This window comes from Mesorhizobium sp. WSM4308 (assembly GCF_002294905.1).
Classification (GTDB): Bacteria; Pseudomonadota; Alphaproteobacteria; order Rhizobiales; family Rhizobiaceae; genus Mesorhizobium.
On sequence record NZ_NSFW01000002.1, the window covers coordinates 112793 to 168843 of the forward strand.

Annotated in this window: 53 protein-coding genes and 1 pseudogene (1 of these 54 cut by a window edge); 30 read left to right on the forward strand and 24 right to left on the reverse strand. The window is 63.7% G+C overall.

Annotation, left to right across the window (positions count from 1 at the left end; all coding sequences use genetic code 11):
* Positions 1 to 50 precede the first annotated feature (50 nt).
* From CK227_RS03425 to puuE, 4 genes are read right to left on the reverse strand one after another with little or no spacing between them, the layout of a single operon-like run.
* The gene (locus CK227_RS03425) at positions 51 to 644 is read right to left on the reverse strand and encodes a nucleoside deaminase (protein WP_095771561.1); all 594 of its coding nucleotides are present in this window, start codon (positions 642 to 644) and stop codon (positions 51 to 53) included.
* A gap of 15 nt (positions 645 to 659) precedes the next feature.
* Positions 660 to 1151: an ureidoglycolate lyase gene (locus CK227_RS03430; RefSeq protein ID WP_095771562.1), complete on the reverse strand. Its 492-nt coding sequence runs from the start codon at positions 1149 to 1151 to the stop codon at positions 660 to 662.
* The gene (locus CK227_RS03435; RefSeq protein WP_095771563.1) at positions 1148 to 2011 is read right to left on the reverse strand and encodes a bifunctional allantoicase/(S)-ureidoglycine aminohydrolase; all 864 of its coding nucleotides are present in this window, start codon (positions 2009 to 2011) and stop codon (positions 1148 to 1150) included. Before CK227_RS03435 ends, CK227_RS03430 begins: the two co-directional genes overlap by 4 nt.
* Before the next feature lie 10 nt (positions 2012 to 2021).
* Positions 2022 to 3440 carry an allantoinase PuuE gene (puuE, locus tag CK227_RS03440; RefSeq protein WP_095771564.1) on the reverse strand — a complete coding sequence of 473 codons (1419 nt, stop codon included), beginning with the start codon at positions 3438 to 3440 and terminating at the stop codon, positions 2022 to 2024.
* Positions 3441 to 3623: 183 nt separating this feature from the next.
* Here puuE and uraH point away from each other — a divergent pair, with 183 nt between their 5' ends.
* From uraH to CK227_RS03465, 5 genes are all read left to right on the forward strand, one after another.
* Positions 3624 to 3998 (forward strand): hydroxyisourate hydrolase, encoded by a 375-nt coding sequence (uraH, locus tag CK227_RS03445; protein ID WP_095771565.1) that lies wholly within the window; start codon positions 3624 to 3626, stop codon positions 3996 to 3998.
* Between the two features lie 3 nt (positions 3999 to 4001).
* Positions 4002 to 5483 (forward strand): xanthine dehydrogenase small subunit, encoded by a 1482-nt coding sequence (xdhA, locus tag CK227_RS03450; protein WP_095771566.1) that lies wholly within the window; start codon positions 4002 to 4004, stop codon positions 5481 to 5483.
* On the forward strand, positions 5483 to 7828 hold the full coding sequence (gene xdhB / locus CK227_RS03455) for a xanthine dehydrogenase molybdopterin binding subunit (protein ID WP_095771567.1): 2346 nt from the start codon (positions 5483 to 5485) through the stop codon (positions 7826 to 7828). The genes xdhA and xdhB overlap by 1 nt, the downstream gene beginning before the upstream one ends.
* Before the next feature lie 62 nt (positions 7829 to 7890).
* Positions 7891 to 8799 (forward strand): xanthine dehydrogenase accessory protein XdhC, encoded by a 909-nt coding sequence (xdhC, locus tag CK227_RS03460; protein ID WP_095771927.1) that lies wholly within the window; start codon positions 7891 to 7893, stop codon positions 8797 to 8799.
* A gap of 91 nt (positions 8800 to 8890) precedes the next feature.
* Entirely contained in the window at positions 8891 to 9727 is an 837-nt protein-coding gene (locus CK227_RS03465; protein ID WP_095771568.1) for a PhzF family phenazine biosynthesis protein, read from the forward strand.
* Positions 9728 to 9738: 11 nt separating this feature from the next.
* On the opposite strand, the gene CK227_RS03470 is transcribed toward CK227_RS03465, so the two are convergent.
* From CK227_RS03470 to CK227_RS03480, 3 genes are all read right to left on the reverse strand, one after another.
* Positions 9739 to 10986, reverse strand: coding sequence for an LLM class flavin-dependent oxidoreductase (locus tag CK227_RS03470; RefSeq protein ID WP_095771569.1), 1248 nt, complete (start codon positions 10984 to 10986; stop codon positions 9739 to 9741).
* Positions 10983 to 11960, reverse strand: coding sequence for an LLM class flavin-dependent oxidoreductase (locus CK227_RS03475; RefSeq protein WP_095771570.1), 978 nt, complete (start codon positions 11958 to 11960; stop codon positions 10983 to 10985). The genes CK227_RS03470 and CK227_RS03475 overlap by 4 nt, the downstream gene beginning before the upstream one ends.
* A gap of 78 nt (positions 11961 to 12038) precedes the next feature.
* On the reverse strand, positions 12039 to 12959 hold the full coding sequence (locus CK227_RS03480; protein ID WP_095771571.1) for a LysR family transcriptional regulator: 921 nt from the start codon (positions 12957 to 12959) through the stop codon (positions 12039 to 12041).
* Positions 12960 to 13091: 132 nt separating this feature from the next.
* Between CK227_RS03480 and CK227_RS03485 the strand changes: the two genes are divergently transcribed.
* The 4 genes from CK227_RS03485 (at position 13092) to CK227_RS03500 (ending at position 17618) form a co-directional block, all read left to right on the forward strand.
* Positions 13092 to 14309: a urate hydroxylase PuuD gene (locus CK227_RS03485; protein ID WP_095771572.1), complete on the forward strand. Its 1218-nt coding sequence runs from the start codon at positions 13092 to 13094 to the stop codon at positions 14307 to 14309.
* A 1-nt stretch (position 14310) separates the two neighbouring features.
* Positions 14311 to 15624: a guanine deaminase gene (gene guaD / locus CK227_RS03490; protein ID WP_095771573.1), complete on the forward strand. Its 1314-nt coding sequence runs from the start codon at positions 14311 to 14313 to the stop codon at positions 15622 to 15624.
* A 228-nt stretch (positions 15625 to 15852) separates the two neighbouring features.
* On the forward strand, positions 15853 to 16356 hold the full coding sequence (locus CK227_RS03495) for a heme-degrading domain-containing protein (protein ID WP_095771574.1): 504 nt from the start codon (positions 15853 to 15855) through the stop codon (positions 16354 to 16356).
* Entirely contained in the window at positions 16353 to 17618 is a 1266-nt protein-coding gene (locus tag CK227_RS03500; protein WP_095771575.1) for a glycerate kinase, read from the forward strand. The genes CK227_RS03495 and CK227_RS03500 overlap by 4 nt, the downstream gene beginning before the upstream one ends.
* Positions 17619 to 17627: 9 nt before the next feature.
* On the opposite strand, the gene CK227_RS03505 is transcribed toward CK227_RS03500, so the two are convergent.
* Genes CK227_RS03505 through CK227_RS03515 form a run of 3 tightly spaced genes read right to left on the reverse strand, consistent with a single transcriptional unit; the run spans position 17628 to position 21158 of the window.
* Positions 17628 to 18308: a UdgX family uracil-DNA binding protein gene (locus CK227_RS03505; RefSeq protein ID WP_095771928.1), complete on the reverse strand. Its 681-nt coding sequence runs from the start codon at positions 18306 to 18308 to the stop codon at positions 17628 to 17630.
* A gap of 58 nt (positions 18309 to 18366) precedes the next feature.
* Complete coding sequence (locus CK227_RS03510) at positions 18367 to 19767, reverse strand: glutamine synthetase family protein (RefSeq protein WP_095771576.1); 1401 nt, start codon at positions 19765 to 19767, stop codon at positions 18367 to 18369.
* A gap of 11 nt (positions 19768 to 19778) precedes the next feature.
* The gene (locus CK227_RS03515; RefSeq protein ID WP_095771577.1) at positions 19779 to 21158 is read right to left on the reverse strand and encodes an aspartate aminotransferase family protein; all 1380 of its coding nucleotides are present in this window, start codon (positions 21156 to 21158) and stop codon (positions 19779 to 19781) included.
* 170 nt (positions 21159 to 21328) lie between these two features.
* Here CK227_RS03515 and CK227_RS03520 point away from each other — a divergent pair, with 170 nt between their 5' ends.
* Positions 21329 to 21781 carry a hypothetical protein gene (locus CK227_RS03520; RefSeq protein ID WP_095771578.1) on the forward strand — a complete coding sequence of 151 codons (453 nt, stop codon included), beginning with the start codon at positions 21329 to 21331 and terminating at the stop codon, positions 21779 to 21781.
* A 17-nt stretch (positions 21782 to 21798) separates the two neighbouring features.
* Here the strand turns inward: CK227_RS03520 and CK227_RS03525 are convergent, their stop codons facing one another.
* Entirely contained in the window at positions 21799 to 22230 is a 432-nt protein-coding gene (locus tag CK227_RS03525) for a MarR family transcriptional regulator (protein ID WP_095771929.1), read from the reverse strand.
* Positions 22231 to 22294: 64 nt separating this feature from the next.
* On the opposite strand from CK227_RS03525, the gene CK227_RS03530 reads away from it, so the two are divergent.
* The gene (locus tag CK227_RS03530; RefSeq protein WP_095771930.1) at positions 22295 to 22750 is read left to right on the forward strand and encodes a hypothetical protein; all 456 of its coding nucleotides are present in this window, start codon (positions 22295 to 22297) and stop codon (positions 22748 to 22750) included.
* Positions 22751 to 22752: 2 nt separating this feature from the next.
* Here CK227_RS03530 and CK227_RS03535 read toward each other — a convergent pair whose 3' ends face one another.
* The 3 genes and pseudogenes from CK227_RS03535 to CK227_RS03550 form a co-directional block, all read right to left on the reverse strand.
* The gene (locus tag CK227_RS03535) at positions 22753 to 23727 is read right to left on the reverse strand and encodes a WD40 repeat domain-containing protein (RefSeq protein WP_095771579.1); all 975 of its coding nucleotides are present in this window, start codon (positions 23725 to 23727) and stop codon (positions 22753 to 22755) included.
* A gap of 106 nt (positions 23728 to 23833) precedes the next feature.
* Positions 23834 to 24041: pseudogene (locus CK227_RS03540) on the reverse strand (GNAT family N-acetyltransferase); the annotation flags it as partial.
* 1043 nt (positions 24042 to 25084) lie between these two features.
* Complete coding sequence (locus tag CK227_RS03550) at positions 25085 to 26149, reverse strand: GTP-binding protein (RefSeq protein ID WP_095771581.1); 1065 nt, start codon at positions 26147 to 26149, stop codon at positions 25085 to 25087.
* 401 nt (positions 26150 to 26550) lie between these two features.
* Here CK227_RS03550 and CK227_RS03555 point away from each other — a divergent pair, with 401 nt between their 5' ends.
* Positions 26551 to 27021, forward strand: a complete 471-nt coding sequence (locus CK227_RS03555) for a MarR family winged helix-turn-helix transcriptional regulator (RefSeq protein WP_095771931.1) — start codon at positions 26551 to 26553, stop codon at positions 27019 to 27021.
* Here CK227_RS03555 and CK227_RS03560 read toward each other — a convergent pair whose 3' ends face one another.
* The gene (locus CK227_RS03560; RefSeq protein WP_095771582.1) at positions 27022 to 27894 is read right to left on the reverse strand and encodes an AraC family transcriptional regulator; all 873 of its coding nucleotides are present in this window, start codon (positions 27892 to 27894) and stop codon (positions 27022 to 27024) included.
* Between the two features lie 50 nt (positions 27895 to 27944).
* Here CK227_RS03560 and CK227_RS03565 point away from each other — a divergent pair, with 50 nt between their 5' ends.
* Complete coding sequence (locus tag CK227_RS03565) at positions 27945 to 28352, forward strand: DUF2000 family protein (protein WP_095771583.1); 408 nt, start codon at positions 27945 to 27947, stop codon at positions 28350 to 28352.
* A gap of 6 nt (positions 28353 to 28358) precedes the next feature.
* Here the strand turns inward: CK227_RS03565 and CK227_RS03570 are convergent, their stop codons facing one another.
* Positions 28359 to 29597 carry a multidrug effflux MFS transporter gene (locus tag CK227_RS03570; RefSeq protein WP_245433472.1) on the reverse strand — a complete coding sequence of 413 codons (1239 nt, stop codon included), beginning with the start codon at positions 29595 to 29597 and terminating at the stop codon, positions 28359 to 28361.
* Positions 29598 to 30010: 413 nt separating this feature from the next.
* On the opposite strand from CK227_RS03570, the gene CK227_RS03580 reads away from it, so the two are divergent.
* From CK227_RS03580 to CK227_RS03600, 5 genes are all read left to right on the forward strand, one after another.
* Positions 30011 to 30952, forward strand: coding sequence for a DMT family transporter (locus CK227_RS03580; protein WP_095771932.1), 942 nt, complete (start codon positions 30011 to 30013; stop codon positions 30950 to 30952).
* 78 nt (positions 30953 to 31030) lie between these two features.
* On the forward strand, positions 31031 to 32053 hold the full coding sequence (locus tag CK227_RS03585; RefSeq protein ID WP_095771585.1) for a LacI family DNA-binding transcriptional regulator: 1023 nt from the start codon (positions 31031 to 31033) through the stop codon (positions 32051 to 32053).
* Positions 32050 to 33033: a 2-hydroxyacid dehydrogenase gene (locus CK227_RS03590; protein ID WP_095771586.1), complete on the forward strand. Its 984-nt coding sequence runs from the start codon at positions 32050 to 32052 to the stop codon at positions 33031 to 33033. The genes CK227_RS03585 and CK227_RS03590 overlap by 4 nt, the downstream gene beginning before the upstream one ends.
* 13 nt (positions 33034 to 33046) lie before the next feature.
* On the forward strand, positions 33047 to 33631 hold the full coding sequence (locus CK227_RS03595) for a hypothetical protein (RefSeq protein ID WP_095771587.1): 585 nt from the start codon (positions 33047 to 33049) through the stop codon (positions 33629 to 33631).
* A gap of 119 nt (positions 33632 to 33750) precedes the next feature.
* On the forward strand, positions 33751 to 34149 hold the full coding sequence (locus CK227_RS03600; protein WP_095771588.1) for a hypothetical protein: 399 nt from the start codon (positions 33751 to 33753) through the stop codon (positions 34147 to 34149).
* Here CK227_RS03600 and CK227_RS03605 read toward each other — a convergent pair whose 3' ends face one another.
* Positions 34150 to 34941 carry a gamma-glutamyl-gamma-aminobutyrate hydrolase family protein gene (locus CK227_RS03605; RefSeq protein ID WP_245318063.1) on the reverse strand — a complete coding sequence of 264 codons (792 nt, stop codon included), beginning with the start codon at positions 34939 to 34941 and terminating at the stop codon, positions 34150 to 34152.
* 246 nt (positions 34942 to 35187) lie between these two features.
* Between CK227_RS03605 and CK227_RS03610 the strand changes: the two genes are divergently transcribed.
* On the forward strand, positions 35188 to 36297 hold the full coding sequence (locus CK227_RS03610; RefSeq protein WP_038651600.1) for a TRAP transporter substrate-binding protein: 1110 nt from the start codon (positions 35188 to 35190) through the stop codon (positions 36295 to 36297).
* Positions 36298 to 36482: 185 nt separating this feature from the next.
* On the opposite strand, the gene CK227_RS03615 is transcribed toward CK227_RS03610, so the two are convergent.
* The 4 genes from CK227_RS03615 to CK227_RS03630 form a co-directional block, all read right to left on the reverse strand.
* Positions 36483 to 37511 (reverse strand): zinc-dependent alcohol dehydrogenase family protein, encoded by a 1029-nt coding sequence (locus CK227_RS03615; RefSeq protein ID WP_095771589.1) that lies wholly within the window; start codon positions 37509 to 37511, stop codon positions 36483 to 36485.
* Between the two features lie 13 nt (positions 37512 to 37524).
* Complete coding sequence (locus CK227_RS03620; protein ID WP_095771590.1) at positions 37525 to 39375, reverse strand: TRAP transporter large permease subunit; 1851 nt, start codon at positions 39373 to 39375, stop codon at positions 37525 to 37527.
* A complete protein-coding gene (locus tag CK227_RS03625) occupies positions 39372 to 39956 on the reverse strand; it encodes a TRAP transporter small permease subunit (protein ID WP_095771591.1) in 585 nt (194 codons plus the stop codon). The genes CK227_RS03620 and CK227_RS03625 overlap by 4 nt, the downstream gene beginning before the upstream one ends.
* Positions 39957 to 40140: 184 nt before the next feature.
* Positions 40141 to 41046 (reverse strand): branched-chain amino acid ABC transporter permease, encoded by a 906-nt coding sequence (locus tag CK227_RS03630; RefSeq protein WP_095771934.1) that lies wholly within the window; start codon positions 41044 to 41046, stop codon positions 40141 to 40143.
* A gap of 143 nt (positions 41047 to 41189) precedes the next feature.
* Between CK227_RS03630 and CK227_RS03635 the strand changes: the two genes are divergently transcribed.
* The 3 genes from CK227_RS03635 to CK227_RS03645 all read left to right on the forward strand — a co-directional run bounded on the left by CK227_RS03635 (position 41190) and on the right by CK227_RS03645 (position 46026).
* Positions 41190 to 41801 (forward strand): CGNR zinc finger domain-containing protein, encoded by a 612-nt coding sequence (locus tag CK227_RS03635; RefSeq protein ID WP_095771592.1) that lies wholly within the window; start codon positions 41190 to 41192, stop codon positions 41799 to 41801.
* A complete protein-coding gene (locus tag CK227_RS03640) occupies positions 41794 to 42327 on the forward strand; it encodes a hypothetical protein (protein WP_095771593.1) in 534 nt (177 codons plus the stop codon). The genes CK227_RS03635 and CK227_RS03640 overlap by 8 nt, the downstream gene beginning before the upstream one ends.
* A gap of 219 nt (positions 42328 to 42546) precedes the next feature.
* Positions 42547 to 46026 (forward strand): indolepyruvate ferredoxin oxidoreductase family protein, encoded by a 3480-nt coding sequence (locus tag CK227_RS03645; protein ID WP_095771594.1) that lies wholly within the window; start codon positions 42547 to 42549, stop codon positions 46024 to 46026.
* Between the two features lie 91 nt (positions 46027 to 46117).
* Here the strand turns inward: CK227_RS03645 and CK227_RS37140 are convergent, their stop codons facing one another.
* On the reverse strand, positions 46118 to 46414 hold the full coding sequence (locus CK227_RS37140) for a DUF604 domain-containing protein (RefSeq protein ID WP_245318064.1): 297 nt from the start codon (positions 46412 to 46414) through the stop codon (positions 46118 to 46120).
* Here CK227_RS37140 and CK227_RS03650 point away from each other — a divergent pair.
* The 7 genes from CK227_RS03650 to CK227_RS03680 all read left to right on the forward strand — a co-directional run bounded on the left by CK227_RS03650 (position 46394) and on the right by CK227_RS03680 (position 53539).
* Positions 46394 to 48478: an EAL domain-containing protein gene (locus tag CK227_RS03650; RefSeq protein ID WP_245318065.1), complete on the forward strand. Its 2085-nt coding sequence runs from the start codon at positions 46394 to 46396 to the stop codon at positions 48476 to 48478. The genes CK227_RS37140 and CK227_RS03650 overlap by 21 nt on opposite strands.
* A 342-nt stretch (positions 48479 to 48820) precedes the next feature.
* On the forward strand, positions 48821 to 49636 hold the full coding sequence (locus CK227_RS03655) for a hypothetical protein (protein WP_245318066.1): 816 nt from the start codon (positions 48821 to 48823) through the stop codon (positions 49634 to 49636).
* Between the two features lie 144 nt (positions 49637 to 49780).
* Positions 49781 to 49930, forward strand: coding sequence for a DUF3096 domain-containing protein (locus CK227_RS03660; protein WP_015314280.1), 150 nt, complete (start codon positions 49781 to 49783; stop codon positions 49928 to 49930).
* Between the two features lie 163 nt (positions 49931 to 50093).
* Positions 50094 to 50318, forward strand: coding sequence for an aa3-type cytochrome c oxidase subunit IV (locus tag CK227_RS03665; protein ID WP_095771597.1), 225 nt, complete (start codon positions 50094 to 50096; stop codon positions 50316 to 50318).
* 87 nt (positions 50319 to 50405) lie between these two features.
* Positions 50406 to 51710 (forward strand): Re/Si-specific NAD(P)(+) transhydrogenase subunit alpha, encoded by a 1305-nt coding sequence (locus CK227_RS03670; protein ID WP_095771598.1) that lies wholly within the window; start codon positions 50406 to 50408, stop codon positions 51708 to 51710.
* Complete coding sequence (locus tag CK227_RS03675) at positions 51707 to 52135, forward strand: proton-translocating transhydrogenase family protein (protein ID WP_179296374.1); 429 nt, start codon at positions 51707 to 51709, stop codon at positions 52133 to 52135. Before CK227_RS03670 ends, CK227_RS03675 begins: the two co-directional genes overlap by 4 nt.
* A 6-nt stretch (positions 52136 to 52141) precedes the next feature.
* Positions 52142 to 53539: an NAD(P)(+) transhydrogenase (Re/Si-specific) subunit beta gene (locus tag CK227_RS03680; RefSeq protein WP_095771600.1), complete on the forward strand. Its 1398-nt coding sequence runs from the start codon at positions 52142 to 52144 to the stop codon at positions 53537 to 53539.
* 92 nt (positions 53540 to 53631) lie between these two features.
* Here CK227_RS03680 and CK227_RS03685 read toward each other — a convergent pair whose 3' ends face one another.
* On the reverse strand, positions 53632 to 54549 hold the full coding sequence (locus tag CK227_RS03685) for a hypothetical protein (RefSeq protein WP_095771601.1): 918 nt from the start codon (positions 54547 to 54549) through the stop codon (positions 53632 to 53634).
* Between the two features lie 126 nt (positions 54550 to 54675).
* Here CK227_RS03685 and CK227_RS36080 point away from each other — a divergent pair, with 126 nt between their 5' ends.
* Positions 54676 to 54990, forward strand: a complete 315-nt coding sequence (locus CK227_RS36080; RefSeq protein WP_142887455.1) for a hypothetical protein — start codon at positions 54676 to 54678, stop codon at positions 54988 to 54990.
* Positions 54991 to 55047: 57 nt separating this feature from the next.
* On the opposite strand, the gene gyrB is transcribed toward CK227_RS36080, so the two are convergent.
* Positions 55048 to 56051 carry the final stretch of a DNA topoisomerase (ATP-hydrolyzing) subunit B gene (gene gyrB / locus CK227_RS03690; RefSeq protein WP_095771602.1) on the reverse strand. 1468 nt of this gene lie beyond the right edge of the window, so only the last 1004 of its 2472 coding nucleotides appear in the window; its start codon lies off the right edge, out of view; it ends in the stop codon at positions 55048 to 55050.

Below are 56051 nucleotides of genomic sequence, written 5' to 3' on the forward strand. Positions count from 1 at the left end.
CGACTGGAGCAGCGAATTATGCGACCTGTACTGCTAGCTGCAGCGCACCCTCAGTTCAGCGGAATGTCGTTTTCGCCCTTGCTCGCCTGGTAGGCGCCGGACAGCGCGTCATAGCGTGCCGAGATCTTGCCGATGCGTGTCTCCAGCCGCCGGCGTTCCGCCTCGGGCAGCGCCCGCACCATCCTGCGGATGGAAAAACTCTTCCAATAGGCATTCTGGGCGTTGTAGCCGCCTGGGTCGAGGGTGAAGACCTCTTTCAGGATCTTCAGGTCGTGCGGGATCGCAAAGCTGTCGCGCGAATCCTCGTGGCTGAAGAGATAGTAGAAATTGTCGAAGCCGGTCCAGGTGATCGCCGACAGGCAGAGCGAGCAGGGCTCATGCGTGGCGATAAACAGAGCGTCCTTGGTGTCGACGCGCTCGGCTTTCGGCATCTCGTAGAACCGCTTCAGGCAGTGCACCTCGCCATGCCAGAGCGGATTTTCGATCTCGTTGTTGGTTTCGGCCAGCACCAGCGAGTGGTCGTCCTTGCGCAGGATCGCCGCGCCGAACAGCTTGTTGCCATGGGCAACACCCTCGGCCGTCTTCGGCACGATATCGTGCTCGATAACGTCGAGCAGGCGGTCGATCAAGGAAATGTCGGTCATGGGGATCAAAAGCTTTCAGGGGAGATGGATCTCGTAGGCGTGCGAGAAATGAAACTCTTCGAGATTCGAGCCGTCGCCGCCGCGGTCGACGATCAGGAAATCCTGTGGCTCGCCAAGCGGCGTCAGCACGCCGTGCCAGAGATTGCGCGAATAGTTGATGCCTTGTCCGGGCGCGGTGATGAAGGCGTGCGGTTCGCCCGGCCCCTCCTTGCCGTCAAGGCAGACGACGACCAGGAACGGACGCGGCGACAGCGGAATGAAGGCCTGGCTGCCGAACGGATGCCGCTCGACCATGGTCAGTTTCAGCGGCAGTTCGTAAGGCGTGCCGCGCACCATCGAGATCAGCACGCGCGCGTTCGGTCCCGTGGCTTCAGCGGTGGCGAGGTCGTGGTAGCGCTCGGCCTTGCCGCCATTGATCGGGTAATGGTTGTCGCCACCCATGTCGATGACATCGCCGAAGGGGGCAAAGGCCTCCCGGGTCAGCTTCTGTGCTGTGATGCGGGTCACCGCGCGCGACCGCCGATGCCGACGCCGCCGAGCTTGGCGTGCCGGTTGACGTCCTTGTAGAGCAGGTAGCGGAACTTGCCGGGGCCGCCGGCATAGCAGGCCTGCGGGCAGAAGGCGCGCAGCCACATATAGTCGCCGGCCTCGACCTCGACCCAGTCCTGGTTGAGGCGATAGACCGCCTTGCCTTCCAGCACGTAGAGCCCGTGTTCCATCACATGCGTCTCGGCGAAGGGAATGACGGCGCCCGGCTCGAGCGTGACGATGGTCATATGCATGTCGTGGCGCAGATCGGCGGGATCGACGAAGCGGGTCGTCGCCCAGCGGCCTTCGGTGCCCGGCATCGGCGACGGCGCGATCTCCTGCTCGTTGGTGAAGAAGGCTTCCGGCACGTCGAGACCGTCGACCACTTCGTAGGCCTTGCGGATCCAGTGGAAGCGAACCGGCGCCTTGCTTTCATTGCGAACGGTCCAGCCGCTCGCCGGCGGCAGGAAGGCAAAGCCGCCGGGCCGCAACATATGCTTCTTGCCGGAAAGCAGAACGGTCAGTTCGCCCTCGACCACGAACAGGGCGCCTTCGGCGCCGGCGTCGGGCTCCGGCCGGTCGCTGCCGCCGCCAGGCTCCACCTCGACAATGTATTGCGAGAATGTCTCGGCAAAACCGGACAGTGGCCGCGACAGGATCCAGACGCGGGTCTTGTCCCAGAACGGCAAGGCGCTGGTGACGATGTCCCGCATCACGCCCTTGGGAATGACGGCGTAGGCCTCGGTGAAGACGGCGCGGCCTGTCAGCAATTCAGATTGGCCGGGATGGCCGCCATGCGGTGCGTAATAGGTGCGCTCTGGCATCCTGATCGTGTCCATGGGTTCAAACCTATTGCGGTAGCATGTCTCTGAGGCGGAGCAGCGCGATGCGCTCGACCTGTTTGCAGGCGGTCTCGAATTCGACGCCACGGCTGTTGCCGATGCGTGCCTCGAACTCGGCGAGGATTTCCTCCTTGGTCTTGCCCTTCACCGCGATGATGAAGGGGAAACCGAAGGTGGTGACGTAGGCGGCGTTGAGCTTGGAGAACAGTTCGCGCTCCTTGTCGGTCAGCGCGTCGAGGCCGGCGGAGGCTTGTTCCCTTGTCGATTCCGCCGTCAGCCGCCTGGCCTTGGCCAGCTTGCCGGCAAGGTCGGGATGGGCGTTGAGCACACCCAGCCGCTCGGTCTCGCTGGCAGCGCGGAAGATGCGGCAGAGCGCATTGTGCAGGCCGCCCGCGGTGTCGTGCGCCGGGCCCAGCTCCAGCTCGTAGGCCCGCTCGGCGATCCAGGGCGAATGCTCGAACACGCCGCCGAAAGTGTGAACGAATGTCTCGAATTCCATCTTCGACGGGCGCAGCGCCGCCGGCTTGTAGGGATGGCTCTCTTGCCAGTGCTTGGCGATGTCGATGCGCCGCGCCAGCCAGACCTTATCATGCGACTTCACATAGTCGACGAAGCGCTTCAGCGCCGCCACCCGGCCCGGCCGCCCGACGAGGCGGCAATGCAGGCCGATATTCATCATGCGCGGCCGCCCCGCCTGGCCCTCGGCATAGAGCGTGTCGAAACTATCCCTGAGATAGGCGAAGAACTGGTCGCCTGAATTGAAGCCCTGCGGCGTGGCGAAGCGCATGTCGTTGGCGTCGAGCGTATAGGGGATGATGAGCTGCGTGCCGCCGGCATGCTCGAACCAGTAAGGCAGTTCGTCGTCATAGGTGTCGGAGACATAGTCGAAGCCGCCTTCTTCGGCCACCAGCCGCACCGTGTTGACCGATGTGCGGCCCGTATACCAGCCCGTCGGGCGCTGGCCTGTCACCTCGTAATGCAGCTTGATTGCCGCCTCGAGGTCGCGGCGCTCGTCCTCGGCGCTATGATCGCGGTAGTCGATCCACCGCAACCCGTGCGAGGCGATCTCCCACCCGGCGTCCTGCATGGCCGTGACCTGGTCGGGCGAGCGGGCAAGTGCCGAGGCGACGCCGTAGCAGGTCACCGGAACTTGCGACTCGCTGAACAGGCGCAACAGCCGCCAGAAGCCGGCCCGCGCGCCATATTCGTAGATCGATTCCATGTTCCAATGGCGCTGTCCCACCCAGGGCGCGGCGCCGACGATCTCCGACAGGAAGGCTTCCGACGCCTTGTCGCCATGCAGCACGCAATTCTCGCCGCCCTCTTCGTAATTGACGACGAACTGCACGGCGACATGCGCCCCGCCGGGCCATTTCGGATCCGGTGGATTGGCTCCGTAGCCGCGCATGTCTCTTTCGTAACGCATTGCCCCTCCTGCCGGACACTGCCGGAAGTTGTGATCAGGATAGTCGAAAGGGTTGCCGCCGCATTCCCTTGAAATTTTTGAAAGTGTTTTTGTGCCGCTCCGCTCGACCGGGACTTATGCATCGCCTTTAATTGGCGCACAATTCATTGCTTTGTTCGACTGTACCGGGAATGGGAGGCGCCAGTGGCAGAAACGTCGAAAGCCGATGGCGGACGTCTGACGACGCATGTCCTCGACACCGCGACCGGCAAGCCGGCGGCTGGGTTGTCGATCGCGCTCTATCGCCTTGACGGTTCGGCCAGGACACATTTGAAGACAGTCGCGACCAATATCGACGGCCGTTGCGACGCGCCGCTGCTGGCGGGCGCCGAGTTCCGCGCCGGCCAATATGAGCTGGTGTTCGCGGCCGGCGACTATCTGCGCGGCCAGGGCACAGAACTGCCGGAACCGGCTTTCCTTGACAGTGTGCCGATCCGTTTCGGCATGGCAGAGGCAGTGCACTATCACGTGCCATTGCTGATCTCGCCCTATGGCTATTCGACCTACAGGGGGAGCTGAGGCATGGCCAAGATCAAAATCCGCAACGAAATCCACTTCATCCTCAATGGCAGGGATGTCGTGCTGTCGTCGGTGGCGCCGGACGCGACCCTGCTCGACTGGCTGCGTCTCGACCGTTCGCTCCGCGGCACCAAGGAAGGCTGCGCCGAGGGCGATTGCGGCGCCTGCACGGTTCTGGTCGGCAAGCTTTCGGCCGCCGGTCTGGTCTATGAAAGCGTCAATGCCTGTATCCGCTTCCTCGGTTCGCTCGACGGCGCCCATGTCGTGACAGTGGAACATTTGCGTGGTCAGCCCGGCCAGTTGCATCCCGTCCAGCGGGCGATGGTCGATTTCCACGGCTCGCAATGCGGCTTCTGCACGCCGGGCTTCGTCATGTCGCTCTATGGCCTGTGGATGCGGTCGCCGGAGCCGTCGGACGCGGCGATCGAAAAGGCCTTGCAAGGCAATCTCTGCCGCTGCACCGGCTACGAGGCGATTGTCCGCGCCGCGCACGCCATCTCCAGTTACGGCAAAGCGGCGAAGGATCCGCTGGCGGCGGAGCGCAAGGCGATCACCGCGAGGCTGGAAGCCTTGCGGGACGGCGCGCGGGTCGAGATCGGTTCGGCCGAGGCGCGGCTTATCGTGCCGGCCAATGTCGACGATTTCGCCAATGTGCTCGACCAGGAACCCGGCGCCACCATCGTTGCCGGCTCGACCGATGTCGGCCTGTGGGTGACCAAGCACATGCGCGACATCTCTCCGGCGGTCTTCATCGGCAATCTCGACGGGCTGTGCACCATCGCCGAAGACAAGGGCGTCATTTCGATCGGCGCCGGCGTCACCTACAGCGAAGCCTTTTCGACGCTGGCCAAAACCATCCCGGCGCTCGGGCCGCTGTTTGACCGCATCGGCGGCGAACAGGTGCGCAACATGGGCACCATCGGCGGCAACATCGCCAACGGCTCGCCGATCGGCGACACGCCGCCGCCCTTGATCGCGCTCGGCGCGCGCCTGACGCTGCGCAAGGGCAAGAAGCGGCGCACGATCCCGCTGGAAACCTTCTTCATCGCCTATGGCAAGCAGGACCGGCAACCGGGCGAGTTCGTCGAGGCCGTGCACGTGCCCGTGCCGGCCAAGGGCGAAAAATTTGCCGTCTACAAGATCACCAAGCGCCGCGACGAGGATATCACCGCTGCCCTCGGCGCCTTCTTGCTGACGCTAGCCAAGGACGGTACGGTTGCCGATGTGCGCATCGCCTATGGCGGCATGGCGGCGACGCCGAAGCGGGCGTCTTTTGTTGAAAGGGCGCTGCTCGGCAAGCCATGGACCGAAGAGACGGTCGAGACGGCGATGGCGCAATATGCCAGGGATTTCACCCCGCTCACCGACATGCGGGCGTCAGCCGAATACCGGGCGCTGGCGGCCAAGAACCTGTTGTTGCGCTTCTTCGTCGAAACCTCCGGCACCAGGGCGCCCTTCCAGGTGTCCCGCAACGAGGCGGCATGATGAACAAGCACGCCACATCAAATCTCAAGGCTGAGAAGATCGTCGGCGGCGTCGCCACCGATCAGCGGCATGATTCCGCCCACAAGCATGTCAGCGGCACCGCCGTCTACATCGACGACATGCCGGAACCGGCCGGCACGCTGCATGGCTGCCTTGGTCTCTCGGCCGCCGCGCATGCCACCATCACCCGCATGGATCTTTCGGCGGTGCGCGCTGCTTCCGGAGTCGTCGATGTGCTCACGGCAAAGGATGTGCCGGGCGAGAATGACATTTCGCCGACCGGTCGGCACGATGAGCCGGTGCTCGCCGACGGCAAGGTCGAGTTCTTCGGCCAGCCGATCTTCTGCGTCATCGCCGAAACCCGCGAACAGGCACGCCGCGCCACCAGGCTGGCCAAGGTCGAATACAAGGAATTGCCCTTCGTCACCGACATCGGCGGACTCGATCCGAGGAAGGACAAGCTCGTCACGCCGCCGCTTACCTTGAAGCGCGGCAATGCCACCGCTGCGATCAAGTCGGCGCCGCGCCGGCTGAAGGGAAAGATGCGCGTCGGCGGCCAGGAGCATTTCTATCTTGAAGGCCATATCGCCATGGCCGTACCCGGCGAGGATCAGGACGTCACCATCTATTCCTCGACCCAGCATCCAAGCGAAGTCCAGCACATGGTAAGCCATGCGCTCGGCATACCCAGCAATGCCATCACGGTGGAGATCCGCCGCATGGGCGGCGGTTTCGGCGGCAAGGAAACGCAGGGCAACCAGTTTGCCGCGCTCGCGGCCATCGCCGCCAAGAAACACCATCGCGCCGTCAAGATCAGGCCCGACCGCGACGACGACATGATCGCCACCGGCAAGCGCCATGATTTCCTCGTCGACTACGAAGTCGGCTTCGATGACGAGGGCAACATTCTCGGTGTCGATTTCATGTTCGCCGCGCGTTGCGGCTTCTCGTCGGATCTGTCAGGCCCGGTGACCGATCGCGCGCTGTTTCATTGCGACAACACCTATTTCTGGCCCGCCGTGCACGCGCAATCGGCGCCGCTCTACACCAACACCGTGTCGAACACTGCCTTCCGGGGTTTCGGCGGCCCGCAAGGGATGGTCGGCGCCGAACGCGTCATCGACGAGGTGGCGTTCGCGGTCGGCAAGGATCCGCTCGAGATCCGCAAGAAGAATTTCTATGGCACCAGCGACCGCAACATCACGCCCTACCACCAGACGGTCGAGGACAACATCATCCAGCGCATCGTCACTGAACTCGAAGAGAGCGCTTGCTATGCGCGGCGGCGGCGCGAAATTTCGGCCTTCAATGCCAACAGCCGTTTCGTCAAGCGCGGTCTGGCGCTGACGCCGGTCAAGTTCGGCATTTCCTTCACCGCCACGCACTACAACCAGGCCGGGGCGCTGGTGCATGTCTACACCGATGGTTCGGTGCATCTGAACCATGGCGGCACCGAAATGGGGCAGGGGCTCTACCTCAAGGTCGCGCAGGTGGTGGCGGAAGAGTTCCAGATCGATCTCGACCAGGTGAAGATCACCGCGACCACCACCGGCAAGGTGCCCAACACCTCGGCCACAGCGGCATCGTCCGGTTCAGACCTCAATGGCATGGCGGCACAGAATGGCGCTCGCCAGATCAAGGGCCGGCTGACCGATTTCGCTGCCGAGAAATACCAGGTGCCGCGCGATCAGGTGCTGTTCCTGCCCAACCGGGTGCGCATCGGCAACCAGGAGATCGCCTTCGCCGATCTCGTCAAGCAGGCCTATATGGCGCGCATCCAGCTGTCGGCGGCGGGCTTCTACAAGACGCCGAAAATCCATTGGAATCGCGACAAGGGCGAGGGCCGCCCTTTCTACTATTTCGCTTACGGCGCCTCCTGCTCGGAAGTCTCGGTCGACACGCTGACCGGTGAATATGTGGTCGAGCGCACCGACATCCTGCACGAGACCGGCCGCTCGCTGAACCGTGCCATCGACCTCGGCCAGATCGAGGGCGGCTTCATCCAGGGCATGGGCTGGCTGACGACCGAGGAATTGTGGTGGGACGACAAGGGCCGGCTGCGCACCCATGCGCCGTCGACCTACAAGATCCCGCTCGCCTCCGACCGGCCGAAGATCTTCAACGTCACTTTGGCCGACTGGCCGGAAGCGAGCGAGCCAACGATCCACCGCTCCAAGGCGGTCGGCGAGCCGCCCTTCCCGCTAGGCATGTCCGTGCTGCATGCGCTGTCGGATGCGGTGGCCAGCGTCGCCGATCACAGGATCTGTCCGCGCCTTGACGCCCCGGCGACGCCGGAGCGCGTGCTGATGGCGATCGAGCGGCTGAAAGGCGAGGCGAAGGCCTGAATCCGGCAAAACGTGCAATTCAGGTCGAAAAACCCTATGTTTCCCGCACGGGAATGCGAATGATGACTTCGAAAGTGCAAAGCCTGAAAGACTTCCTGGCTGGCCAAGGTCGCATCGCTTTGGTCGAAGTGGCCGGCACCAAGGGCTCGACGCCGCGCGAGAAGGGCGCCTTCATGCTCGTCTCGCGGGAGGCGATTTTGGGCACGATCGGCGGTGGCCAGCTCGAATATATGGCGATCGACAAGGCGCGGCAGATGGTGGCGTCTTCACCTCGCCGCAAGCCGCGGGGCAAAGAAGCCCGCATCGAGGCCGATGAAGTCTGCGCTACACTGGACGTGCCGCTCGGCCCGGAGATTGGCCAATGCTGTGGCGGGCGCGTCGAAGTCTTGATCCGATTCGTCGATGCCGATCTCGCCAACGGGTTGATTGCAGCGGCGGAAACCGAAGAAGCGCATCTGCCGCATGTCTATATTTTCGGCGGAGGCCATGTCGGCCAGGCGCTGGCGGCGGCAATGTCGCTGCTTCCCGTGCACGGCGTCGTCATCGAGACGCGGGCCGAGGCGCTGGAAGGCATGCCGCAGACCGTCGAGACGCGGCTGACGCCGATGCCCGAAGCCGAAGTGCGCAACGCGCCCGCCGGCACCGCCTTCGCCATCCTCACCCATGACCATGCGCTGGATTTCCTGATCGTCGCCGAAGCGCTGAAACGCGACGACGCGGCGTATGTCGGCATGATCGGCTCGAAGACCAAGAAAGCAACGTTCAGGAACTGGTTCCTGAAATCGGCCGAAGGCACGGAAGCGGAATTTGCCCGTCTCGTCTCGCCGATCGGCGGCGACGCCGTCAAGGACAAGCGCCCTCAAGTCATTGCGGCACTTGCGGCCGCCGAGATCATGACCGCGCTGGTCGTGCATAGAGCTGCGTCAGATGCCGACCATCAGGTGCCACGGCACAGGACGCTCGCCGGTTAGTCACAGCTGCTCAGCGGCTTGTCCGTTTTTCGACCGCGGGAAGGATCCGTTTGCTATATCCACCCGGCGTTGCGGCATGAGGTGTGGAGACATGGGCGTTCTGAAGATCGCGGCTTTTTCGGATGGCAACACCGGCGGCAATCCTGCCGGGGTGCTGATAGGCGATGTCTTGCCCGATGCGGCCGAGATGCAGCGTCTGGCAGCGGAAGTCGGGTTCTCTGAAACGGCCTTTGCCGCCAGGCAGGGAGATAACTGGCGGGTCCGCTATTTCTCGCCGGAATCCGAAGTCCCCTTCTGTGGTCACGCCACGATCGCCTTGGGAGCCGCCCTGGTCCGGCAGTTCGGCGATGGGATTTTCCCGCTGAAACTCAACCAGGCGAACATCACTGTCGAAGGGTTCCGCGACGGTGCGACCATCGCCGCGGCGTTGCAGTCGCCGCCGACACGCAGCAAGCCGGGGCCGCCGGCGCTGATTACCGAGGCGCTGGCATTGTTCGGCTATACCGCGGCCGATCTCGATCCGGCCATTCCGCCGGCGCTGATCCACGGCGGCGCCGACCATCTGGTCTTGGCCCTCGGATCGCGCGAGGCGCTGGCCGCGATGCGCTACGAGTTGAAAGCCGGACAGGCCCTGATGCGTCGCGAAGGGCTGGTAACGATCCTGTTGGCCTATGGCGAAACGCCACGACTGTTCCACACGCGCAATCCTTTTGCTTCAGGTGGCGTCTATGAGGATCCGGCGACGGGCGCCTCGACAGCTGCCTTTGCCGGCTATCTGCGCGACATTGGCTGGCTGCATGGCGGCGCGATCGATGTCGTGCAAGGCGAGGACATGGGCATGCGGTCGCGTCTGCATGCCGATATTCGGCCTGAGATCGGCAGCTCGGTCAGGGTTTCTGGCACGGCCCGGATGATGGACGAAGCATAGAAGTCTCCAGCTCACGCCGGCCGCTTCAAGCCCAGATGCTCCCGTAGCGTGTTGCCGTCATATTCCTTACGGAACAGGCCGCGCCGCTGCAGTTCCGGCACCACCAGCGTGGCAAAGGCATCGAGCTCGCCCGGGAACCAGGACGGCATGACGTTGTAGCCGTCGGCCGCACCGCCCTCAAACCGCGCCTGGAGTTCGTCGGCGACCTGCGCCGCCGTTCCGACAATGCGCCAATGGCCCCGCGCGCCGGCGAAGTGGCGGGCCAGCTGGCGGATGGAAAGGCCGTCGCGGCGCGATTGCTCGACGACCAGCGCCTGCCGGCTTTTCATCCCCTCGCTGTCAGGCAAGTCCGGCAGCGGCCCGTCGATCGGGTAGCGCCAGAGATCGGAGATGCTGAGATAGCTGGACAGCAGCGCCACGCCGACATCGTCCGGAATCAGCTCCTGCAATTCCTCATGTTTCTCCCAGGCCTCGGCCTCTGTTTCCGCCACCACTGGTGAGACGCCGGGCATGATCTTGATGTCGTCAGGCTCGCGTCCATAGGCGGCCATGCGTCCCTTGAGATCGTTGTAGAAGGCCTTGGCCTCCTCGAAGGTCTGCGCAGCCGTGAACACCACATCGGCGGTGCGGGCGGCAAGGTCGCGGCCGACATCCGAGGCACCGGCCTGCACCATGACCGGTGCGCCCTGCGGCGAGCGCGGCAGGTCGAGCCGATCGCGCACCGAAAAGCTCTGGCCGTCATGGCCGGAAGCCTTGCCGTGCCACAGCCCGGTGACCACTTCGGCGAATTCGCGCGCCCGCTCGTAGCGGTCGGCATGCGGCTTGAGGCCCGTCGAGCCGAAATTGGCGGCTTCGATGGGGCTGGCCGAGGTGACCAGGTTCCAGCCCGCCCGGCCGCCGCTCAGATGGTCGAGCGACAGGAAAGTCCGCGCCAGCCCGTAGGGCTCGTTGTAGCTTGTCGAGGCCGTGGAAACGAGGCCGATGCGGCTGGTCTGGACCGCCAGCGCCGACAGCAGGCTGATCGGCTCGAAGCCGACCGAACGCGACGTCTGGCTGGCGATGCCGACATTGGCCTCCCGCAAGCCGGCGGCATCCTCGCAGAAGATCATGTCGAACTTCGCCGCCTCCGCCGTGCGCGCCAGCTGGATGTAGTGGTCGATGTCGATGCCTGCCGTGACATGCGCCTTCGGGTGGCGCCAGGCGGCGATGTGGTGACCCGTCGCCCACAGGAAGGCGCCGAGCTTCATCTGCGCGGTCATCGGTCGCCTCCGCCGGCAAGTCCAAGATGCGCGCGCAGCGTTGTGCCACGATAGCCCTCTTGAACAAGGCCGCTTTGCCGCAACTTCGGCAGAACACGATCGGCGAAATCGTCGAGCGCTGAGTGCTGCGCGGGCAACCGGACGTTGAAGCCGTCGCAGCTTTTCGCCCGCAATTGGGTTTCCAGCCTGTCCATACTGGCGGCCGGCCCATCGTCGGGGGCGAACGAGATATTCGTCAGCACCTTCACAGCGTCCGGATCGCGCCCGGCGGCCGTTGCGCGACGCTTCAGCTCATCGAAGCGTATTTTCGCGCGCTCGGCCGACCCGCTCTCCAGCAAAATGACATCGGCGGTGCGGGCCGCAATATCCAGGTCGGGCTCGGATAGGCCTGACAGCACCAGCACCGGGGTATCCTGCGGCGAGCGTGCGACGTTCAGCGGCCCGCGCACGGAGAAGAACTCGCCCCTGTGGTCCAGCAGATCCATCTTTTCCGGATCATGGAAGCGGCCACCTGTCTTGTCGAACAGCAGAGCATCCTCATCCCAGCCCTGCCACAGGCCTTGAACGATACCGATATATTCCTCGGCGCGGCGGCGAAAGTCGGCGTCGGAAAACCCCTCCGGTCGGCTGAAATTGGCGGCTTCGCGAGAGCCCTGCACCATCGTCGCATGCCAGCCGGAACGACCGTGGCTGATGATGTCGAGCGAAGCGAAACGACGCGCCAGATTGTAGGGCTGATGGGCAACCGTCGAGGCACTGGCCACGAACCCTATCTTATCGGTGACGGTCGCCAGGGCGGCCAGCAGCGTTGTCGCTTCGAACGGGCTGCTTGATGACCCTTCCACGGAGTCGGAAATCACGACCATATCGATGCCGGCGGCCTCTGCCGTCCGCACGAAGGTCTTGATCTCTCCGAAATCCAGAACGGCCTGTTCGTTGGCGGCAGCGATGTTGAGCGAAATGGCGAGATGCATTGCGCCAACCTAGGTTCGCCGGTGCGCAAGGCAAGTCCGGCGGATAGACCAGTGGACCCTCACTTGTCGGCCAGCCGCTCACTTGCCGGCCAGGATATCCTTGATCAGCCGCTGGCAGCGCTCGGCCATGAAGTCGAGCAGAAGCCGCACCTTGGGGTCCTGAAGCTTCTTGTGCGGATACACGGCGGCGAACTGCACCGGCGTCGGCGGCGTGTTGGCCAGGATCACCTGCAGCCGACGGTCGCGGATGAACGGTTCGACCTCGAAGCGCGGCTTGTTGATGATGCCGCGTCCCGACAGTGCCCAGCCGGTCAGCACATCGCCATCGTCGGTGTCGTAGGGTCCGTGCACCTCGAATTTCTGCGGGCCGGCGGGGGTCTGCAGCGTCCAGACATATTCGCGTGCGCCGGAATAGCGCAGCATCAGGCAGTCGTGTTTCTTTCCGATCAGCTCCTGCGGCTCCGCCGGTTCGCCGCGCGCCTCCAGATATTTCGGCGCCGCCACCAGCACGCGTTCGCACTCCATGATGCCGCGCATCCTGAGGCTTGAATCCTCGATGATACCGAGCCGGAAGGCGACGTCTATGCCCTCCTTCATGATGTCGACATTGTGGTCCGAGAGCCTGAGCCGCACCTCGATGTCAGGATATTTGTCGTGGAAATCAGGAATGCCCGAGGCCACCAGCCGGCGCCCGAGGCCGAGTGGCGCTGTCACGCGAATGGTGCCGCGCGGCTGGCCGGACAGAGCCGACACCGCCGCTTCCGCTTCGGTGATCGCCTCCAGCACCTGCTTGGCGCCCGAGTAGAAAACCGTGCCATGCTCGGTCGGCATCAATTGCCGCGTCGTGCGGTTGAACAGCCGCACGCCGAGGTGCTTCTCCAGTTCCTTGATGCGATTGGAGGCGACCGCCGGCGAAATACGCATGTCGCGGCCCGCCGCCGACAGATTGCCGAGTTCGACGACGCGAACGAAGACGGCGATGTTGTCGAGATAGGCCATGCGGAGCACCTTCGCCGGTTTGCAGCGACAAACCTAGTATTTTCCATTTTTTTTTGAAAGTCATCGCACACCTCGCCTCTTTCCGTTTGCGCGCCACACCGTAAAGTCGCGTCATCGGCAGGGACGACTTCAATGATGGATTTCGCGATTTTCTGGGACTGGCTGAGCTTCGCCGTGCGCTGGCTGCACGTCATCACCGGCATCGCCTGGATCGGCTCGTCCTTCTATTTCGTCGCGCTCGATCTCGGCCTGCGCCAGCGGCCGGGCATGCCGGTCGGCGCCTTCGGCGAGGAATGGCAGGTGCACGGCGGCGGCTTCTACCACATCCAGAAATATCTGGTGGCGCCGGCCGAGATGCCGGAGCACCTGACCTGGTTCAAATGGGAATCCTATGCCACCTGGCTGTCCGGCTTCGCCATGCTGTGCGTGGTCTACTATGCCGGGGCCGACCTGTTCCTGATCGATCCCAATGTGCTGCCGATGTCGGTGCCGGCTGGCATCTTGCTGTCGCTGGGAACGATCGGCGTCGGCTGGGTGGTCTATGATCTTCTGTGCCGCTCGCCGCTCGGCAAAAGCGACACCGGCCTGATGCTGGTGCTCTACTGCGTGCTGGTGTTCATCGCCTGGGGGCTCACCCATCTGTTCACCGGCCGCGCCGCCTTCCTGCATCTCGGCGCCATCACCGCCACGATCATGTCGGCCAACGTCTTCATGGTCATCATCCCCAACCAGAAGATCGTCGTCGCCGACCTGATTGCCGGCCGCAAGCCCGACCCGAAATACGGCAAGATCGCCAAGCAGCGCTCGCTCCACAACAACTATCTGACGCTGCCCGTTCTGTTCCTGATGCTGTCGAACCACTATCCCCTGGCGTTCGGCACTGAGTTCAATTGGGTCATCGCCTCGCTGGTGTTCATCATCGGCGTGCTGATCAGGCACTATTTCAACACCGTGCACAAGCGGGCCGGCAACCCACACTGGACCTGGCTCGGCGCCCTTGTCCTGTTCCTCATCATCATCTGGCTGTCGACCGTGCCGAAGGTGCTGACCGGCGAGCCCAAGGCATCCGCCTCGGCGGAGGTCTATATCGCTTCCGCGCATTTCCCGGCAGTGCGCGACACCGTGCTCGGCCGCTGCTCGATGTGCCATGCCCAGGAACCGGTCTATGAAGGCATCTACCACGCGCCCAAGGGCGTTGTGCTCGACACCGATGCGGACATCGCCAACCATGCCCGCGAGATCTATCTGCAGGCCGGCCGCAGCCACGCCATGCCGCCCGCCAATGTCAGCCAGATCACCGACAAGGAACGGGCGCTGCTGGTGGCCTGGTTCGAAGGCGCGGGGAAATAGCATGACCTCGACACTTCTGCGCGGCCGCACGCTGTCCTTCGTGCGCTGGCCTGAAACCATCGACGACCATTCGGCCTGGCGTTATGAGGAAGATGGCGGCCTGCTGATAAGCGGCGGTCGGATCGTCGCCTCAGGCGCCTATGCGCAAGTCGAGAAGCAGGCCGGTGAGGGCACCAAAAAAATCGACCACCGGCCGCACCTCTTGCTGCCGGGCTTCATCGACACCCATGTGCATTTCCCGCAGATGCAGGTCATCGCGTCCTATGGCGCCGAACTGCTCGACTGGCTGAACACCTACACTTTTCCGGAAGAGACGAAATTCGCCAACGCCCAGCATGGCCGCCGTATCGCGCGGCTCTTCCTCGACGAAATGGTGCGGCACGGCACCACGACGGTGGCCGCCTACTGCTCGGTGCACAAGGCCTCGGCCGAAGCCTTTTTCGCCGAGTCGCATGACCGCAACATGCTCAACATCGCCGGCAAGGTGATGATGGACCGCAACGCGCCCGAAGGCGTGCTCGACACGCCGCAATCCGGCTATGACGACACCAAGACGCTGATCAGGGAGTGGCACGGCAAGGGGCGCCAGCACTACGCCATTACGCCGCGCTTCGCCATCACCTCCTCGCCGGAGCAGATGGAGATGGCCGGCGCGCTGTGCCGCGAGCATCCCGGCCTGCACATGCAGACGCACCTGTCGGAAAACCACGCCGAAATCGCCTTCACGCAGCAGCTTTATCCCCGGTTGCGCGACTATACCGATGTCTACGAACACTACGGATTGCTGGGCAAGAAGAGCCTGTTCGGCCACTGCATCCACCTCAGTGAACGCGAAGCGGACGCGCTGTCGGAGAGCGGCTCGGTGGCGGTGTTCTGCCCGACCTCGAACCTGTTCCTCGGCTCCGGTCTTTTCGACTACCAGCGCTTTCGCCGCCGCGACAAGCCGCTCAGGATCGCCGCTGCCACCGATGTCGGCGGCGGCACCAACTATTCCATGCTGCGCACCATGGACGAGGGCTACAAGGTGATCGCGCTGAACGGCGAGAAGCTCAACCCGTTCCAGTCCTTCTGGCAGATCACGCGCGGCAATGCCGAGGCGCTGTCGGTGGCCGGCAAGATCGGCACGCTGGATCAGGGCACCGACGCCGACATCGTCGTGCTCGACGCCCGGGCGACGCCGGCGATGCGGCTGAGGATGGAAACGGCGCAGACGCTGGCGCAGGAATTGTTCCTGCTGCAGACGCTGGGCGACGATCGCGCCGTGCGCGAGGTCTATGTCGCGGGGCGGGCGGCCAAGAGCGACATGGCGAATTAGGCACGCTGATATTCAGGTGATGCCGGCCTGCAAATGGTGGCTTCCTGCGCTTCCGGCACTGACGTACCCAATGTACGCTCCGCTCCGGTTCTCGGAAGCCACCATTTTCGACCCGGCCTGACCTGGATCTCAATACACCGACGCGCACGACCTTACGAAGTCGCGCAGACGCTTGACCCGGCGGCAGCCATCGGTCAAAGCGTGCGGCGAAGTTGACAGGGGAACGACATGGCCGCTGCGGACGACATCGCACTGATCCGGAAACAGGAAGGAGTTCTTGTCTTCCCAGCCTTCGATGAGGCCGTCGCCTTCGAGATCGGCGCCGCCATCCGCGCCCGCGCAATGGCCGAAAACCTGCCTATCATCGTCGACATCAGGCTGTGGGACCGGCCGCTGTTCTATGCGGCCATGCCGGGATCGAATGCTTCCAATCCCGATTGGGCGCGCCGCAAGATCAATGTGGTGAAACGGTTCCTGAGAAGCACCTACCGCATGGTGCTGGAGCAGCAACGCCCCGACCGCGCCTTCAAGATCGGCGAGGGCCTCGACATCTCCGAATATGTCCTCGCCGGTGGCGGTTTTCCGGTGACGGTCAAAGGCGCAGGCGTCATCGGCGTGATCGCGGTCTCCGGGCTGCCGGAACGCGAGGATCACGGCGTGGTCGTCGATGCGCTGTGCGATCACCTGGGTGTCGACAAACGTAGTCTGGCACTGGCTTCGGAAGCTGAATGACCGTGCTCGACCCCAAGGCCTTCCTCACCTCCATCTTCGACGCAGCCGTTGCCGCCGCCGATCCGGAACGGACGATCAGGGACCATCTGCCGGCCAGGCCAAAGGGCCGCACCATCGTCATCGGTGCCGGCAAAGGCTCGGCGCAGATGGCGGCGGCGTTCGAGAAGGTCTGGGACGGGCCGATCGAAGGGCTGGTCGTCACCCGCTATGGTTATGGCGCGAAATGCGAACGCATCGAGATCATCGAGGCGGCACACCCTGTGCCGGACGCCGCTGGCCTCGAGGCCTCACGGCGACTGCTGGAAAAGGTCCAGGGACTGACCGCGGACGATTTGGTCGTGGCGCTGATTTCCGGCGGCGGTTCGGCGCTGCTCCCATCGCCGGCGGCTGGGCTCACGCTGGCCGACGAGATCGGCGTCAACGAGGCGCTGCTCGCCTCCGGCGCGCCGATCGCGGCGATGAACACCATCCGCAAGCATGTCTCGACCATCAAGGGCGGCCGGCTGGCCGCTGCTGCCTGGCCGGCCAAGGTGGTGTCGCTGGTGGTCTCCGACATTCCCGGCGACAATCCCGCCCTTGTCGCCTCCGGCCCGACGGTCCCCGATACCGGCAGCCGAGAAGACGCGCTGGCGTCGATATCGGCCTATGGCATGAAGCTGCCGGCCTCGGTGATGGCGCATATCAATTCGCCGGCGGCCGACGCTCCAGATCCCGACGACCAGCGCTTTTCGCGCAATGAAGTGCATCTGATCGCCTCGGCCGGCGTGTCTCTGGAAGCAGCAGCGGCGGAAGCCAAGCGCCAAGGGATAGAGGCCGTCATCCTCTCCGATGCCATCGAGGGCGAAGCGCGTGAGGTCGGCGGTGTCCACGCGGCCATCGCGCGCGAAGTGGCGACGCGCAACCGGCCATTTACGAAGCCGGTCGTCATTCTCTCGGGCGGCGAAACAACCGTGACCTTGCGGGCAAAAGGCAAGGGCGGCCGCAATTCGGAATTCCTGCTTGCCTTCGCCATCGGCATCAACGGCGTGCAAGGCATTCATGCCCTGGCGGCCGACACCGACGGCATCGACGGTTCGGAAAACAATGCCGGGGCCTTCGCCGACGGTTCGACCGTCTCGCGCATGCGCGCCGCCGGCGTCGGTGCCAAGGCGATGCTGGCCGGCAACAACGCCTGGACGGCGTTCCATTCGATTGATGATCTCTTCGTGCCCGGCCCGACGGGCACGAATGTCAACGATCTCAGGGCGATATTGATCCGATAGGCGACCGGTTCAGGCAGCCATCAGCCGCTTCACCTCTTTCATATCCCTCAGGAAACGCTCGCGCTCGGCCTCCTTGTCCGCGGCTTCACGGATGCGCAGGACGAAGGAGGGATGGATGGTGATGAACACGCGCAAGCCATCCTCGCGCTCGATTACCTGGCCGCGCATCTTCATAACCGGTGTTGCCTTGCCCAGCAGCGACAACGCCGCCGTCGCGCCAAGCGCGACAGCAAGATTTGGCTTGATCAACTCGAACTCCTTGTCGAGCCACCAGCGGCAGGCCTGAACCTCGCCGGCATTCGGCTTGGAATGAATGCGACGCTTGCCGCGCGGCTCGAATTTGAAGTGCTTGACCGCGTTGGTGACGTAGACTTTCTGCCGGTCGACTCCTGCGTCGTCCAGTATGGCATCCAAGACCTTGCCCGCCGGGCCAACGAACGGTTTTCCGGCGAGATCTTCCTGATCACCCGGCTGTTCGCCGACGAAGATCACCTTGGCGTTATCGGGCCCTTCACCGAAGACGGTCTGTGTTGCATTGCGCCACAGGGGACAGCGACGGCAACCTTGTGCCGCCTCGCGCAGTTCCGTGACCGAGTTGGCATTGGTCTCGGCTGATATCAACTCGGCGCGTGGCACAGAAACGCGCCGGTCTGGCATCTTCGCCTTACGCGGAAGGTCCGTGGTCGCCATCATCCTGCCTCGTCCGATTCGATATTGAAATGGACGAGGCGAACGATGGTTCCTTTCCTCAAACCTCGTGCAGATAGAGATGATAATCCAGTTCGCTCACCGTGCGTGCCACGCGCAGATATTCGGACTGTTTGATGGCCACGAAAGTGCGGTGCAGGTCCTCGCCCAGCGCACCTTTCAGGAAGCTGGAGGCCTTGGCCGCTTCGATCGCGGCGCGCCAGTCCGCCGGCATCGTCGTGCGGGTGACGGCCGCTTCATAGCCATTGCCGGTCGTTTCGGGGCCGGGATCAAGCCCTTCGTCGAGGCCTTTGATGATGCCGGCCAGAACCGTCGCGGCGATCAGGTAGGGATTGGCGTCGACGCCGGACGGCCGGTGCTCGATGCGCCGGTTCTTGGCGTCGCCAGCCGGCACGCGCAGCGCCACCGAGCGGTTGTTGACGCCCCAGGTCGGCGCCACCGGCGCATAGGATTGCGAGACGAAGCGCCGCCAGGAATTGGCGTGCGGCGCAAACACCAGCATCGATTCCGCCATCGTCTGGATCAGCCCGCCGAGCCCTTGCAACAGGGGTAGCGACCAGCTCTCGCCGCCGGCTTCGGCAAAGACGTTGCGGCCGGCTCTGTCCTGCAGCGAGACGTGGAAATGCATGCCCGAGCCGGCATATTTCTCGATCGGCTTGGCCATGAAACAGGCGGTCACGCCGTGGCGGCGCGCCTGCGCCCGCACCAGCCGCTTCAGCATGACGAGGTCGTCGGCGGCCCGCATCACATCCTTGCGGTAGTTCAGCGTCAGCTCGTACTGGCCGGGCGCATATTCCGATATCACCGTCTCGGCCGGGATGCCTTGCGCCTTGGCGGCGGCGTAGATGTCGGAGAACAGCGGCTCCATGCCGTGCAGATGATCGACGGAGTAGACCTCCGTCTTGCCCGAAACGCGGCCGTCGAGCACGGCGCGCGCCGGCTGCACCTTGCCGTCGGCGTCGCGCTCATTGGCCAGCAGGAAGAATTCCAGTTCGAAGGCGCCCGCCGGGTAAAGCCCCTTGGCCGCGAGGATGCCGACCTGCCGGGCAAGCGCCAGCCGCGGGTCCGACGACATCGGCTGGCCGTCGAGATGATACATCGCCATCAGCACCTGGCCGCGCGGCGGATTGGTGCCGTAGAGCGGCACCAGCGTGCCGGGGATCGGCCAGGCCCGGAGGTCGCCGTCGCCTGTGGTCCAGATCAGTCCGGTCTCGTGCACGTCCTCGCCGGTGATGTCGAGGCCGAGGATCGAGATCGGCATGTGCCGGCCGCCCTCGAAAATGCTTTTCAGCTCATGCCGGCGCACGATCTTGCCGCGGCCGACGCCATTGGCGTCGGTTAGCACGATATCGAAGGCTTCGATTTCGGGATGGGCGTCGAGAAAGGCTTGCGCCTCGGCGGGCGAGGACCCCGAAGGGGAGGTCACGATGGCATTGTCCATAGCCGCTTGTCTCATGCCGCAAGCTTTGCCGCAACCGCGCCGAAGGCGGCGATCAGCCGGTTGACCTGCGCGCCAGATGTCGCCGGCGAGATCAGCATCATGTTGTGGAAGGGCGCGATCAGCACGCCGCGATTGACCAGCGCGACATGGATGGCGGCCTCCAGTTCCGGCGCATGCGCGGTCTCGGCTTGCGCGCCGTTGCGCAACGGCCCGGGTGCGCAGATGAATTCGACGCGGGCGCCGACGCGGGCGACATGCCAGGGCAGGCGATAGCGGTCGATCACCCCGGTCAGTCCGGCATCGAGCCGTCGCGCCAGATGGTCCATGCGGTCATAATTCTCCACCGTCATCACCTCTTCGAGCGTGGCGCGCATGGCGGCGAACTGCAGCGGGTTGGCCGACAGCGTCGTGCCCATGCCGGAATAGCCGGGCTCCTTGGTCCTGTTGTAATCGGCGTAGCGCGAGGCGACCTCGTCGCTCATGCCCCACACGCTTGCCGGCACGCCGCCGGCAATCGGCTTGCCCAGCACGAAGAAGTCGGGCTCCAGCCCGTATTTCCTGGTGTAGCCGCCGGGGCCGGTCGAGATCGTGTGCGTCTCGTCGATCAAGAGCAGTGTGCCGGTCTCGCGCGTCAACTTTCGCAGCGCGTCATGGAAGCCAGGGGCGGCCGGCACCATGCAGGAATTGGTCAGCACTGGCTCGGCGATGACGCAGGCCACATCCCTGCCCTCGAGGGCTGCTTCTAGTGCTGCAACATCGTTGAACTCGATGATTTTCGCCGTGCGGGTCAGGTCGCGGAATTCGCCCGCCAATCCGGGCCGGTTGACCGGCTTGCCGTCGATCAGCCGCACCATCGTCTCGTCGACCGAGCCGTGGTAGCAGCCGTTGAACACCAGGATCTTTTCGCGCCCGGTGACGGCGCGGGCAACGCGCAGCGCGAAGCGGTTGGCATCGGTCGCCGTCGTCGCGATCTGCCAGAATGGCAGGCCGAAACGCTGCTGCAGCAGCGGACCGATGGCAAGCGCGTCTTCCGAGGGCAGCATATAGGTCAGGCCGCGCCCGGCCTGGCGACGGATGGCGCGCGCCACCGGTGGCGGCGAATGGCCGAACATCGAGCCGGTGTCGCCAAGGCAGAAATCGTCGAGCCTGTTGCCGTCTATGTCGGTGATCGCAGCACCTTTGGCGCTGTCGACCAGGATCGGAAATGGTGTCGGCCAGTCGTTCATCCAGTGCATCGGCACGCCGCCGAAGAAGCCGGGCAGGCCGTTGCCGACCTTGGCTTGCGATTTCGGCCGCGCCTTGCGGAAGGCCGCGCCTTCGGTCTCGCGCAATTGCGCGATGCGATCGCGGCTTATGCCGCCAATGGTCTCTGAACTGTCGCTGCTGTGCATGAAAAAACCCCTCTCGTCCGTCCCTCTTAGCCAATCTATATCCGCAACCGCAATTGGCCGCGCGCCCGCCCTGCATTGGCTCAGCCGCCTGCGGCGCCGCTTGGGCGCTGCTTGACCGTGCTGGCGAAGTCGGCGCCAATATGAGCGGAAATTGAGGTGGGCGAACAAAAATGCGGACGATCATCTGTGTGGCAATGCTCCTGGCGTCGGCTGGCACGGCCTTCGCCTCGGGCGGCATCTGGTGCAATGTCGACGATACGGCTGTGACATTCGATGTCGGCGCCGGCGTCACCAGAGGCATGGGCGGCCCGACCTTCAACTTTCGCGGCGACCTCGAAATCAAGGCGAGGCCGGCTGGCGATGGATTGCGCAAGACGGTGTTCGAGGATTCCAACCTGACCCAGTACTGGCTGGACGACAAGGAACTGCGGCTGAACATCTACCACGAGCACGAGGCGGCAAACGCCTTCAATTCGGTCGAACTGACGATCCTGACCAAGGCCAGCGACGAAGGCGTCTATGACGGGCAATACAAGCTTGCCGTCTATGACAATACCGCCGACATCGACAAGGATGGCAAGCCGGCTGAATTGACGGGCAAGGTGTCGTGCGGGGCTGAGTAGGGGGCCGATCGATTGTGTCAGCCTGCCTGCATCGAGGCGATGGCGCGCCGCATCAGGTCGAGAAACACCAGCCGCTCGTCCTCGCTGAAGCCGGTCAGTGCCACCTCGTTCTGTGAGCGCGCGGCCTGTGTCGCCGGCTCGCGCAGGCCAACGGCTTTCGCGGTGAGGTGGATTGATTGCGAGCGCCCGTCTTCGGGGTGCAGGCGTCGTACGATCAGCCCGTCACGTTCCATGCGAATCAGCGTGTTGGCCATCGTCGCTTGTTCCACGCTGAGACGCTGCACGAGTTCGCGTTGCGTCAGGCCATCATCATCCCACAACGCCAGCAGCGTCATGAACTGAGCGGGCGCCAGGCCGAGCGGCCGGATCCGCTGCTGCAGGCCGTTGGCAAACAACCGCGCCATGTGGTTGGCCAGGAATCCCGCGGATCGTTCCTTCTGAAATGCCATGCTTGCCACATAATAGTTGAATAGCATGCTATGCAATGATATATAGCTTGCTATGGAGATGAAAATGAAAACCAGAATTCATGCAGCGGCGGGCGCCATCGCTCTCATCACGGTCTCGGCTTTCTGGCTGTCGACCGCCACGGCCGAACTGCTCGGCGACGCGGCCGCGATCACAACGGTCAAGAACTGTGTGCTGGCCGGCATGACGGTGCTCATCCCGGCGATGATCGTTGCCGGCGCATCGGGCTTTTCACTCGGCAAGGGCTGGAAGAGCCCGGTCGTGGCACGCAAGAAGTGGCGCATGCGCATTATCGCCGCCAACGGACTGCTGGTCCTCGTGCCCTGCGCCTTCCTGCTCAGCAGCTTTGCCGCGGCTGGTCGCTTCGACAAGTTTTTCGTAGTCGTCCAGACGATCGAACTGGCAGCCGGCGCAACGAATATCGCACTGCTGTCGCTCAACATGCGCGACGGGCTGTCGCTGCGGCGCAAGCCTCTTCGGCTGGCCGCGCGAGCGCGGTGAATTCAGGCCGTGATGTCTATGACACCGCAATCGCCGGCCGCGCTGCCGAAGGCGATGCGGCGCTCTTCCCTGTCCCACATCATCGAGGTGATGGCGCCCTTGCCCTGCCGGCGCAACAGCACTTCCTTGGCGTCGGCGAAGCGCGCGGCAATGACCATGCCGTCCTCATAGCCGATCGCCACGACATCCTGGCTTGGATGGCATGCCACGCAAGTCACCATCGTGTTGCCGCGCGTGCCGAGTTCCAGCGGCGCCTTGCCCATCGGTCCGTCCTTGCCCGAAAACGGCCAGACGATCGCCGCCGGCGCGCCAGAGCTCGCCAGCCATTTGCCTTTGACGCTCCATGACAGGCTTTTGACCTTGCCGGGATAGCCGGTCATGCGCATGTGCTTGCCGTCGGCCAATTTCCAGCCATGCAGGGCGTTTTCCTGCATGGTGGTGACGAGGAAAGCGCCGTCAGGCGAGAAGGTGATGCCGGTATGGGCGCCGGCCCATTCGAGTTCCACCGGCTTGCCCTCGGCGGCCGGGAAATGCAGCGTCGCGCCATTGTAGCGGGCAACGCCGAAGCGCATGCCCTTGGGCGAAAACGCCAGCCCCTCGACCGAGCGCGGATGGGCAAATTCCCGGGTCTTGCCATCGGCGAAGCGCACGAAGGCGGTCTTGCCCGTCGCATAGGCGACGGCGCCCTGCGGCCCGGCGGCGACGCTGGTGATCCATTTTTTCCCGGCGCTCGCCACTTCGGTGGTTTCGCCGCCTGTCTTCACGGCAAACACCTTGCCGTCCTCGCCGCCGGTGATCAGCCGGTTGTTGGCCGCATCGTGGAAGGCGGCGAGCAGCCCGTCATTGGCCTGGATGGTCTTGTGGCCATTGTCGAGCCGATGGACGGCGCCATCGGCCAGCGCGAAATGCGGCACGTCGCCAAGGAAGACGGCGGCGACGCAATGGCCTTCGAGGTCGAGGGGGGCAACTGTGGGCATGGCTATCTTTATTCAGTTGAATTGCAGCGGTTGCAGGGGCTTACTCGACGTTTACGGTTCCGGCAACCTTGGAGGACCGGCGAGGCGGCAAGAGGCTGCAATCCAGTCAAAGCAGCCCCTTGGCTCGCAGTTCAGTTGCAAACGTCGCCAATGGCATCGCCAGGGTCAAAGCCGATCCCTGGAGGCGCTCTGCACCACAGCCGGCGTACCACCTTGCGGACCCGGTCGCTCTTGGCATCGATGATGAGCAGGATCCCGCCGCCTTCGCCGGCAAGCCGCAGGCAGCGCAACGCGGCGGCGAGCAGTTGACCTCCAGCCCTGCCCGATGGCGGGCCGGACATCTTCCGACCCTCAACGGAATGGGGATAACATCACCGATCGTGATTTCCAGGCGGGAACGGAACTTCCGCACCCTGCGATTGTATGATGACCCGAACCATGTTCCTGGCGATGCTCGCGCCGCTCGCTCCGGTCGTTTGAGAAAGGAACAATGTGCTGGGCTTCTTGGAGCGCAGGGGCCTTCGGCTGTTCGTGACATTGTTGGTCGCTTTGTCAGTCGCTGCCGGCTACGCTTTCCTCAGACGCAAAATACTGTGGGAGACGGTGCAGACCTGCGCACTTGCAAGTACGCGGTTTGGCGTCGCCTTCCCCTGCGACGAGGTGATACTGGCCGAGCAAGGGGATTATGGGTCAGTGCTCATCAAATCACCTCTACACCGGACCGAGTTTGTGGTGGCCCCAATCACAGCGGTTGCGGGCTTGGAGAGCCCATCCGCCCGTTCCACGGATAGCGCCCAACTATGGAACCGGGCATGGGAAGCCCGACAGAAAGTCGAAGCAAGACTCGGACACGGCCTGCCACGATCAGCCGTTGGCCTGGCTGTGAATTCCCGATTTGAGCGGTCCCAGGATCAGTTGCACATCCACGTCGATTGCTTGCTGGAGTCGGTTGAAAGGACGCTTGCCTCAGATGGGCCGAAGCAAGACGCGGCCTGGCAACCGTTTCCATTGATGTTGAACGGGCGACCCTATTGGATAATGGCAGTGGATGAGCCGGATCTGCGAACCACTAACGTGGTTGGCTTGGTTGTTGCCGGTTTGCCTCAGGCACGGCATGCTATGGATGATCTAAATGTACTCGTCGCCGGTGCAACGCTGGCTGACGCGAGGCCGGGATTCTATATTCTGGTAAATTGGGGAAGGGCAGCCGAGCACCTCCTCGATCACAGATGTACTTCGCGCTAGCCATCGCCTGTTGGTCAAAGCCGATCATTCGACCATTTCAAGGACGCCCTCGCTGTGACGCACCCGTCCGTCTTCCTTTACATCTAGCCTGGAAGCGCACGGCAAAGCCTGACTAGGCCTGGCAGGCCTCGAAACTCTTCTTCAGCCGCTCGGCGTCCAGTTCGCGGCCGATGAACACCATCCGGCTCTCATGTTTCTCGCCGTCTTTCCAGGCGCGCTGATGGTCGCCCTCGATGATCATGTGCACGCCCTGGATGACGTAGCGTTCATCATCGCCTTTCAGGGCAATGATGCCTTTCAGCCGCAGGATGTTGGGGCCTTCCATCTGGGTGATCTTCTCGATCCATGGGAAGAATTTCTTCGGGTCCATCTCGCCGCCGCGCAACGACACCGACTGCACCGTCACATCATGGATGTCTGAGGGATGCGCGTGTTCGTGGTGGTCATGCCCGTCATGATCATGGTGGTGGTGATCGTGGCCATCATGGTCGTGATGATCGTGATCGTGGTGGTGATCGTCATGCGCCTCGAGGAAATGCGGATCGTTCTCCAGCGCCCGGGAGAGGTCGAAGGCGCCGCGGTCGAGCACTTCCGACAAGGCGACGCCGGCGCGCGTCGTGCGATGGATCCTGGCCGCCGGATTGATGGCGCGGATCGTCGCCTCGACCTTGGCGAGCTCTTCCGGGGTGACGAGATCGGTCTTGTTGAGCACGACCACATCGGCGAAGGCGATCTGGTCCTCGGCTTCCTTGGAATCCTTGAGCCTGAGCGGCAGGTGCTTGGCATCGACCAGCGCCACCACCGCATCGAGCTTGGTCTTGGAGCGTACGTCGTCGTCCATGAAGAAGGTCTGCGCCACCGGCACCGGATCGGCGAGACCGGTTGTCTCGACCACGATGGCGTCGAAGCGGCCGGGCCGGCGCATCAGGCCCTCGACGACGCGGATCAGGTCGCCGCGCACCGTGCAGCAGACGCAGCCATTGTTCATCTCATAGATTTCCTCGTCGGATTCCACGATCAGGTCGTTGTCGATGCCGATTTCGCCGAATTCGTTGACGATGACCGCGTAGCGCCTGCCATGGTTCTCCGACAGGATGCGGTTGAGCAGCGTCGTCTTGCCGGCGCCGAGATAGCCGGTGAGAACGGTTACGGGGATCTGCGTCTGTGCGTCGCTCATGGCTTGCCTCGAGATGACTGGGCCTTGAAATCCAGGCCGCGAAAAAGGGATTCTCGGCTCCATATAGGATGTGTGCGGGGCTTTTGCACGGGGCAAACCGATGGGCCAAAGCTCTTGGCCCGGCCACTGCGATATCGGCGTGCCGGATGACTGCGAAAGTGCGCCTTTGTCGCGAGCAAGCCGCGTCTCACGTCACGCGCGCCCCACCTTTGCGGCGATTCCCGTGCGGCGAAAAGTCGTTTGTCATCTAACTGAAATAAACATCTGGCATTAGCCACGGCGGGCACCGCAATGCTTGCCGGCAAAGCTGTTTCACGCGCCGGATTCTTTTTATCGTCGATTGCCAACCGGCCGGCTGCGTCTATGCTGTCGCTACCGGTATGGCCGAAGAGGGGATGATCATGGCCAAGGCGGACAAAACTGCAACAATGAGCCGGCTGCATTCGGCGGCAAGGCTGGCAAGAACCGCGCTGGCGGCCCGGCTCCTGGCGCACGGCTTCTATGCCGGCCAGGACCAGATCATGTTGGCGCTCGACCGAGAGGACGGCCAGACGCCTGGCAATCTCGCCGGCCGCCTCGGCGTGCGCCCGCCCACCATCACCAAGACCATCAACCGGCTGCAGGCGCAGGGCTTTCTGGAAAAGCGCGCCTCGTCGGCCGACGCCCGTCAGGCTCATATTTTCCTCACCGACACTGGCCGCGATATCATCCACGCCATCGAGAAATCGGTGAAGAAGACCGAAAAACAGGCGCTGAAGGGCCTCGACAAGAAAGACCAGAAGGCGCTGTTCAAGCTGCTGGCCCGCATCGAGGCCAATCTCTCCAACGAGGAGCTTGTGCTGATCGACGACGACGCCGAGGCGGACGAGTGATCAGGCCGCTGCAGGAGCCGCGTCCCGGATCAGCGAGGACCAACGCCCCGGCGTCATGCCGAATGCCTTCTTGAATTGCCTGTTGAAATGGCTCTGGTCGGTGAAGCCAGCCTCGACCGCGATCTGCGCCAGGGGCTCGCCGGCGGTAATCATCCGCCGCGCGCGCTGAAGCCGGCGCATCACCAGGAAACGATGCGGGCTGGTCGAGAAGGCGGCGCGGAAATGCCTCGATAAGGCGTAGCGGTCCAGTCCGGTGACGGCTTCCAATTCGCCGGAACGCACCGGGCGCATTGCGTTCTCCGTAAGATAGTCCCGCGCCAGCGTCGCCGCCCGCCATGCCGTCCGGGCCATCGGCTTTGCCGGCTCGCCGGCATGCCGTGCCAGGCCATGCATCAGTTGCGTGAGAAAGTCATCGACGAACAGCTCGTCGAGTTCCTGCTGCAGCGGCCCCAGCGCTGAAAGCAGCGTGGCGCAGAAGGCTTCGTCCCGCACCACGGCATCCCTGACGAAGGGCAACGACGCGCCGCCAAGGCAGTCCAGCATCAGAGACGGTTCGAGATAGAGCATCCTGTAGCGCAACCCGTCCTCGGTGCCGGCGCCGCCATCATGCAGTTCGTCGGGATGCAGCACGATGATCTGGCCGGGCAGGCTCAATCGCGTCGCACCGCGATAGCGAAAGGTCTGCACGCCATGCAGCGTCACCCCGATCGCGTAGGTGTCATGACGATGCAGGTCGAAGGCGCTGCCATGAAAGCGCGCCTCGATCCGCTCCATGCCGGCGGGGTCGGGTGCGGAAATGATGCAGTTCTCCGCCGCATCCGCGCACAAACGTCCAAGACCCCTAGAGGCCTGCCGGTCTATTTCGAACGACATCGTCTCCTTCAGCCTCGCAATCGCGGCCTAACCTCGAATGGTCTTTTCTCATGTTCGATACGAAATTTGCAATCGTCCTGCGGGAAGACCTGCCCGTCTGGCAGAAACTCAACGTCACCGCCTTCCTGACCAGCGGCATTGTCGCGCAGTTTCCCGACATCATCGGCGAGCCCTATCGCGACCGCTCGGGCAATCTCTACAATCCGCTGTCGATCCAGCCGGTCATCGTGCTGTCGGCAGATCAGGCGACACTGGCCACGATCCACCGGCGCGCGCTGGAGCGCGGCGTGACGACTTCGCTCTATGTCGAGGAGATGTTTTCCACCGGCTTCGATGCCGCTAACCGCGCCGTCTTCGCACAATTCGCGCCCGAAGACGCCCAGGTGGTCGGCATCGCGCTGCGCGCCGACAAGAAGGTGGTCGACAAGATCACCAAGGGCGCCCGCATGCAGGCATAGCGACACTCAATCGGCTGGCTGCCGCCGATCGAGAGCATCTGCATACAGCGCCGCCAGCAATGCGAGGGCCGCTGATATTAGCATCGTCACGAACAGCGCGGGGATCGACCTCGCCAGGAAGAGGCCGGCGATGGAGGCTATGAGCGCCCCGCCGCCGATCCGCATCGCGGCAGCCAGTCCCGCGGCGGTGCCGACCAGATCCGGTCGTACGGACAAGGCGCCGCTGTTGGCCGCGGGCATGGTCAATCCATTGCCGACGCCGATGAACAAGCAAGGCCCAAAGAAGGCCAGGACGTGCGTGATACTAAGGCTTGACAGGGCCAGGCCGGCCAGCAGACCGGCGCAGGTCAGGAGGCGCGCAAGAACGAGTATGGCGCCCAGCGAGGTTTTCGAGGCGTAGCGCCCGGCCAGATAGCTGCCGAGAATGAAACCGGTAGGGACCAATCCCATGTAGAAGCCGAGCTTCGCGCTTGACCTACCGAGCTCGTCGCCGACGACCAATGGCGCTCCTCCCAGGAAGACGTAAAGGACGCCCATCGAGGCAGCCATGCACAGCGTGTAAGCCCAAAACCGCGCCGAACGCAGGAGAAGCCCATAGGCGACAACGTAATTCCCACGCGATCTCGGCAATGGAATTCTTCTGATCTCGCGCATGGATAGGGCGAAGGCGGCTGCACCCAGGATCGCAAAGACAACGAAACTTGACCGCCATCCGAACAGTTCGTCCAGGGAACCGCCGAACAAAGGACCGACCATGGGCGCGAGCGCCCACCCCATGGCGAGATAACCGAATTTGCTGGCGGCTTCGCGCTCGTCCGATGTCTCCTTGATGATCACCAGAGCGACCGAATAGCAGGGGCCGATGCACGCCTGCGTCGCGCGAAACAGAAGGAAGGTGCCGATATTAGGAGCCACAGCGCAGCCGATGGACGCCGCGACGAAGATCGAGAGAGATGCCAGGACGACCGGCCTGCGCCCAAATCGGTCCGATATTACACCCCCGATGGCCTCCATGACGGCGGTGATGATCGCAAAGCCGGCAACCGACAGATTGACCAAGGCGAAATCGGCATGAAACGTTACGGCAATGTTCGGCAGCGACGGCAAAATCATGTTCACCGGCAACACGGCAAGAGCCGAAAGCAGGATAAGTGTAATCAGTCGGGGTGGAGCAGCCGGTTCGGAGACCCTCGTGCTACCGATTGTGCCTATAGCCGGACGCCGAATGGGGTTGTCGCTCGCCATGATCTCGCTCGCCTTGTCGGGGGATTGAAGTGAGGGGTCTGACGGGTGGCCCGAATTCCGGGCATAAAAAAAGGCCCCGTCAGGAGCCTGCTTACCGCGCATGGGTGCTTTCGCCGGATGGTTACACCATCCTGCCCATGCGCTCCCTTACGACGACCAAAGCCATTGCGATGTTCATGGCATCAGAGCTAGGCGCAAAAGATGCGTGTCGTCAAGGCAGCATGGTTGCGACGCCGATCGACATGCGGCCAGGCTGAGGCCTGACCCAGGCGGCGATGGCGGTTTGGGCCATCGCATGCGAGACGGGGCTAAGCCTGTCGGAACGTCTTGTTGTGCCAGGCGCTTTTGGCTTGCCGGCAAGCGACAATTCCCGCAAAGGTGCGCTTCAGCCCAGCTTTTCCCCCGGCCTGCAAGTGAATGCTTCCCAAAGATATGTCGAAAGCGCGACGCCGCCGGTGGCGATCCTGTGCATGCTGACCACCTATGTCTTCTTCACCTTCCTCGACACCTCGAGCAAATATCTCGTCCTTGCCGGCGTTTCGGCGCTGATCGTCGCCTGGGTGCGCTTTGCCGTGCATGTCGTGCTGGTCGGCACCCTCCTGCGCGGCTGGCGCGATCCGCTGCGGTTTCGCCCGGTCAACCTGCCGGCGCATGTGCTGCGCGGCGTGTTCCTGTTCGGCTCGACCATGTGCAACATCCTGGCCCTGCGCTCCCTGCAACTGGCCGAGACGACGTCGATCTATTTCTTCGGGCCGATGGTGATCACCGCGCTTGCCGGCCCGCTGCTCGGCGAATGGGCCGGCTGGCGGCGCTGGCTGGCCATTCTGGCCGCGTTCGCCGGGGTCCTCATCATCACAAGGCCAGGTGTCGGCGTCTTCGGCATCGGCCATCTCTTCGCACTCGGCTCGATGCTGTCGAACTGCTTCTATGTCATCATGACGCGCCGCATGTCGTCGACGGAGACGTCGGAAAGCCTGATCCTGTTTTCGGCGCTGGCGCCGACGGTGCTGCTTTTGCCCATGCTGCCGTTTTCCTTCTCGCTGCCGCATGATGGCTGGCACTGGTTCATCCTGCTCATGCTTGGCGTGTTCGGCGGTGTCGGGCACTGGCTTCTGGTCCAGGCCTATCGGCTGGCGACGACCACGGCACTGGCGCCCTATCCCTATTCGCAGATGGTCTGGATGATCATTTCCGGCTGGATCATCTTCAAGCAGTTCCCGGATCGCTGGACGCTGGTCGGCGCCGCCATCATCGTTGCCAGCGGCCTCTACATCGTCCATCGCGAGCACCGGCTTCGGCTGCGGAGCCGCGCGGCCTCCGATGTCGAGGCCGAGGCGCTGGCAAAAAAACTTTGATTTGCCCCCGATCGGTGGCATAACGCCGCCTTTAAACAGTTTAAGTCGCAATTCAGCTCGTTCGGGGAGCGCAAGGCGCTGGCACAAAAAATCAAGCTTTCGACGATCGCCGATGCACTCGGCGTGTCCACGGCCACCGTGTCGCTGGCGTTGCGCGACAGCCCGCTGGTGGCCGGCGCGACGCGCGACCGCATCAAGGAACATGCGCGCGCCATCGGCTATATCTACAACCGCCGCGCCGCCAGCCTGCGCACCTCGCGTTCGGGCATTGTCGGCGTCGTCGTGCACGACATCATGAACCCGTTCTTCGCCGAGATCCTGCGCTCGATCGAGAGCGAGCTCGACCGCAGCCGGCAGACCTTCATCCTGTCCAATCACTACGACCAGCTCGAAAAGCAGCGCACCTTCATCGACACGCTGCTGCAGCTCGGCGCCGACGGCGTCATCATGTCGCCGGCCATCGGCACCCCGGCCGCCGACATACTGATGGCCGAGGAAAACGGCCTGCCGGCGGTGCTGATCGCCCGCACCGTCGAGGGCGCCGACGTGCCGGTGTTTCGCGGCGACGATTCCTATGGCACCGGGCTTGCCACCAACCATCTGATCTCGCTCGGCCACAAGCGCATCGCCATGATCGGCGGCACCGACCAGACCTCGACCGGCCGCGACCGCTATCAGGGCTATGTCAACGCCATGGAGGCGGCAGGGCTCGAAGTCAGGCCGTCCTGGCGCATCGCCGGTCCGCGCACCAAGCAGGCCGGCTTCGAGGCCGCCGGGCAGTTCCTGGCGCTGAAGGACAGACCGACCGCCGCCTGCTGCTGGAACGACCTCGTCGCCATCGGCCTGATGAACGGCATTGCGCGCGCCGGCCTGGTGCCGGGCATCGACATCTCCGTCACCGGCTATGACGATCTCGAGGAGGCGGCGATCGCCACGCCGGCGCTGACCACCGTCTGGAACGGCCAGCGCGAGGTCGGCCGCCGCGCCGCCAGCGCGCTGCTCGACAAGCTCAATGGGCAGACGGTGCGGCCCTCGCAGGAATTGATCAAGCCGGAGCTGCATGTGCGCCAGTCGACCGGCAAGCCGGTGGAGCGGGCATGACTAAGGCCGAACAGCTGCAAGCCGTCGCCATTCTGGTGCCGGCGGACTTCAGCGACCATGCCGTCCGGCGCATCGACCGTACCTTCAAACAGATCAGGATCGAGCGCGCCGATCCGGCGCTGGTCACCGACGAGATGCGCCGCATGGTGCGTGGCATTGCTTCCTTTGCCGGCATCAGCGCGGCTATGATGGATGCGCTGCCCAATCTCGAACTCATCGCCTCCTTCGGCGTCGGCTATGATTCGGTCGATGTCGGCCATGCGGCGGCGAAGAACATCATGGTCACCAACACGCCCGACGTGCTGACCGAGGAGGTCGCCGACACCGCGGTCGGGCTGTTGATCAACACGATCCGCGACCTGCCGCGCGCGGAAAACTGGCTGCGCGACGGCAGCTGGGTACGCAAGGGCAACTATCCGCTGAGCCGGCTGACCTTGCGCGCCCGCCGCGTCGGGATTTTCGGCATGGGCCGCATCGGACAGGCCATCGCCCGGCGGCTCGAGGCGTTCGGCCTGCCGGTCGCCTATCACAATCGGCGTCGCGTCGAAGGTCTTGCGTATCAGTATCACCCGACGCTGAAAGGTCTTGCGGAAGCGGTCGATACGCTGATTTCGGTGGCGCCTGGTGGCGCTTCTACGCAGAAGGCGGTCAATGCCGAGATCCTGTCGGCGCTTGGCGCCAACGGCGTCTTCGTCAATATCGGCCGCGGCAGCACCGTCGACGAGGCGGCACTCGCGGCGGCGCTTGCCGGCGGCACCATCGCCGCCGCCGGGCTCGACGTCTTCGCCGACGAGCCGAATGTGCCCAAGGCGCTGCTCGACGCCCCCAACGCCTCCCTGTTGCCGCATGTCGGCTCGGCCTCGGAGCACACACGCCGCGCCATGGCCGATCTGTGCGTCGACAATCTGGTGTCCTGGTTCACCGAGCGCCGTCCGCTGACGCCGGTGCCGGAGACGGCGCATGTGAAGGCTCGCGGCTAGCGAAGGCAAACCGATGACGGTGAAGCTGCCTGACAATTCCACGATTTTGGTCGCCACCAATGGCCGGCACCAGATCATTTCAATTCCGTATCCAAGGCGGCCCTTCGCCAACTACCTGATCGGCATATTCGTTCTTTGCTGGCTAGGTGGTTGGGCCTTCGGTGAGATGACAGCCGCATATCAGCTCGTGACCAGGCCGTTCGGCGGGCCTACGGCGTTTGTTGCCTTCTGGCTCTGCGCTTGGACAGTCGGCGGCATCTTCGCAATGCTCATGGTTCGCCGCATTTTCCGGCGCTCCGTGCCCGAAGTGATAAGGCTCGATGCGGCCGGGGTCAGCCATGACCCTGGGTTGCCGCCGTTCAAGATGCCATCCTACGGCGCCTCCGCCTGGACGCAGCTGTTTTCGAAGCGGACCGAGCGCCGGTTCGACCGGATGCAGCTCAAATCGCTGAGACTTCGCGACGGCGATACTCGCAATCGCCTGACAGTCGACTCTGGTGCCCAGAGGGTCGAGATTGGTTCGGCAGCCACCGATGTCGAGCGCGAGTGGCTCTTCAAACTCCTTTCAGATCACTATCCGCCGGCCGTCCCGCAATAGTTCGACGGTTTCGTCTTCGGAATTCGTTGACGCCCGCAGTGGCTCCGCCACATTTATTAACGCCAGCTTAACCCTTTGAAATCATTCTCTATCCTGCCCGTGTGCGTGGATGAGACAGAATGAAAACGCTTTTCGCATTGATCGCCGCCGCCGCCTTGTTTGGCGGCGTTCATCTGTTTCATGACGGCAATGGGGAAAGCGTCGCCAACGAGGTCACGCCATCCAACACCTACAGGCTGGTCGCCAATGGCGATGAGAGGGCCTGCGCGGTGAGCCGCGGGGCCGAAATTTCGGATGGCCTGTCCCTGCTTACTGTTGCTCCGACATGCCGTCGCCTGATGCCAGGCATAGAACGGGCAAAGTTCTGGCGCCAGCAGAATGACGGCACGGTCGCCTTCAGCGCCAACGGCATCGACCCGATTGTCACCTTCGCCGTGGCTGATGGCGAGGGTTACGAATCCTATGCGCCTGCCACGCCCTTGCTGTCGCTGGCGGGCGACCGCAACACCGGCGGCTGATTACTCCGCCGCGGCCCGCGAGCCAGCCTTCGCGGCGGCGTGCAGGCGCACCGCATCGCCGAAGGCGCGAAAAATCTTGGCCGAGTTGCTGTCCGAGTTGACCCAGTACTCCGGATGCCATTGGACACCGACGGCGAAGGCGCGTGCTCCCTTGACCGAAACCGCTTCGACCGTGCCGTCCGTGGCGACCGCCTCGATCTCGAGCTTCGACCCGAGCCGATCGATCGCCTGGCGGTGCAGTGAATTGACCTTGATCTCGCCGGCGCCGAACACACCGGCCAGGCAACTGCCCGGTTTGATCGAAATGGTCTGGTGGATGGCGAAGCGCTCGTCCTGTTGGTCGCTCGCCGGCGCGCGGTGGTCGAGCGAACCCTCGCGCTCCTGGATCTCGGTGCCCAGCGTGCCGCCGAGCGCCACGTTCAACTCCTGGATGCCACGGCAAATGGCAAGCAGCGGCACGCCGCGCTCGATCGCCCGACGGATCAGCGGCAGCGTGGTGGCGTCGCGCGCCGGATCATAGGGACCGTTGGCTTCGCTGGCATCGCCACCATAGAGCGAGGGGTGCACGTTGGATTTCGAGCCGGTGACCATGACGCCGTCGACCGAGGACAGGAGTTCATCGAAGTCGAGCCTGTCGCCGAACGACGGCACCAGCAGCGGGAACACGCCGGCGCCGGCAACCGCCGCTTCCAGATATTGCTGCGGGGCGGCATGCCAGGTGTAGTTGTCGAACTGACGGACGTCGGTCGATATGGCGACGAGCGGCTGGTGCATTTTGGGTCTGTTTTCCATCTGGCAAGGGATATCCTGCCTGCAAAATAGGCGATCCCCGGGCATTTTTCCATGCCAAGTTTCGGCGTGTCGCATGGGCCACGAAACCGCACGTTAGACTATAGTTGCAGGGCTGCATGGCTCGGTTACCAAATCTGGTCGCCGTGCTGGACTAGACTTCTCGCCTGTGTATTGTTTCGGCCAACCGATACGGGAGCCCGAGGATTTCCCGGATGTCGGTCTGTTGGTCCAAAAGGGAGGAATTGCATGGATCGTCGTTCATTCATTCGCAAGGCCGGCGTGACCGGCGTCGGCGCCGCGGCGGCGGCGGCAACGCTTGCGGCCCCGGCAATCGCCCAGTCCAATCCCAAGGTGACATGGCGGCTTGCGTCGTCCTTCCCGAAGTCGCTCGACACCATCTATGGCGGCGCCGAGGTGTTCTCCAAGATGCTGTCGGAAGCCACCGACGGCAATTTCCAGATCCAGGTCTTTGCCGCCGGCGAACTCGTGCCCGGCCTGCAGGCCGCCGACGCCACCACGGCAGGCACGGTCGAAGCCTGCCACACGGTGGCATATTATTACTGGGGGAAGGACCCGACATGGGCGCTTGGCGCGGCGGTTCCCTTTTCGCTCAACGCGCGCGGCATGAATGCCTGGCACTACCATGGCGGCGGCATCGACCTGTTCAATGAGTTCCTCGCCACGCAAGGTCTCTTCGGCCTGCCGGGCGGCAACACCGGCGTGCAGATGGGTGGCTGGTTCCGCAAGGAAATCAACACGGTCGCCGACCTCTCGGGCCTCAAGATGCGCATTGGCGGCTTCGCCGGCAAGGTGGTGCAGAAGCTCGGCGTCGTGCCACAGCAGATCGCCGGCGGCGACATCTATCCGGCGCTGGAAAAAGGCACGATCGACGCCGCCGAATGGGTCGGCCCCTATGACGACGAGAAGCTCGGTTTCTACAAGGTCGCGCCCTATTACTACTATCCCGGCTGGTGGGAAGGCGGCCCGACCGTGCATTTGATGTTCAACAAGGCGAAATACGAAGAGCTTTCGCCGGCCTACAAATCGCTGCTGCGCACCGCCGCGCAGGCCGCCGATGCCGACATGCTGCAGAAATACGATTATGTGAACCCGGCGGCGGTGAAGCGGCTGGTCGCCGGCGGCGCCAAACTGCGTCCGTTCAGCCAGGAGATCATGGCCGCCTGCTTCGAAAAGGCCAACGAGGTCTATGCCGAGATGGAGGCATCCAATGCGCCGTTCAAGAAGATCTGGGAATCGATCAAGGGCTTCCGCAAGGAGCACTATCTCTGGGCGCAGGTGGCCGAATACAATTACGACACCTTCATGATGGTCCAGCAGCGCAACGGCAAGCTGTAAACTGTCCCATCGCGTTCGTTCGAGAGACCCCGGGCAGCTCGTCCGGGGTCTTTCTTTTGAGGTCCGCGCGGAACCGACCTCGACCAGTATTCCGCCCGGCGCCATGCAGTAGAGGTCGTCGATTTGAAGCCTCCGCGTGCCAGGCGGCGTGACGGCAAGCGGGTCCGGCACGACTGGCCTCTGATTCAGCCCCGACCTGGCACCACCAGCACCTTGACCTCGCCAGGCGCCGGCGGGTTGGCGATCACGTCGGCCGCCTCTTCGAGCGGCACCTGCCTGGAAATCAGCCGGTCGATCTCGATCGCGCCCGAAGCGATCAATTGGGCGGCGCGGCGGTGCGTGTAGGGATTGAGGAACGAACCGACCACCTTCAATTCCCGAAACAGCAGGTCGAAAGGCTCGAATTCCGCCTTCATGCCTTGCGGCGTCACGCCGACGATGACGACGGTGCCGCCGGCCCTTGCCAGCCGCATCGACTGCTCGACGGTATCGCGCACGCCGGCGCATTCGAACACTACGTCGGCGCCTCCGGGCATCATGCCCGCGGGTCCCGCGATGGCATCGATGACGTCGCCGGCGGTAGGATCGGCCGTCGCCGTCGCGCCGAGCGCTTCGGCAAGCGTGCGCCGCGAGGCCTGCCTGGTCGACAGAATGATGGTCGTGGCGCCTGCCAGTTTTGCCAATTGCACGGTCAGCAGGCCGATCACGCCGCCGCCCAGCACGATCACCGAACTGCCCGGCTTGATCTCGGCAAGGTCGACGCCATGCAGGCAGCAGCCGAGCGGCTCGCAGAAGGCGCCATGCGTCGGCGGCAATTCGGCGGGCAGGATGAAAGCCTGTTTCTGCGGCAGCACGACATACTCGGCAAAGCCGCCATCGCGGTGGATGCCGATGGCATTGAGATTGTGGCAGAGATTGACCCGGCCGGCATGGCAATGCGGGCACCGTCCGCAGGCGATGTTGGGATCGCCGGTGACACGATCGCCGACGGCAAAGCCGGAGACGGCGTTGCCGATCGCCTCGATGATGCCCGAAAATTCATGTCCGGGCGTCACCGGCGGCCGGCAGGGAAATTCGCCGTGGAAAAGATGCCGGTCGGTGCCGCAGACGCCGCAGGCCTCGATCCGCACCAGAAGCTCGTCCGGGCCGGCGACAGGTTTGCCGACTTCCCGCAGCGCAATGCTGCCCACCGCCTCCAGCCGCACCGCCTTCATGACGCCGTCCCCATCAATTGAAGCTCGGCGGCTGCGAAAGGTCCGGCGCCGGCGCCGCCGGCTTGGCCGGCGGTGCATCGCCGAAACTTGGCGGTTGCGACAGGTCCGGTGCCGCCGGCTTGGCCGGCGGCGCATCGCCGAAACTCGGCGGTTGCGACAGGTCCGGCGCGCCGGGCGCGGCCGGTGCGCTGCCGCCATTGGCAGGGGCCGTGCCACCAGCCGGCGGTGTACCGAGCGGCGACAGGCCGGGCACCTCCGGCACCTTGTAGTCGATCGTGCCCGGATCGATCACCGTGCCCTTGTAGCGCATCACCATTTGCGGGAAGGCGATGGTCAGTCCGATCATCACCACCTGGATCAGCACGAAGGGCACCGCGCCCCAATAGATCTGGCCGGTCGTCACCGGCGCGATCTTCTTGCCGGTAAGGCGGTCGAGATAGGGCACGCGCGCGGCGACCGAGCGCAGGTAGAACAGCGCGAAGCCGAAGGGCGGATGCATGAAGCTGGTCTGCATGTTGACGCCGAGCAGCACGCCGAACCAGATCAGGTCGATGCCGAGCTTGTCTGCCGCCGGCGCCAGCAGCGGCACGATGATGAAGGCCAGTTCGAAGAAATCCAGGAAGAAGGCCAGGAAGAAGACGAGGATGTTGACGCCGATAAGGAAGCCGACTTCGCCGCCCGGCAGCGAGATCAAAAGGTGTTCGACCCAGATGTGGCCGTTGACGCCGTAGAAGGTCAGCGAGAACACGCGCGCGCCGATCAGGATGAACAGCACGAAGGACGACAGCCGCGTCGTCGAGGTCAGTGCCTGCTTGATCACGTCCAGCGACAGCCGGCCTTTTGCCGCCGCCATGATCAACGCGCCGACAGAGCCCATGGCGCCGCCCTCGGTCGGGGTAGCGATGCCGAGGAAGATGGTGCCAAGCACCAGGAAGATCAGTGCCAGCGGCGGGATCAGCACGATGACCACCTGCTGCGCCAGCCTGGACATCATGTTGAAGTTCAGGCGTTTGTCGGCGATCGCCACGATGTAGATGAAGAGCACCCCTACGGTGGCGCCGAGAATGTCGGCATTGTCGCCATGAGCTGGCGCGAGATAGCGATACGCGGCGTAAGAGATGGCCACCGCCACCACCAGCGCCACCAGCAGCGACAGAACACCGTGGCCAAGCGTGCGTGCTTCGAGCGGCAGCGCCGGCACCATTTTCGGCCGGAAGATCGATACGATGAGGACGTAAAGCGCATAGAGGCCGGTCAGCACCATGCCCGGGATCAGCGCGCCGGCGTACATGTCGCCGACCGAGCGGCCAAGCTGGTCGGCAAGCACGATCAGCACCAGTGATGGCGGGATGATCTGGGCCAGCGTGCCGGATGCCGCGATAACACCGGCAGCCAGCCGCCGGTCGTAGCCGTAGCGCAACATGATCGGCAGCGAGATCAGACCCATGGCAATGACGGATGCCGCCACCACGCCGGTGGTCGCCGCCAGCAGCGCGCCGACGAAGATCACCGCATAGGCGAGGCCGCCGCGGATCGGACCGAACAACTGGCCGATCGTGTCGAGCAGATCCTCGGCCATGCCAGATCGTTCGAGCACGATGCCCATGAAGGTGAAGAACGGAATGGCCAGCAGCGTGTCGTTAGACATCACCCTGCTGCCGTAGAAATTATCCGGCAATGCGTGCAGAAGCGGCCAGGCGAGATTGATCGATCCACCAGAATAGGGCGAGAGGAGCACGCCGATGAAGAAAAACATCAAGCCGTTGGCGGCCAACGAGAAGGCCACTGGGTAGCCGATCAGCAGGAAGATGATCAGCGAGGCGAACATGATCGGCGCCATGTTCTGGGCTATGAATTCCATCATGAGCGCACCTCGTCGGCCAGTGCCTTGGCTTCGAGTTCGGCTTGCTCATGTGCCGATATGAACGGATTGGGGTCGTCCATGTCGCCGCGCATGATGGCGATCTTCTTGATGATTTCGGAGATGCCCTGCAGGGCCAGCAGGAAAAAGCCGACCAGCAGGATGGCCTTGGCCGGCCAGATGATAAGCCCGCCGGAATTGTTGGACATCTCGCCGCTGCGAAACGACAGCGAGACGTAGGGAACGAAATAGATGACCATCAGCGTCACGAACGGCATCAGGAAGATGAGATGGCCGAGAAGGTCGATCCAGTGCTGCACGCGGCGTGAAAACAGGCCGTAGACGACATCGATGCGGATATGGTCGTTCTGCTTCAGCGTATAGGCGGCGGCCAGCATGAAGGCGGCGCCGAACAAATACCATTGCAGCTCCAGCCAGGCATTCGACGATATGTCGAAGATCTTGCGGATGACGGCGTTGGCCGCGCTCACCAGGATCGCCAGCAGGATCAGCCAGGATACCGATTTGCCGATGAATTCGTTGGCGCGATCGATCACCCTGGATAGAGCGAGAAGCCCTGCCATGCATTCCTCCCTTTTGTCGGAGGCGTGTCGGCTCCCCTTATTCCGTCACGCCGCTTGGTCCAACGGTATGCCGCGCGTGGACTGACGGGTCAACAAGGATGGGAGCAACAAAACAGCATCAACTGAAAGCGAGGGGCGGAGACTGGCGGTCTGCCCCGGCGTCATGCAACCAAAGTCTGATGGTTCAGACGACCTTGCCGGTGTCGCGGCCGGCGCCGATCAGGATCAGCATGGCCACCAGGAACAGATACATCCACGCATCGCGCCATTCGATCGGGAAATAGCCGGCCCACAGTGATTCGGCCATGCCGAAGGCGGCGGCACCCAGAGCCGCCCGTGGCGGCGAGAGATAGCCGCCGACCGCGGTCACGAACAGGATCTTCAGGCCGTAGACGAGACCGGAACCGAAGCTGACATTGCCGTAGTAGAGGCTGGCCATGACGCCGGCCAGCGCGGCGCAGAAGCCGCCGAGCAGCACGGCGTTCCGGAACACGCCGCGAACGTCGATGCCGCACAGCGCGGCGGCGCGCGGGTCGTCGGAGACGGCCCGCCAGCGCCGGCCGAAGCTGGAGCGGGCAAAGGCGGAGGTGGCCAGTGCGACCGCCGCCAGCACCACCGCGCAGTCGAGCACCTGGATCAGCGTCAGCGTCGCCTTGAAGCCGGCGCCTTCGGCAAAGACGATGGGCTGTGCCAGCATTGGCGGCAGCCACAGATCATGCGTATCGGCGGCGATGCGGCTAGCTTCCGACAGGACGATCAGGATGCCGAGCGTCGTCACCACGATGGCGTTGGGCGTGCGGTCGGCCAACGGTTCGAAGACGCTGCGCGACAGGACATGGCTGATCAGCGCGGCATAGAGGAATGCCGCGACGACGCCGAACAGCACCGACGCCAACAGCGTCAGCCACAGCACCTGGTAGCCGAAGGCGACGCTCAGGATCATTGCCTGGCCGCTGAAGGCGAAGAGCGCGCCATAGGCCAAGTTGGTGCGGTGAAGGATGCCGTTGATCAGCACGTAGCCGAAGGCGAGCAGCGCGTAGAGCGCGCCGGAATGCAGCCCGTTCAGCACCTGCTGGAAGAAATAGAGCATGCTCAACAACACCAAAAGCATCTCGCCGACAGCGGTTGGGACGACGGAATGCTCGAGACAAAGGCGACGATACCCTGCGCAGAAGAGGTTTGCATCGCCGAATCTAACTTGTCAAACACGATTTATTGGTTAGATTTTGCAGCATGACAGTTGCCTGGACCCCGCACCGCTTCACTGGCGGCCTGCTTGCGCTCGATACGGCGAACACCGTCGTCCTGCGCGGCGATCCGGAGCGCACGTTCGACCGCTTCGACGATCCGGCCGAAATCGCCCGCTTCGCCGACGCGGCCAGCGGTTTTCGGGCCGCCGAACTCGGCGACCGGCGGCTTGCCGTGTCTTCGCCGACGGCAATCGCACCCGTCGTGCTGTCGATCCGCGAGACGACCGACCGGCTGTTTCGCGGCGCGGTGTCGAATGGCGCGGTCGCCACCGCCGACTTGCCCGATTTCCTGCGCGCCTGTGCCGAAGGCCTGGCCGGCAGCCGGACCGAGATCGGCGCACCGGGAAGGCCGTTCGGCGATCCCCGTGTGCCGATCCCCTTCGAGGCGGCGCTGGCGGTCTCGGCCCTTTCGCTGCTGCGCGACGACACGGTCGCGAGGCTCAGGATCTGCCCCAACTGCACCTGGCTGTTCGTCGACAGAAGCCGCAATTCCAGCCGGCTTTGGTGCGATATGGCTGTGTGCGGCAACCGGCAGAAGGCCAGTCGTCACTATCGTCGCCGCCGCATGGCGGCCCATGAGGTCAAGGATGCCTAGAGGATTTTCACGCGCGCTCGTTGCCGGCGCCATGTTGATTGCCGCAGCGACCCTCGGCGCCTGCCGCGACACCGGCGGCGAGGGCAAGCTGTTCGAGGTTTCCGGCAAGATATTCGTCTTCAACTACCGTCTCGCCAGGGCGACCTATGTCGTGACGCTGCGGCCCTTGCAGCCGATGGGCGAGGGCCAGGTGGCGGTTGCCAGCTTCCAGAACCCGGCCGGCGGTGCGCCCTTGGTGGTCGAGCAGAAGGTCTGGCCGAAGCTCGACAAGGTCAGCCTGGAGAGCCCGGCGTTGACATGCATCGTCAAGAACAAGCCCTATGCCATCGCCATCAGCATCAAGGGACCCGACGGCGCGGTCCTGCAGAAGATCGACACCACGCTGATGTCGACGGAAGACCAGTCGATCCTGCCCGACCGGCCGCTGGTCATCGACCAGCTCTATACGGCCAATCCCGACCTCGCCGGCCATCCCGGCGGCAAGCTGCCCGGCGAGCCGAAGCCGGACTGCTCGAAAGCCGGCTGACACCTTCCGACGGCATCGATTCCGGCCGGAGTTTTCGTGCGCCGAGGCACTCTCGGCGTGCGGTTTCATGCGCGCTCCTGCGCCCGCCGGACTGTTTGTTGCGCGTTGCCTGGCCCCTGCGATTTTGTTTGACCTCACTTGCAAGGGGAGAAAGGATGCGTCATCCGACCCCGACGTTGGCTGCCCGCCCCCGCGCGGCCTTCGCAGAGGAAATGCCTGATGACGCTGCATGATGTCGCGCTCGACGACAAGTTCGACCTCGGGAAGGAGCGCATCTTCCTGTCCGGCGCGCAGGCGGTCATCCGCATGCTCCTGATGCAGCGCGAGCGCGACCGCCGCGCTGGCCTGAACACGGCCGGCTTCGTCTCCGGCTATCGCGGCTCGCCGCTCGGCGGCCTCGACATGCAGCTGTGGAAGGCGAAGAAGCAGCTCGCCGGGGCCGACATCGTCTTTCAGCCAGGCCTCAACGAGGAGCTCGCCGCCACCGCCTGTTGGGGGTCGCAGCAGACGGAGCTGCTGGGCGAGGGCACCCATGATGGCGTCTTTTCCGTCTGGTACGGCAAGGGCCCGGGCGTCGATCGTTCGGGCGACGTGTTCCGTCACGCCAATCTCGCCGGCTCGTCCAGGCATGGCGGCGTACTTGCGCTCATGGGCGACGACCATATGGCCGAATCCTCGACCAACGCGCACGCCACCGAATTCCTCTTCGTCGACACCATGGTGCCGATCCTCAACCCGGCCGGTGTCCAGGAGATCATCGATTACGGGCTGTACGGCTTTGCCATGTCGCGTTTCGCCGGCACCTGGGCGGCGATCAAATGCGTCAAGGACAACATCGAATCGACGGCCTCGGTCGATGCCTCGCTCGAGCGATTGAACATCGTCGTGCCGGAGTTCGACATGCCGCCGGGCGGCCTCAACATCCGCCACGAGATCGACATGCTGGGCCAGGAGGAGCGGCTGCACGAATACAAGCGTGCCGCGGCCTCCGCCTTCATCCATGCCAATGGGCTGGACCGCATCGTCTATTCGGGCGGCCGCAGCCCCAAGCTCGGCATCATCACGCTGGGCAAGAGCTATCTCGATGTCCGCCAGGCCTTGGAGGACATCGGTATCGACGAGGCCGGCGCCAACCGCATCGGCGTGCGGCTGTTCAAGGTAGGCTGCCCCTGGCCGCTCGACCTGCATCACATCGCCGAGTTTGCCCGCGGCCTCGACACCATCGTCGTCGTCGAGGAAAAGCGTTCGCTGATCGAGGTGCAGCTGCGCGAAAGCCTCTACGGCACCGCCTCGCAGCCGGTCATAGTCGGCAAGAAGGACGAGCGCGGCGACTGGCTGTTTCCGGCCAAGGGCGCGCTTGATCCCAACGAGATCGCCATTGCCCTTGGCGAGAGGATCGTCAAGACCATCGGGCCGTCGGAGGAGATCTCGGCGCGGGTCGGCAAGCTGCGCCAATTCCAGGCGATGCTGGCGGACGCCACCGACATCGGTTCGCGCACGCCCTTCTTCTGCTCGGGCTGTCCGCACAATTCCTCGACCAAGGTGCCGGACGGTTCGATCGCCGCCGCCGGCATCGGCTGCCATTTCATGGCGCTTTGGATGGACCGCAACACGCTGGGCTTCACCGCCATGGGCGGCGAGGGCGCGCAATGGGTTGGCCAGGCGCCGTTCTCGAAGCGCGGCCACATCTTCCAGAATCTCGGCGACGGCACCTACAATCATTCCGGCACGCTGGCGATCCGCTTCGCTTTGTCGAGCGAAGCCAACATCACCTACAAGATCCTCTACAACGATGCGGTGGCCATGACCGGCGGCCAGCCGCATGAAGGCGGCCTGACGGTGGACATGATCGCCAGGCAGGTGCGGGCAGAAGGTGTCGACCGCATCGCCATCGTCACCGACGAGCCCGACAAATATGCCGGCAAGGTCGAATTCCCGGCCGGCGCCACCATCCATCACCGCGACGATCTCGATCTGGTCCAGCGCGAGCTGCGCGACGTCAAGGGCGTGTCGATCCTGCTCTACGACCAGACCTGTGCCGCCGAAAAACGCCGGCGGCGTAAGCGCGGCACCTTTCCCGATCCCGATAAGCGCGTCTTCATCAACGAGCTGGTCTGCGAAGGCTGCGGCGATTGCGGCGTGCAGTCGAACTGCGTCTCGATCCAGCCGGTCGAGACCGAATTCGGCCGCAAGCGCAAGATCGACCAGTCGAGCTGCAACAAGGACTTCTCCTGCGTCAACGGCTTCTGCCCGTCCTTCGTCACCGTCCACGGCGCCAAGATCCGCAAGGCCGAGGGCCTTGCCGGCAAGACCGATCCGCTTGCCGGCGTGCCGACACCGGCCGAATTCCCGTTGGGCGCCGAGGGCTGGGCGGCGATCATCGACGGCGTCGGCGGCACCGGCGTCGTCACCGTCGGCGCCGTGCTCGGCATGGCGGCCCATCTCGAGGACAAGGGCTGCGGCATGATCGACATGGCCGGCCTGGCCCAGAAGGGCGGCTCGGTGTTCACCCATGTCCGCATCGCCCGCACGCCGGACGACATCCATGCCATCCGCGTCTCGGCGGGCAAGGCCGACCTCGTGCTTGGCTGCGACCTCGTCGTGTCGGGCGCCAAGAAGGTGCTGACCGCGGTGCGCGAGGGCCATACGATCTTCCTCGCCAACACCGCCGAGATCATGCCCGGCGAGTTCGCCCGCTCGGCGGATTTCTCTTTGCCGATTGAGCGCCTGAAGAAGGCGATCCGCACCGCCGCCGGCGACGACAAGGCGCATTTCTTCGACGCCACCCGCACCGCCACGGCGCTGTTCGGCAATTCGCTCGGCGCCAACATGTTCATGCTCGGTTTCGCCTTCCAGCATGGCGGCCTGCCGCTGTCGGCCGAGGCTGTCGAGAGGGCGATCGAGCTCAACGGCGAAGCGGTGGCGATGAACATCGCCGCCTTCCGCTGGGGCCGCCGCGCGGCGCACCAGCCGGATTTCGTGCGTGGCCTCGTCGCCCAGCCGGGCAAGGCGGGACAAACAACCCCGGTCGCGCAGACGCTGGACGAGATCATTGCCCGGCGTGTCGCCTTCCTGACGGCCTACCAGAACGCTGCCTATGGCAAGCGCTATGCCGACAGGCTGGCGCTGCTGCGCGCCGCCGAGGCCAGGGCCGTGCCCGGCTCGACCGCCGTGACCGAGGCGGCGGCCAGGAACCTGTTCAAGCTGATGGCGATCAAGGACGAGTACGAGGTGGCGCGGCTCTACACCGACGGCTCCTTTGCCGCCGAGCTTGGCAAGCAGTTCCAGAGCTATGAAAAACTCGAATTCCACCTCGCCCCGCCGATCATGGGCCGTCGCGGCAATGACGGCAAGCCGAGGAAGTCGAGCTTCGGCCCCTGGATGATGAAGGGTTTCCGCCTGCTGGCGGCGCTGAAGGGGCTGCGCGGCACCGCTTTCGACCTGTTCGGCTATAGTGCCGAAAGGCGCATGGAACGGCAGCTTTTGGCGCAGTATGAAGGCGATCTTGAACTCGCCGCCAGGTCGCTGGCGCCGGGCAAGGCCGAGGCGGCGGTCGCACTGGTTTCGGTTCCCGCGCTCATCCGTGGTTATGGCCATGTCCGGCAGGCCAGCGCGGAAAAGGCCGCGGGCGAGCGTCGAAGACTGGTCGAGCGACTGACCCAAAGCATGCCGGTACCGGTTCTCAGTGCCGCTGAGTGATTCCTCCGCCAACGCCCGAAGCCTGCTGCGAGGTTCCTCTTGCCGCTGCGGGCGGGCCGAAGCCGTAGCTTAAGCCCTGTCTAAGCCTTTCTTAAGGCGGTTGTGGCATGACAAGGCTTAGCGTTGGGCCGATCATATGGGCAAAACAAAGACCGAAAGCATCCCCGCGGATGTCTATATCCAATTTGTGCGGTCGTTGTTCGACAACGCGCACATGTTGGTGATCGGTGGCGTGTGCTACTGGATCCTCGGATTCATGATTTATCTGCGCACGCAAAATCCGTTGTTTCTCGCCTTTTCTTTTGTTCTGCTGCCGATCAGCCTTCTGCGTTATTTCGGTATTCGCAGCTTCCTGAGGACGGGCGGCATGATTGCCGACGTCGAACACGCACACCGATTGGAGCGCAGTTACATCCTCAAGGGCTGCTTGCAGGGCCTCGGATTGGGTGCGCTGTGCTTCGTGTCGATCTATGTGTATCCCGACCCATTCGCCGAACTGGCGGCGATGTCGCTGACCCTGGCGACCCTGGTCACGGTTGTCGCCCGTAATTACGGGTCTCCGCGCATGGTGCGGATTTTTTCGGTAACCTTCATCGGTCCGGCGGCGCTGGCGCTCCTGCTGCGTCTGGATGCCCCGTCCGTCGTCCTCGGTCTGATGATCTTCCCGATGACGTTCATTACCATCAACAGCGCCGACCATGTTCGCAATGTGCTGTTTTCCGCGGTCATCGGCCACAAGCAGGCGAAAAGCATAACGCGCAAGTTCGATCGCGCGCTCAACACCATGTCGCACGGCCTAGTCATGCTCGGCCCTGACGGGCGCGTCGCGGTCGCCAACGCCGAGGCCGCCCACCTGATGTCGCTGAAATCGGCCGACGCGCTGCTCGGGCGCTCCATTCACGGCCTTCTGATGCGCGGCGTCGCCGGCGGCATGCTGGCGCCGAAGGACTGCCGCTACGTCGAGGCGCAGCTGACGCGCGCCCTGCGCGAGGGCAGGGACCGCAAGGTGCTTGTTTCGCTCGCCAACGGCCAGCATTACGAATTCTCCGCGCGCGAAGGCAGCCAGGAACTCGGCGTGATCACCTTCGAGGATGTCACGGCGCGCGTCGAAGCGGAGGAAAAGATCCGCTTCATGGCGCGCTACGACAATCTCACCGGCCTTCCCAACCGCGCCTATTTCCACGAACTGGTCGGCGAGCTGATGGCCTCCGGGGACCGGGATCGCCTGTGCGGCCTCGCCGTGATCGACCTCGACGATTTCAAGAGTGTCAATGACACGCTCGGCCATCCGATCGGCGACGGTTTGATCTACGCGGTCGCCGAGCGTCTCGCCGCCGTTGCCGGGCAAGGCATCACCGTCAGCCGTTTCGGCGGCGACGAATTCATGGTCTTCTTCGACCGCATCGAGGATGAGAGCCATCTGACCATGCAGATCGACGAGATCTTCGCGGCATTGCAGGGCGAGGTGGACGTCGCCGGGCATGGATTGCGGATCCAGGCCAGCGCCGGCGCGGTTCTGTCCAAGGTCGCGGAAACCGATGTCGATGCCATGATCGTCAAGGCAGACCTCGCGCTCTACAAGGCCAAGGAGCTTGGCAAGAACGGCTGGCGGCTGTTCGAGGCGGCAATGGACGCCGCCTTCCGCAACCGGCAGCTGATGAAGGCGGATCTCCGCAGCGCGGTGGAAACCAAGAACCTGCGGGTCGTCTACCAGCCGATCGTTGCGATGGACACCATGCGCATCGCCAGCTGCGAGGCGCTGTGCCGCTGGGACCATCCCGATCTCGGACCGATCTCACCCGGCGTCTTCATCCCGCTGGCCGAGGAGATGGGCATCATCTCCGAGATCAGCACCTTTGTGCTGCATGCAGCTTGCACCGAATGCGCCAAATGGCCTGACCAGACCAGCGTCTCGGTCAATCTCTCGGCGAGGGATTTCCGCAGCCGCGACGTCATCCAAAAGGTGCGCGATGCGTTGGCTAATTCCGGCCTCGACTCTAGCCGCCTAGAGATCGAAGTCACGGAAACCGCGCTGCTCGACGACAAATCCATGACCCGCCAGTATATCGAGGAACTGAAGCAGCTTGGCGTCCGCATCGCACTCGACGATTTCGGCACCGGCTATTCAAGCCTGAGCTATCTCCATAAGCTTCCACTCGACAAGATCAAGATCGACCGGTCGTTCGTGATGGACGTCACCCACAATCCGCGCTCGCTCGCGCTGTTGAAGGGCGTCGTCGACCTGACCCGTGTCCTGGGACTCACCGTCACCATCGAAGGCGTGGAAACATTCGAGCAGCTTAAGATCCTCATGCGTTCGGTGAGGCCGGATCTTGTCCAAGGCTTCCTGTTCGGCGCAGCGCTCAGCGCGTCGGGCATCGAGACGATGTCGAACGTCACCTGGCCGTTTGCCGCGGATTTGCGTCTCGCCGCCAAGCGCACAGTCGGCTAGCTTTCGTCGCAGGTTTCTTGCCAGTTGAAGCTGATAAAGCGCGTTGCTTGGATCGTGCGACAGGTACGAGCCAGAATATTTGTTTGGTGGCGAAAAAATTCACAGCAAAGCGCGCAGTAGTTTTGGCCGAATTTGAATAAGCGAAAGGTTTGACTGGATCGGCGTATCTGTCAAAGTGGAACGCTCCAGTGCTTTTCGCGCCCGAGTTTGCAGCGCCCTTCATAGGAATGCAGACTTGGATTCGAACGTCGAAGCTGCTCCTTCAGCAACCACTCTGCAGCCAAGGATCTCTGGCTGTTAAGGTTAACAAGTGGTAAATTAGTGGGATCCAATTTTCAGCTTGTGTCTCATTTCAACTCGAATAGCCTGTTCACAGGCGGATACGAGGACATGAGAATGGATGCTGCGAGAAACGATGCGCGGGTTGGCGCCAGTTCCAATGCTGGGTCGGCGCTGAACCAGTCGATCATGCAGTTGCTTGAGCATGTCGACTACCGTCTCATCACTGGAGGCGAGGATCTGGAGGCGATCTATCGCCTTCGCTATCAATCCTACCTGCAGTCGGGCATGTGCGGCCCGATCGCCAGCGGGATGTTCGAGGATCGCTGGGACAATCTGCCGAATTCTTATCGGTTCGGCGTCTATTTCGATGGACACCTGGTCAGCACGTTACGGCTCCACTACATTTCCCGAGAGCACCCCTATTCGCCGTCCGTCGACGCCTATCCGGAAATATTGGCCGAGCGGCTTGCCCGCGGAGAGACGTTCATCGACGGGACTCGCTTCGCAACCGATGCCGACAACGCGCCCGCGCCCGGAGTTCTGCCTTTTCTGACGCTCAGGCTTGGCATGGTGGCCGCCTCTTACTTTGGGCTCACTGCAGTGCTTACGCCGATCAAGATCGAGCATTCCGCTTACTATGCTCGTATCTTTCATGCCGTTCAGAGGACAGAAGGCAAGGTGTTCCCGGGTGTCCTTGCGCCGATCGCTCTGTTCGAAATCCCCTGCGGCGAAAACTTGCGCCAGACGCTCGAACGGTTCCCGTTCTTTAAGTCGACAGCCGTGGAACAGCGGATGATGTTCGCCAATCCGGCCATCAACCGGTTGACGCCGCTGTCCATTGTGCCGACGGCGAAATACTACCGCGATGCTGCCTGAACGGGCGTCATCTCTGCATCTGAACCTTCCCGCGGCTTCGCCGTTATAGGTAGTGGCATCGCCATCGCGTATCGCCGCGATCCTGCCCAACGGGCATTTCGCCCCGGGCTCCCTGTCGCATTGTTCGTGGAAAGGAATACGGTCATGACCATCCACTCGCTTGCGCTCACGCCGCTTATCTCGCTGATCGCCGGCGTGCTGATCCTGATCATGCCACGGCTGCTGAACTACATCGTCGCGCTCTATCTGATCGTCGTCGGCCTGCTCGGGCTTTTCCCGCACCTCGCTGGCTGAGGGCTATCGAGCTGGCCTGCCGCAAAGCCGCCCTTCGCCGAACCGGCCGGCGGTTTCAATTTTCCCTTGAGGCAGTTGTCGGCTCCAATGCGGCAATAGCGCCATTGCTCTCGGGCCGGCTTTTCGCTATGTGCCTGAAAGATGTCTTCGAAGAGGTATTCCTATGGCTGATCACTCGCCGACCGGTCCTGTCGAACTGGGCGCGAAGATGGACTATGCCGAGCACGACCGCACCTATGCGGGCTTTCTCGCTCTGGCCAAATATGGATCGCTGTTCTGCGGCGCGCTGCTCATCGCGATGGCCTTCGGCTTCTTCGCGGGCGGTTTCTTCTCGGCGACTATCCTCTTCATCCTGATCATGGCCGCCGGCGCCTTCATTCTGCGATAGACCTTCCAAAACCCCATTGCCATTGACGTCGCCGGATGATCCGGCCGACATTTTGCGCAAACAGGTTCCAGCCGAAAGGATCATGCGGTGGGACAGACGGTTTTCATCCCTCGTGAGCTTGATGCGAACGAGCCGCGGGTCGCGGCCTCGCCCGATACGGTCAAGCGGCTGGCGGGGCTGGGCTTCGACGTGATTGTCGAAACCGGCGCCGGCACAAGGTCGCGCATCCCCGACGAAGAGTTTGCCAAGGCAGGTGCCGTCATCGGCAAGGCTGCGGACGTTGCCAAGGCCGATGTCGTGCTGAAGGTCCGCCGGCCTGATGAAACCGAGTTGAAGAGCTACAAATCCGGCGCCGCCGTGATCGCCATCATGGATCCCTACGGCAACGATGCCGCCGTCGCGGCGCTCGCAAAGGCTGGTGTCACTGCCTTTTCGATGGAATTCATGCCGCGCATCACCCGCGCGCAATCGATGGACGTGCTGTCCAGCCAGGCCAATCTTGCCGGCTATCAGGCGGTCATCGACGGCGCCTCGGAATATGACCGTGCCTTGCCGATGATGATGACGGCAGCCGGCACGGTGCCGGCGGCGAAGATCTTCATCATGGGCGTCGGCGTCGCCGGCCTGCAGGCGATCGCCACGGCGCGTCGCCTCGGCGCCGTCGTCACCGCCACCGACGTGCGCCCCGCCGCCAAGGAACAGGTCGCCTCGCTCGGCGCGAAGTTCCTGGCCGTCGAGGACGAAGAGTTCAAGGCCGCCGAAACAGCCGGCGGCTACGCCAAGGAAATGTCCAAGGAATACCAGGCCAAGCAGGCGGCACTCACCGCCGAGCACATCGCCAAGCAGGACATCGTCATCACCACGGCGCTGATTCCAGGCCGGCCGGCGCCGAAGCTGGTGTCGGCGGCGATGGTCGCCTCGATGAAGCCGGGCTCGGTGCTCGTCGATCTCGCCGTCGAACGTGGCGGCAATGTCGAGGGCGCTAAGCCGGGTCAGGTGGTGACTACGGCCAATGGCGTAAAGATCGTCGGCCACCTCAACGTGCCGGGCCGCGTCGCCGCGTCCGCATCGCTGCTCTATGCGAAGAACCTGTTCGCTTTCCTCGAGACGCTGGTCGACAAGACCACCAAGACGCTCGCCATCAAGCGCGATGACGAACTGGTCAAGGCGACGATGCTGACCGATGGCGGCAAGGTGGTCCATCCGGCCTTCGCCAAGGCCGACCAGCAGCCGCATGTCGAACCTGCGGCGATCCCGGCCACGACCATGGTCGCCGATGCCTCGGCAGCGCCCAAGAAGCCCGCGCCCAGGAAGACGGCCTCATCCAAATCGTCCTCATCCAAATCGTCCTCGCCCAAGTCGTCCTCGCCCAAGTCGAAAGGCACCGCGTGATGGATCAGACCCTGCAGAAAGCCCTCGAGCAGCTCGACCAGGCAAGTGCGGCCGTCCGGCTGGCGGTGCAGAACCTGGCCAATGCTCCAGGCGGCGCCGAGGCGGCGGGTGATGCCGCGCACGCCCTGTCCGGCGGCGCCATCGATCCCTTCGTCTTCCGCTTCGCCATCTTCGTGCTGGCAATCTTCGTCGGCTACTATGTCGTCTGGTCGGTGACCCCTGCGCTGCACACGCCGCTGATGGCCGTCACCAACGCCATCTCGTCGGTCATCGTCGTCGGCGCGCTGCTCGCCGTCGGCATCGCCGCTTCCGGCGTTGCCGCCGGCTTCGGCTTCGTGGCGCTGATGCTGGTCTCGGTCAACATCTTCGGCGGCTTCCTCGTCACCCAGCGCATGCTGGCCATGTACAAGAAGAAGGACAAGTAGAGCGCCATGAACGCCAACTTCGCGTCCTTCCTCTATCTCGTCTCCGGCGTCCTGTTCATCATGGCGCTGCGCGGCCTGTCGCATCCGACCACCAGCCGCCAGGGCAATCTCTACGGCATGATCGGCATGGGCATTGCCATTGCGACCACGCTGGCGCTGGCAACCCCGTCCGCGGGCCGCTTCGGCCTCATCGTCCTCGGCCTCGCCATCGGCGGCGGCGTCGGTGCCGTCACCGCGCGCCGCATCGCCATGACCTCGATGCCGCAGCTGGTTGCCGCCTTCCACTCGCTGGTCGGCCTCGCCGCCGTCATGGTCGCGGCCGCCGCCATCTATGCGCCGGAAAGCTTCGGCATCGGCACGGCGGGCGACATCCACGCCCAGGCACTGATCGAGATGAGCCTCGGCGTCGCCATCGGCGCCATCACCTTCACCGGCTCGGTCATCGCCTTCCTGAAGCTCGACGGCCGCATGTCGGGCAAACCGATCATGATCGGCGGTCGCCACTTCATCAACGCGGCCCTCGGCGTCGCGCTCATCGTGCTGATCGTGCTTCTGGTCACCACGGAATCGAAGCTGGTGTTCTGGCTGATCGTCGCCGCTTCGCTGGTGCTCGGCATCCTTTTGATCATCCCGATCGGCGGCGCCGACATGCCGGTCGTCGTCTCGATGCTGAACTCCTATTCGGGCTGGGCGGCGGCCGCGCTCGGCTTCACGCTCGGCAATCTGGCGCTGATCATCACCGGCGCGCTAGTCGGCTCGTCCGGCGCGATCCTGTCCTACATCATGTGCAAGGGCATGAACCGAAGCTTCATTTCGGTCATTCTCGGCGGCTTCGGTGGGGAAACGGCGGCAGCAGCCGACGACGGCATCGAGCGCACGGTCAAGCAGGGTTCGGCCGACGACGCCGCCTATCTGATGATGAATGCGCAGAAGGTCATCATCGTGCCGGGCTACGGCATGGCGGTCGCCCAGGCACAGCACGCGCTGCGTGAAATGGCCGATAAGCTGAAGGCCAACGGCGTCGACGTGAAGTACGCCATCCACCCGGTCGCCGGCCGCATGCCCGGCCACATGAATGTGCTCCTGGCCGAAGCCAACGTGCCCTATGACGAAGTGTTCGAGCTCGAAGACATCAATTCGGAGTTCGCGCAGGCCGATGTCGCCTATGTCATCGGCGCCAACGACGTCACCAACCCCTCGGCCCGCGACGACAAGTCGTCGCCGATTTACGGCATGCCGATCCTCGACGTCGACAAGGCCCGCACCTGCCTGTTCGTCAAGCGTTCGCTCGGCTCCGGCTATGCCGGCATCGATAACACGCTGTTCTACAAGGACGGCACCATGATGCTGCTCGGCGACGCCAAGAAGATGACCGAGGAAATCGTCAAGGCCATGGATCACTGATCCGGCCGATAGGCGGAAATAGCAACGAGCCCGAAATAGCAACGAGCCCGGCTCTGGAGCCGGGCTCGTTGATTTCTGGCGTAAGCCTGCGTTTAGCGGCTGCTCAGGAAAGCCGCTTCCTCTTCGTCGCGCTGCCTGCCGCCGAGCGCTGCGGCCGCACTGGCGATGAAGGCGCCGATGACCAGAGACAAGGCGCCGAGCAGCGCGAAGTTCGCGCTGGCCTTCCTGGCGCTATCGGCCGCCTGCTTGGCCTTGACCTTGGCGTCCTCGACCTTGGCAACCATCGCATCGACACGCGCCTTGGCGTCGGCCTCGGAAAGGCCGGTGCGGGCGGCGACCAGTTGCGCCAGGTAGGTCTTGTCGTCGGCCGAAATCTCGCCCGCCGCGGCGCTGGCAATGAGGATACGCGAGGCCTGGCCTACAGCGGCGGCATCGCCATCCGGAGTGGCAGCAGCCAGCTTGCTCGGATCGGCGGGACGAAACAGCGAATCCACCAGATAGGAGGTCGCGCTGTTGGCCGGCGCATTGCCGGCGTTGCCGGCGGCACCAGCAGATGCTCCCATGGCTGCGCCCGACGCCGCTGTGGACACGGCCTGTACGCCCGAGCCAAGCACTGCGGAAAGCGCTGAGCCGAGGACGCCGACGACAAGCAACGTGGCCAATGCCCAGGCAAGAAAGCCGTGAGCCGTGTCGCGGAAATAAACCTCGTCAGTGTGGATGCCGACCCATTTGGTGCGCAAGCGCCCGGCAAGGTAGCCGCCGACGCCGGAGGACAGCCACTGCACGATAACCAGCCAGATCGCGGTCGACGCCGCGAAGGTGGTGATCGACGCGCCGGAGCCCGACCATGGCGAAACCATGGTGAGCCCAAGCCCGGAGCCGAGCAGCATGAGGATGAAAGTCAGCGTCGAGGCGGCGAAGGCGCCAGCGATGATCGGCCCCCAGCTGACGGCTGTCGCGGAGGATTCTTCTGAAGCGGACAGGTCGATAGCCGATACGGTGGGCTGCATTAACGCCCCCTACCGTACGAACAACATGATGAGGATGATGATCGGGATCGGAATACCGAGCAACCAGAGCAAAATGCCACGTCCCATGAAAGCCTCCTGTGGGAAATTGTGATCGATGTTGGCACAATGTCCCGTGAGGACTTCCGTTCCGGCGGGCTAGAAAATGATTTTGTTTGCCGGCGATGGAACAATTCGGAGCGCGGCTCCGCAGCAATGTCTCAAATGATCCTGTTGCGGTTTGACCCATGGATCGCATCGGGCAAAAGCGGAAATCCGGGGCTTCGACGGCGCGCGACCCCTCCCGACATCTGCATCGATGCGCCCGGCTTTGACCGGGCCGCGTTCCATCAGCGCCGAGCGCTGCCCTGGCAGACTTCTTCAGCGCATCGCTACAGTCTCAAAGCCCGTCGCATTGAAGCGGATTCAGCCGGCGCGCTTTAAGCTCGTCTGCATGTCGTTCGCCCAAAACCGCTGCACGGTTTTGGGTGATGACATGCATCAAATATCCAGATTGGCGACCGACAGCGCGTTGTCCTGGATGAATTCGCGCCGTGGCTCGACCTCGTCGCCCATCAGCCGCGAGAACAGGCTGTCGGCATCGGTCGCGTCGTTGACCTTCACCTGCAGCAGCGACCGTACATTCGGGTCGAGCGTGGTTTCCCACAATTGCTCGGCGTTCATCTCGCCGAGACCCTTGTAGCGCTGCATGGTCAGCCCTTTGCGGCCGGTCGCAAAGACCGCGTTGAGCAGCGCCAGCGGTCCCGAGACGGTTTCGGAGACATCCTTGCGGCGCAGCACCGGCGGCGTCCCGTAGACCTCGCTGAGGCGCTGTGCGTAGCGGTCGAGCTGGCGGGCGTCGGCCGAATTGACCAGCCCCATGTCGAGATGGGCGTATTCCTTGACGCTGCGCACGGTGCGCTCGAAGACATAGCCGCCGCTGCCGTCATTCGAGGTCGACATCCGGCCGGTCCAGCCGCGCTCGGTGTCCTCGGCTATGATGTCGAGGCGCTGTGCGATCCGCTCCGCCATGGCGTTGGCGCGGCCAAGATCGCTGAAGACGTCGGGGTTGAGACCGCCGGCGATCGATGCTTGTTCGACCACGCCTCTGTTATAGCGCGTGTGCAGGCCGTTGATGAGCTGGCGCACAGCCAGCGCATCGTCGACCGCACCGCGCAGATCCTGCCCGGTCCGCACTTCCCCCGAGCCCAGCGTCAGCGAAGCGTCCTCCAGCCCGGACTCGATCAGGAACTCCTCGAAGGCGCTTTCATTCTTGATGTATTGCGAGCTCTTGCCGCGCGTCACTTTGTAGAGTGGTGGCTGGGCGATGTAGAGATGGCCGCGCTCGATCAGCTCCGGCATCTGCCGGAAGAAGAAGGTGAGCAGCAAGGTTCTGATATGAGCGCCGTCGACGTCGGCGTCGGTCATCAGGATGATCTTGTGGTAGCGCAGCTTGTCGGCGTTGAACTCGTCCTTGCCGATCGAGGTGCCGAGCGCCGTGATCA

What these genes read in the sequence shown, in the direction of transcription:
- CK227_RS03425 (WP_095771561.1), bottom strand. Translation starts at nt 644, where the DNA reads ATGACCGACATTTCCTTGATCGACCGCCTGCTCGACGTTATCGAGCAC.
- CK227_RS03435 (WP_095771563.1), bottom strand. Translation starts at nt 2,011, where the DNA reads ATGGACACGATCAGGATGCCAGAGCGCACCTATTACGCACCGCATGGC.
- puuE (WP_095771564.1), bottom strand. Translation starts at nt 3,440, where the DNA reads ATGCGTTACGAAAGAGACATGCGCGGCTACGGAGCCAATCCACCGGAT.
- xdhA (WP_095771566.1), top strand. Translation starts at nt 4,002, where the DNA reads ATGGCCAAGATCAAAATCCGCAACGAAATCCACTTCATCCTCAATGGC.
- xdhB (WP_095771567.1), top strand. Translation starts at nt 5,483, where the DNA reads ATGAACAAGCACGCCACATCAAATCTCAAGGCTGAGAAGATCGTCGGC.
- xdhC (WP_095771927.1), top strand. Translation starts at nt 7,891, where the DNA reads ATGACTTCGAAAGTGCAAAGCCTGAAAGACTTCCTGGCTGGCCAAGGT.
- CK227_RS03465 (WP_095771568.1), top strand. Translation starts at nt 8,891, where the DNA reads ATGGGCGTTCTGAAGATCGCGGCTTTTTCGGATGGCAACACCGGCGGC.
- CK227_RS03470 (WP_095771569.1), bottom strand. Translation starts at nt 10,986, where the DNA reads ATGACCGCGCAGATGAAGCTCGGCGCCTTCCTGTGGGCGACGGGTCAC.
- CK227_RS03475 (WP_095771570.1), bottom strand. Translation starts at nt 11,960, where the DNA reads ATGCATCTCGCCATTTCGCTCAACATCGCTGCCGCCAACGAACAGGCC.
- CK227_RS03480 (WP_095771571.1), bottom strand. Translation starts at nt 12,959, where the DNA reads ATGGCCTATCTCGACAACATCGCCGTCTTCGTTCGCGTCGTCGAACTC.
- CK227_RS03485 (WP_095771572.1), top strand. Translation starts at nt 13,092, where the DNA reads ATGATGGATTTCGCGATTTTCTGGGACTGGCTGAGCTTCGCCGTGCGC.
- guaD (WP_095771573.1), top strand. Translation starts at nt 14,311, where the DNA reads ATGACCTCGACACTTCTGCGCGGCCGCACGCTGTCCTTCGTGCGCTGG.
- CK227_RS03495 (WP_095771574.1), top strand. Translation starts at nt 15,853, where the DNA reads ATGGCCGCTGCGGACGACATCGCACTGATCCGGAAACAGGAAGGAGTT.
- CK227_RS03500 (WP_095771575.1), top strand. Translation starts at nt 16,353, where the DNA reads ATGACCGTGCTCGACCCCAAGGCCTTCCTCACCTCCATCTTCGACGCA.
- CK227_RS03505 (WP_095771928.1), bottom strand. Translation starts at nt 18,308, where the DNA reads ATGGCGACCACGGACCTTCCGCGTAAGGCGAAGATGCCAGACCGGCGC.
- CK227_RS03510 (WP_095771576.1), bottom strand. Translation starts at nt 19,767, where the DNA reads ATGGACAATGCCATCGTGACCTCCCCTTCGGGGTCCTCGCCCGCCGAG.
- CK227_RS03515 (WP_095771577.1), bottom strand. Translation starts at nt 21,158, where the DNA reads ATGCACAGCAGCGACAGTTCAGAGACCATTGGCGGCATAAGCCGCGAT.
- CK227_RS03520 (WP_095771578.1), top strand. Translation starts at nt 21,329, where the DNA reads ATGCGGACGATCATCTGTGTGGCAATGCTCCTGGCGTCGGCTGGCACG.
- CK227_RS03525 (WP_095771929.1), bottom strand. Translation starts at nt 22,230, where the DNA reads ATGGCATTTCAGAAGGAACGATCCGCGGGATTCCTGGCCAACCACATG.
- CK227_RS03530 (WP_095771930.1), top strand. Translation starts at nt 22,295, where the DNA reads ATGAAAACCAGAATTCATGCAGCGGCGGGCGCCATCGCTCTCATCACG.
- CK227_RS03535 (WP_095771579.1), bottom strand. Translation starts at nt 23,727, where the DNA reads ATGCCCACAGTTGCCCCCCTCGACCTCGAAGGCCATTGCGTCGCCGCC.
- CK227_RS03550 (WP_095771581.1), bottom strand. Translation starts at nt 26,149, where the DNA reads ATGAGCGACGCACAGACGCAGATCCCCGTAACCGTTCTCACCGGCTAT.
- CK227_RS03555 (WP_095771931.1), top strand. Translation starts at nt 26,551, where the DNA reads ATGGCCAAGGCGGACAAAACTGCAACAATGAGCCGGCTGCATTCGGCG.
- CK227_RS03560 (WP_095771582.1), bottom strand. Translation starts at nt 27,894, where the DNA reads ATGTCGTTCGAAATAGACCGGCAGGCCTCTAGGGGTCTTGGACGTTTG.
- CK227_RS03565 (WP_095771583.1), top strand. Translation starts at nt 27,945, where the DNA reads ATGTTCGATACGAAATTTGCAATCGTCCTGCGGGAAGACCTGCCCGTC.
- CK227_RS03570 (WP_245433472.1), bottom strand. Translation starts at nt 29,597, where the DNA reads ATGGCGAGCGACAACCCCATTCGGCGTCCGGCTATAGGCACAATCGGT.
- CK227_RS03590 (WP_095771586.1), top strand. Translation starts at nt 32,050, where the DNA reads ATGACTAAGGCCGAACAGCTGCAAGCCGTCGCCATTCTGGTGCCGGCG.
- CK227_RS03595 (WP_095771587.1), top strand. Translation starts at nt 33,047, where the DNA reads ATGACGGTGAAGCTGCCTGACAATTCCACGATTTTGGTCGCCACCAAT.
- CK227_RS03600 (WP_095771588.1), top strand. Translation starts at nt 33,751, where the DNA reads ATGAAAACGCTTTTCGCATTGATCGCCGCCGCCGCCTTGTTTGGCGGC.
- CK227_RS03605 (WP_245318063.1), bottom strand. Translation starts at nt 34,941, where the DNA reads ATGGAAAACAGACCCAAAATGCACCAGCCGCTCGTCGCCATATCGACC.
- CK227_RS03610 (WP_038651600.1), top strand. Translation starts at nt 35,188, where the DNA reads ATGGATCGTCGTTCATTCATTCGCAAGGCCGGCGTGACCGGCGTCGGC.
- CK227_RS03615 (WP_095771589.1), bottom strand. Translation starts at nt 37,511, where the DNA reads ATGAAGGCGGTGCGGCTGGAGGCGGTGGGCAGCATTGCGCTGCGGGAA.
- CK227_RS03620 (WP_095771590.1), bottom strand. Translation starts at nt 39,375, where the DNA reads ATGATGGAATTCATAGCCCAGAACATGGCGCCGATCATGTTCGCCTCG.
- CK227_RS03625 (WP_095771591.1), bottom strand. Translation starts at nt 39,956, where the DNA reads ATGGCAGGGCTTCTCGCTCTATCCAGGGTGATCGATCGCGCCAACGAA.
- CK227_RS03630 (WP_095771934.1), bottom strand. Translation starts at nt 41,046, where the DNA reads ATGCTCTATTTCTTCCAGCAGGTGCTGAACGGGCTGCATTCCGGCGCG.
- CK227_RS03635 (WP_095771592.1), top strand. Translation starts at nt 41,190, where the DNA reads ATGACAGTTGCCTGGACCCCGCACCGCTTCACTGGCGGCCTGCTTGCG.
- CK227_RS03640 (WP_095771593.1), top strand. Translation starts at nt 41,794, where the DNA reads ATGCCTAGAGGATTTTCACGCGCGCTCGTTGCCGGCGCCATGTTGATT.
- CK227_RS03645 (WP_095771594.1), top strand. Translation starts at nt 42,547, where the DNA reads ATGACGCTGCATGATGTCGCGCTCGACGACAAGTTCGACCTCGGGAAG.
- CK227_RS03650 (WP_245318065.1), top strand. Translation starts at nt 46,394, where the DNA reads ATGATTGCCGACGTCGAACACGCACACCGATTGGAGCGCAGTTACATC.
- CK227_RS03660 (WP_015314280.1), top strand. Translation starts at nt 49,781, where the DNA reads ATGACCATCCACTCGCTTGCGCTCACGCCGCTTATCTCGCTGATCGCC.
- CK227_RS03665 (WP_095771597.1), top strand. Translation starts at nt 50,094, where the DNA reads ATGGCTGATCACTCGCCGACCGGTCCTGTCGAACTGGGCGCGAAGATG.
- CK227_RS03680 (WP_095771600.1), top strand. Translation starts at nt 52,142, where the DNA reads ATGAACGCCAACTTCGCGTCCTTCCTCTATCTCGTCTCCGGCGTCCTG.
- CK227_RS03685 (WP_095771601.1), bottom strand. Translation starts at nt 54,549, where the DNA reads ATGCAGCCCACCGTATCGGCTATCGACCTGTCCGCTTCAGAAGAATCC.
- CK227_RS36080 (WP_142887455.1), top strand. Translation starts at nt 54,676, where the DNA reads ATGTCCCGTGAGGACTTCCGTTCCGGCGGGCTAGAAAATGATTTTGTT.